The sequence below is a fragment of the Rhodococcus jostii NBRC 16295 genome (assembly GCF_001894825.1).
Lineage (GTDB): Bacteria > Actinomycetota > Actinomycetes > Mycobacteriales > Mycobacteriaceae > Rhodococcus_F > Rhodococcus_F jostii.
Map to the genome: position 1 here is coordinate 1 of NZ_BCWY01000060.1, position 57,671 is coordinate 57,671.

Sequence of the window (57,671 nt, forward strand, 5' to 3'; positions counted from 1 at the left end):
GGCGACCTCGACGTCGATGCCGGTGCGCTTGACGACGAGCACGTGCTTCACGGACTCCGCCCCGTCCACCGCCTGGTCGACGGCGGGCTTGAGGGGTGCGGCCTGGCCGCGGCGCCACTGTCCGTCGACGGTGACGACGAGTTTGGCTTCGGCGTCGTCGATGCGCGAGCGCAGGGCGCTGGCGGAGAAGCCGGCGAACACCACCGAGTGGGTGAGGCCGAGGCGGGCGCAGGCGAGCATCGTGACGATGGCCTCGGGGATCATCGGCATGTAGATCGCGACGCGGTCGCCGGCGACGAGTCCGAGGTCGCTGAAGGTGTTGGCGGCCTTGCTGACTTCGGCGAGCAGGTCGTTGTAGGTGAGGTCGCGGGTGTCGCCCGGTTCGCCCTCGAAGTGGATGGCGACGCGGTCGCCGTTGCCGGCGAGGACGTGGCGGTCGACGCAGTTGTAGGCGACGTTGAGCCGTCCGTTGACGAACCATTTCGCGACGGGGGCGTCGGACCAGTCGAGGACCTCGGAGAAGGGTGCGTGCCAGTGCAGGCGCTCGGCCTGCTTCGCCCAGAACGCGAGACGGTCCTCGTCGGCGGCAGCCTGGAGCTCGGGTCCGGCGTTGGCCGTGGCGGTGAACTCGGGACTCGGCGGAAATATCTCGCGAAAATCTGCTGAACTGATCACTGTAATCCTTGCCAATCCTTGTCGTTCAGAACATGCGGTCGCAGCGGACGCCACCCCCTCCCGCCAACGCGCACGCAGTCTCACTACACGCTGAGCACAGATAGCGTAACGGGTTCGGGTACGTACCAGACCAGGTGAATGGACGAACGAAAACCCTTTCCGACACCTCAACGCCATCGACATCGGATGTCAGAGTCCGCGAGATCCATGAATTCGCTCCGATCACATCCCGTTTGACACTGCCTTTGCACCACGACATGACACCAGCACAAGCGTGCGCCCTCGCGCTCATTTCCGAGAACTCGATTCCCGAGCACGAAAGGGTCTCGTCATCGACAGTAATGTATGCAAAGATGGACGCAGGTTGCCGCGAGGTCCGCGGGGACGATCGAGACGCTTCCGATGCGTACCGTCCATTCGGACGGAGCTTCCGGCAGACGCTTCCAATAACGAAGGGAACGAGTTGATGCGAGCGAGTCAGGCAGTCGCCGAGGTGCTCCGACGGGAGGGAATCGAATATGCATTCTGCATCCCCTCCAATAAGCTGATCGACGCGGTCGCCGAGGTCGGCATCCGTCCAATCGTCGGCCGCCAGGAGCGCAGCACCATCAATATGGCGGACGCATACAGCCGCACGACCAACGGTGAAAAGATCGGCGTGGCGCTGGTTCAGCAGGGGCCCGGCGCGGAGCACGCGTTCGGAAGCATCGCGCAAGCCTACTCCGACTCGGTACCGCTTCTGTTCCTCCCGCAAGGAGATCCGCGGAAGGCACACGGGCTTCGGACAAGCTTCGATGCGGTCGAGGCGTTCAAGCCGATCACGAAATGGTCTGCACGGCTCGATAATCCGGCTACCATTCACGATCAGCTGCGACGAGCCTTCCAGCTGATGCGTTCCGGGCGTCCCGGTCCGGTCCTGCTGGAACTGCCGATCGATGTAGCCGACGAAGAGGTCGACGAGGCGCTGTTCACCTACGAGCCTCCAATCCGCTACCTCAGCGCTGCGAACTCCGCAGACGTTGTCCGCGCAATCGACCTCCTCATGGAGGCCGAGCGACCTCTTATCCGCGCCGGCCACGGCGTGCTCTGGGCCGACGCCACGGACGAACTGGTCGAGTTCGCCGAGCTTCTCGGCGCTCCGGTTGCCACGACGTATGTCGCGAAAAGCGCTTTTCCCGAGAACCATCCACTGTCCATCGGCACCGGTGGCACCGGCGTCAGCGCAGGTATCCGTGCCTTTGTTCCCGACGCCGACGTGTTCTTCAGCATCGGCGCGAGCCTGCTAAACACGCTGGGTTCCTTCCACCTTCCGGCAGGTCGCACGGTCATCCAGTCCACGAATGACCCCAATGATCTCTCGCTGCAATACCCGATCGCGTCCGCGCTGGTGGGCGACGCGAAGCTGGTCCTCAACCAGCTCACCGAGGAGCTCAAGAAGCGCTTGGCAGCGAAGAAGCCGGTGAGCGCGTCCCGCGATGCCCGAGCCGAGGTCGCTGCTACCAACGCGCAGACGAAGGAAGACTGGGCTGAGCGTTTCGCTTCCGACGAGGTTCCGATCAGCCCCTTGCGCCTGGTCTCAGAGATGATCGACGCACTCGATCCCGACACGACCATCGTCACCCACGACTCGGGTTACCCGCGTGATCATTTGGCTCCGCACTACGCGAGTACCAAACCTCGCGGCTACCTCGGTTGGGGCAACTCCACTCCGCTGGGCTCGTCGCTAGGACTGGCGCTCGGGGCCGCGGTCGCCGCTCCCGACAAGGTCTCGGTCTGCTTCCTCGGAGACGCTGCCTTCGGTCAGTGCGGGCTGGAACTCGAAACTGCGGTTCGCAACAAGATTCCGGTACTGGTAGTTCTGACGAACAACTCGCAAATGACCGGGTACGGGCATCACCACCCGATCGCACAGGAGAAATTCGGCCACAAGGAACTGTCGGGCAACTATGCTGAGATCGGTACCGCACTCGGAGCCGTCTCATACAAGGTGACCGAACCGAGCGAGGTCGGAGCAACTCTGCGTAAGGCCATTGCCGAGGTTCAGGGCGGCGCCACAGTGCTCCTCGAGATCATCACCGGCGCACTGCGACACCGCTACGCGGCCGTCGATGTCATTCCGAGCTGAGGGTATCGATGATTGTGAGCACCGCTACCATTCGGACGGAGAATCTCGCATGAGCCTCGACCTGAACACTGCTCGCACGATTGTGTCTGCTGCGCGGCGGCACGGACGGAACGACGAACTCGAGGCACTGACGGTTGTCGTTCTCGATGCCGGTGGACACGTGATTGCGGCCGAGCGCGAAGACGGTGCGTCGATCAAGCGTTTCGAGATCGCCTTCGCCAAGGCGCACGGCGCCTTGGCGCTCGGTATGGGGTCTCGTGCCATCATGGCTCGCGCCGAGCAGCAAGCATACTTCGTCGCAGCCGCGACGTCCGCAGTCGGCGGGGCACTCGTACCGGTTCCCGGTGGTGTTCTCGTCCTCGACAAGGACGACGCCACCGTGGGTGCTGTCGGGATCTCGGGCGACACGTCCGATTCCGACGAAGCGGCTTGCATTGCCGGTATTACGGCCGCAGGATTCAAGCCCAGAGTGGACTAGTACGGCTGCCGAAGGCGGTGTCGGATCACCGGGGAAATCTCACCCCTGATCCGGCACCGCCTTCGCGCTTCCACAACAGATCGCGGATACGGCAAAATGGCCGCGGAACCTCGGTTCCGCGGCCATTTTGCCGTATCCGCAACTGCGAGCGCGCTTCTACGCCTTCAATACGACTGCATCGAGAGCCACACAGTCGGTACCACTTTCGTCGACGATGAGACGAAGCGGATTGATCTCGATCTCGCTCACCGAATCCGCGACGGAGAGGTATCGCTCCGCCACCCTCTGCGCCGTCGCACGCAGCGCTCTGAGGTCGTACGGAACGCTGCCGCGGAATCCTGTCAGCCTGTGCCACAACCGGAGTGGCTTCAGAGCGCGGTTGAACTCATCATCCGAGAACGGAATGGATAGGTGAAGGACATCTCGTTCGATCTCGGTCGCGATGCCACCAGCACCCAGGGTGAGGACGGGGCCGAACACCTCGTCTCGGTGAGCGCTCAACAATACGTCGAGCCCTTCGCCGATCATTTCCTGCACGAAGACTCCGTCCGGGACCACACCGTACGGCGCCAGACGCGAGGTGGACATCATTTCGGCTGCAGCCTTAGTCGTATCTATTCCGCCCGTCAAACCCAACCGAACCCCTCCTACCTCGGTCTTGTGAATGAGGCCGGGTGCAGATAACTTCAAAGCGACGGCGCCGCCGATCTCCTCTGCTGCTTGCCCTGCTGCTTCCGGGTCTACCGAGAATATCTCGGTAGGAAAGCGCAGACAATCCGAACTCAGAAGTGCGACAGCCTGGTCGTACGGTAGCGCCTGATCGGAAGTAGACCTGGCGTGATTTGGCGCTTCCTTATCGGACACGCTTGACTGATCCGCGGCCACCGGCTTGGCGCCGACGCGATCGCGCCACTCGGCAAAGCGGCTCAACGCTGCCACCAGGCTTCGCACACTGCCGAACGGAGCGAGACCTGCCTCCTCGAGAAGGTTGTAGCCTCCGCCACGCCGCGGTGACATCCAGACTGGGAGGAGAAGCTTTCCTGATTCACGCGTGATGTCGATGGCATCGCGGGTCACCTGCACCGTGTTCTCCGCGTAGTCCGCCGGCATCGCGAAGAGAATCGATCCGACTTGATCGTCAGCGCAGATCAACGACAGGACCTCGCGGTTGAGGTTGGAATCCGTGAACACTTTGGTGGTGAGATCCACAGGGTTCGATGAGAAGCCGAACTCCGGCGCTCGGTCGGTGAGCTTCGCTGTGGTCGTTTCACCGAACTTCGCCAGCTCGAGACCGGCGGCACCGACGAGGTCTGCAGCCAGCGAGGCAGTTCCGCCGGAGAACGAGTACACGCACGTCCTGGTGGCATCGACGTCTGGCGCGTCGAGTGCACGCGAGAAGAGCATCAGTGTTTCGCCGAGTTCATCGATGTCGTCGACGCGGACGACACCGTGCTGCGCGAACACCGCGGTCGCGACCTGGTCGTTGCCGGCAATGGAGGCGGTGTGAGATGCAGCCGATTGCTGTCCGTATTCCGAGCGGCCGATCTTCAAGATGACAATCGGCTTACCTGCTCGCTCGGCACGCACAGCTGCCTCGACGAATTTTGCACCGTTGCTGAATCCTTCGACCACTGCGCCGATCACCTTGATACGGGGGTCATCGACCATGTGGTTGACGAAGTCAGAGATGTCGAGATCCGCTTCGTTGCCCGGTGAAGACCACAGGCCGATTCCCAGCCCGCGGTCCATCCACTGCATGACAGCTCGACCCAGACCGCCGCCCTGGGTCACCAGTCCCACCGGTCCACTCGTGGTGTCCTCACCCGCGACCGGCGACATGCTCAGCAGCGCTCGGTCGGCAATGTTCGCCAGACCGGGCGAGTTCGGTCCGTAAACACGGACTCCGGCAGCGCGCGCGGTCTCGACGATCTCAGCTTGCAGACGCCGGCCTTCGTCGTTCGTCTCGGCAAATCCCGAGCTGAGGATCATGACGTGCCTGACGCCGCCTTTTGCGCAGTCACGGACGGCGTCGAGTACCAAATCGGCCGCGACCAGGACGATAGCGACGTCGATCGGGTTTCCGCCCACTTCGCTGATGCGCGAGTAGCAACGATCGCCTTGAACGGACTCGTAACGAGGGTTCACAGGTACGGCGCCATTCGGGATCGCCGAATTGTTGCGGACGTTGTTGTAGGTCGAGTGGCCTAATGATCCCACCCGATCTGACGCTCCGATCACTGCCACGCGGGTGGGTCGGACAAGACGTGAAATGTCAGCGAAGTCGACTGCCATTGTTTGACTCTCGGTTTCTACTCGGTGGGGATTCTCTCGTCAACGCGAAGGCGCGGCGTCGTTCTGCGAAGGATCAGAGGTGGACGTTCCTACGATCGCGATGAAGCACACGCAATCACCTGGTGCACCGCCCAGGTTCTGGGTCAGCGCCATGGTCCGTCCTGCGGTGTCCAGCTGCCGGTCACCGGCTTCACCGCGCAGTTGCAGCCAGCATTCGTAGAGCATGCGTAAACCACTGGCACCGACGGGGTGGCCGAAGCTCTTCAAGCCACCGTCGGGGTTGACCGGGAGGGCACCGTCGCGGTCGTACTTGCCCGCCAGTACGTCTGACCATGCCTCGCCGCGTCGTGAGAAGCCCAGGTCTTCCATCAGTACGATCTCGGTGGGTGTGAAGCAGTCGTGCACTTCGGCGAGGGCAAGCTGATCGCAAGGATCGGTGATACCGGCCTGCTCGTAGGCAGTGTGGGCGCAGCTGACAACCTCTTCGAACGTCGTGAAGTCGTAATCTTCGTCTGCGACACCGGATCCGCTACCCGTCACCAGCGACAAGGCCTTGATGAACAGCGGTTTGTCGGTGTACTTGTAAGCGTCCTCGGCTCGGACTACGATTGCCGTGGCGGCGCCGTCGGCCACCCCTGAGCAGTCGAAGATGCCGAGGTCGCCTGCGACGACGGGAGCGCGCGCGATGGTTTCCTTGTCGACAGCTTTTCGGAACTGTGCTCGCGGGTTGAGGGCGCCGTTGGCGTGATTCTTCCAGGCAACGTGCGTCATCGCGTCACGGAAGGTCTCGGACGAGACGTCGTACCGTTCTTTGTACGCGGGCGCCAGGAAACTGAAATTGGCCGGCGCGCTCGTGTTTACTCGGGTGCCGTCGTCTTGGATTTTCGGTGAGAGGAGCCCCGCGTATCCTGTGTCCTTGAGCTTCTCGACGCCGACGGCCATGGCCACGTCGACGGCTCCCGACGCCACTGCGTAGACTGCGGACCGGAGCGCTTCTGATCCTGTCGCACACATGTTTTCGACACGAGTGATGGGTTTCCCCTGAACTTTCAGTGGCCGGGCGAGTGCCATCCCACTGATCCCGGACACGTACGTACCCAGCCAGAAAGCATCGATGTCTTCTGTCGTCATTCTCGCGCTGTCGAGAGTGTCGCTCACGACGTCCACGGCGAGTTGCTCAGCGCTGACGTCGAAATGCTCGCCGAATCGAGTGCAGCCCATCGCGACTATGGCAACGCGATCACGCAAGCTGTGCTGTGCCATTACTGCGCTCCTCTTCCTGATCGGTTACCGCGGGGCGGGCCTTCCAGATGTAGTTGTGGATTCCGTCGACGGTCGCTCCGCGCCGGAATGTCGGGACGACTTCGTCGTCGACCCGTGGGGCTGAGGCGACGTCGGTGAGCTCGCATTGGATGCGTCCCCCCGTACCGAACTGGATGACAGCACTCACCAGTGGCGGGCTCGGAGAGAAGGCAAGGTGGTCGACCGTTGTCGTCACGACCCGCGCGCGCTGGCCGATTGCCGAGACGTCATCGAATTCCGCTGCCCGGCACTTGTGGCAGACAGCAGGAATCGGGTAGGCGACTGCTCCGCATGAACGGCACCGGCCGCCAGTCAGCGCAAGCTTGAACCCACGATTTCGCCACGCGTAGGGCGCGGACGGACGGTCCGGGTCCGGTCGACGCGGACGTTCACTCTGTACCCGGTTTTTCCAGATCAGGTACTGGGTGTAGGAAATCGACGTACCACCGGCCAATCGATCTCGTAGTGATCTCGGCTTTGCCGACTTCAGGTTCGCGCCGGCGCGCAGCACCATCGCGTCCGCTCCGTCTGCCAGCGAGACCAGAAGTAGCGTGTCTCCTTCGTCGGCACTGTCGAGGAGATCTGCCAACAGTAGTCCGGATTGGGCTGCTCCTACGTTGCCCAACGCATCCAGGCCACGGGGGTCGTTCGCGGTGGCCTTGGTCCAGCCGGACAGTGCCTTGGTCGCGGATTTGACCGCGCGACCGTTCGCGGAGGACACCGCGAACCGGGTCACGCCGGTGGGGTCCACTCCCTGCTCACCGAGTTGAGCCAGGAGCTGCTCGAGCAGTTCCAGATAGCGTTCTTCGCCGAAGCGTTCTTCCCATACTGAGGAGCCCGTGTCGGACTGATCTCGCCAGCGGTCGAGGAACTCGGCCGTAACCGACGCCGTCGCGACGACTTCCGCTGCCACGGCGTCGTCTCCGAACAGAAATGCCGCAGCTGCGTCTCCACCACCACGTTCATCGGCACCTCCGACGTGTCCACCGCGGGTATCCGCCAGGACGGCAAGCCCACCGTCGCGTGCCGCTGCGGCCAGTGCGGTGAATCCGCCGCGAATCGTTGTGCCGAGATCAACTGCTGCGATATCCGGACGCAGTTGCAGGGCAGTGTGTATCGCCGTTGCATTGACCTTGTCGACATAGGCCGGGGCGGTGGTCGCGAACCATAGACTGTTCGCGCGCCGACACGACTCGACAAACGGCAGCGCCGCTTCGACTCCGAGCGTGGTCGTGTCCTGATCGTACGCGGCCACAGTACGCACGCCCTTGGCCTTCTGGCCCAATGCCGCTGCTATGTCACTTCTTTCTAGCCTAAACTTGGGCACGTATGAGGAGTACCTGACTATTCCAGCCATACTGGTCACCTACTCTTCGCCGATGGCGATTCTGTCGAAACATCAACGCAAAGCCGAAACACCGAGGAGTGCCCTTCCGATCTGGAGGATCTGCATTTGGCTGGTTCCTTCGGGGATGGTCGCCTCGCGGGCGTCACGGAAGAAGCGCTCGACCGGGTGTCCCTCGGTCAATCCGATCGCACCGTGGACCTGCACGGCTTCGGTAGCCACTGCGACCGCGGTCTCGGCGCAGAAATATTTGGCCATCGAGCATGCGACGCGCGCGTCGATGCCGGAGTCGAGAAGTCTTGCACTCGAGCGGTACAGCTCTCGTGCTGCCGCGGTGCGGGTGGCGATGTCGACCACCATCTTCTGTACCAACTGGAATTCCGCGAGTTGCTTGCCGAACTGCTTGCGAGTCGTGACGTGTGTACGCGAGGCGTCTAGGCATGCTTGGGCGATCCCGACACATCCCGCGCTGACGTTCAGTCGTCCACCGTTGACTCCGTGCATCGCCAAAGACAGACCCCTACCGACCTCACCGAGAACTCGATCCGGGCCCACCACCACTCGGTCGAGTTCGACATCGCAACTGGACACTGCCCGCACTGGCATGTGCGGGTGTTCGATGGTTCGATACCCGTCGCTGCGTTCGACGAGGAAAGCGGTGATTCCCCGTGATCCCAGGTTCGGATCGACTGTTGCCAAGACGATTCCGAAGTCACCGTGGTTGGCGTTGGTGATGTAGCTCTTGACTCCGGAGAGTCGGTATCCGCCCCCAGGAAGTGGTTCGGCGCGGGTGGCCACAGCGCCTGCGTCCGAGCCGGCTTCGCGTTCAGTGATCGCGAACCAGCCCAGTCTATCCCCCGACAGGAGGGGGGTCAGAAATTCCTTCTTCTGATCGGGTGTTCCCGCGTGGGATAGTAGTTCCGCCACCAAGGTCATGATGTTGGTCGTCGTGCGGATACTCGCCCACGCCCGTCCAGCTTCTTCCATCAGGCTCGCCGACTGGAGGTGGGTCAGGCCGAGCCCACCGTCCGAAATCGGGATTGGACCGCGAATGAATCCCACGTCGACCAGGGGTCGGACTATCTCCGCCGGGAAGCGTCGATCTCGTTCACACTCTTCGATCAGATCCGTTAACCCGGACAGGTACTCTCGTGCCCGGCCGAGGATCACGATCGTGTCGTCCTCGAGCAGATCCCAGGTGGGATCCGCGGTGAGAGCTCCGGTCGCGCCGCTCATCCGAATCGTCCACCGGACACGTGCAGGACCTCGCCGGTGACGAAGCCGGCATCGGGCGATGCCAGGTATCGGACGGCAGCTGCGACATCGTTCGGTTCACCCAGTCGTTTGATGCTGTTGTCCTTGCGAGCGCGTTCGGCGATCTGTTCGAAGCGCTCGAGATTGCGTAGCGACGGGGTTTCGATGAGGCCTGGTGCAATGGAATTGGCCGTGATCGAATAGCGGCCGAGTTCTTTCGCGACCGATCTGGTCAATCCGATGACTCCCGCCTTGGCGGCTGAGTAGTTCGCTTGGCCGGGATTTCCGTGCCACGCACGTGATGCGACCGTGATGATGCGCCCGTACGACTGTTCAACCATCGGACGCGCCGCTTCTCGAACGCACACGAAGGTTCCGGTCAAGCAGACATTGACCACATCGCTCCAGGCGTCATCCGACATTTCCAGCAACCTACCGTCCTTCGGGAAGCCGTGACTGGTCACCAGGATGTCCAAGCTGCCATGGTCGGCGACGGTGGCCTCTACCGCGGTTCGCACTGCAGAAGAATCAGTTACGTCGATCTGGACACCCACGAAAGTTCCCGTCGGCACCTCTTTCCGGAGTACCTCACTCGCGCGCTCCAGTGCATGCGAGTTGAGATCCGCGAGAACAACTTTCACCCCTCGTTCGGCGAGTGTCGCGGCTACGCGGCTACCCAGACCACCCGCGCCACCCGTGATCAGCGCGGTCTGCCGATCCAACGGCCGCTCTGTATCTGACATGATTCTCCCTTTCGGCGCGATCACAGGGATCGAGCGATGATCTCTTTCATGACTTCGTTCGCGCCGCCGTAAACCTTCTGAACGCGAGCGTCGGCGTACATGCGCGCGATGGCATATTCCTCCATGTACCCGTAGCCGCCCCAAAGCTGGACACATTCGTCGAGGACCTTGCACTGGACGTCACTGAGCCACCACTTGGCCATTGCCGCAGTAGAATTGTCGAGTTCGCCGTTGGCGTGATCGACTATGCAGTTGTCGATGAACAGTCGTGCGGCCTTGGCGAGCGTCTGGCATTCCGCGAGAATGAAACGGGTGTTCTGCATCTCGAACAGTGCTTTACCGAAGACCTTGCGTTCCTTTACGTAATCCACCGTCAAGGCCACGGCCTTCTCCGTCTGGTTCACAGCGTTTACGCCTAGAATCAACCGTTCCTGCGGCATTTGTGTCATGAGCGCCGGGAAACCTGCTCCTTCCTCGCCGATCCGGTTCCCGACGGGGACTCGGCACGACACGAAGAAAAGTTCGGCTGTGTCGGCCGCGTGCTGCCCGATCTTGCGAAGCGGCTGGCCGCGGTTGAATCCGGGTGTCCCTGCTTCAACCGCGATCAGAGTGATCGCTTTTGGATCCTCGGCCCCTTCCACCTTGACCGCTACGATGACCAAGTCAGCGGTCAATCCATTGGTGATGAACGTTTTCGCGCCGTCGATGACGTACTCGTCACCCTCGCGGCGCGCCCGACACGTCATCGCCCGGACATCACTGCCCGCGCCCGCCTCCGTCATCGCGATTGCACCGATGATGCGACCCTCTACCATCGCCGGCAGCCACCGTTCGCATTGGTCCTGTGTTCCGTAATTCAGGATGTAGTCGGTGACGACTCCACTGTGAACATTATTCCCCCAGCCTTTTTCCAGGATGCTCGACTGTGCCTCAGTGATGGCGATCTGGTGCAGAATGTTTCCCCCCGCCCCGCCAAAGCGCTCGGGAACCGTGGGGCACAACAATCCCACCTTCCCGGCGGCGAGCCAGAACTCTCGGTCCACGTGCCGTTGGTCCGCCCATTTCGGCATCTCTGGGACGGCTTCCTTGACGAAGAACCGGCGGGCGGTGTCCTGTAGCGCGGCAAGTTCGTCGTTCATCCACGGCGATACATATTTTGCCGTCATATCTCGTCTCCATGTCGGTTGAAGGAAAACCGGGCGCCGCCTCGGCCTGTGATGGTTCCGTCCTGCAGCTCGGTCCGGATTTCGACGTCGAAACCGTCCTCTCCTTCAGGTGACACTCGAGCATGCGCGGTAGGTTTCGCCCCCAGTGGCGTCTTGGCAACAAAACGTAGTTTCCACTCTGCGAGTATCGCGTGTGGAAAGGCCTCTGTCAGAAGTCTTCCGAGGTACGCCATGGAGAGCATGCCGTGGGCGATGACATCGTCCTCTCCGGCGGCTCTCGCTGCAGCAGTATCCAGGTGCAGCGGATTTCGGTCCCCGGACGCCGATGCGTACCGGGCCAGGACGTCCCGATCGACGGGAGGTAGTTGTAATGCCCAGGAGCCGGCGACCAGTTCCGGGTTTTCGCGTGTCACGTGTTCACGTCCCAACGGATTGCGAGCAGATTTTCGAGTACCGCCACTCGGTCGCCGTTCCGGCTGACTGTCGTTCGTCGGCGTAGGAAGCCCAGACGACCCTGGCTCTTCTCGAAGTAGTCGTCGATTCGCGGGTCGAACTCTAGTTTTTCGCCGGCGTGGCATGAGGTGTGATATTGAAAGGACTGCTCTGCGTGCAGCACGGATGAGAGCGACGCGCCCAGCAATTCGACTGCCAGGTATGGCTGTGGGCGTCTGAATTCGAGCGCGAACAGATATGTCGGCGGCAGCAGAATGTCGGGATGGCCGGATGCCCAGGCCACCTCCGGGTCGAAGAACTGTCGTCGCTCCTCCCCTATCGACGTGGCGAATTCGACCACCTCCGATCGCTTGACCGTGACGTCGAATCTCGGTAACTGTAAACCGACCACTTGGTCGCCGCGCATGTGCCACCTCCTCGTTCCACTGCTCGGAAACAGCCTGGTCCGCTCAGTTGAGTATTGATTATGTATGCGAAAGTACATACAGTTTGTACCACAGCGCAGTCCGCACAGGCTAGAGCCGAAAGCGGCTGACAGACGTTACGATCGTCGATTGGAGCCATGTTCAATGCCCGGTAGTCAACCTCCGCTATTCGGGGTCAAAGTCATCGATCTGTCCGAGCAGGTGCCTGGCCCGAACACGACGCGACTCCTGACCGGCCTTGGCGCCGACGTCCTCAAGATCGAGCGCCCGGACGAAGGCGACAGACTGCGCCACCGGCCGGCGATGTTCGAAGCCGAGAACCGCGGAAAACGCAGTCTGGCTATCGATCTCAAGAACGCTGAAGGTCGAGCAACACTGCTTCGCATGGTTGCTGACGCAGATGTTTTCGTCGAGGGGTACCGCCCTGGGGTAACCGATCGACTCGGAATCGGATTCAAGGATCTCATCGCAGTCAATCCTCGACTGGTGTACGTCTCCATCTCGGGATATGGAGCGAGCGGTCCGTATCGAGACCTCCCCGGCCATGACTTTCAGTATCTTTCCTTTGTGGGTGCCATTCCCGCTCCGCTTCCCGAACATGCCGCCAATTACGTGCCCACCACGCTTCCCGTCGCTGACCTCGGCACCTCGTTGTACGCGTCGCTGGCCATCGTGCTCGCATTGCACGAGCGCCGAGGAAACCCCGAGTCCTTCGTCGGGAAGCAGATCGACGTAGCCATGGCTGATTGTGCGCTGTCGATGATGGAGCCGCGGATTGCAGAGGCGATGCACGAGGAGAGCAGCGCAGCGGCGCTCGTTCGCCCCGGGTACGGCGTCTACGGGACGAAGGACGGTCGGTACGTCACCATCGGAGCTTTGGAAGATCATTTCTGGGCACGGCTGGCAAAAGCGGTGGACCTTCCCGAACTGCTCGGCCCCGAGTACGCGACGTTCCCACTCCGGAAGCAGCATATTGCCGAGATCGAGGCAACTCTCCGTCCACGGATCCAGGAATTCGAACGAGACGGCCTGATCGAACTCCTCATCCGGCACGACGTGCCGGTAGCGCCGTTAAACGATCTCCACGAGCCACTGGCGGACAAGCACTTCATCGACCGCGGCATGATCATTCGCAACGAGGGCGCCCCACACACGCGCGTATCCGAGTGGCCGGCCGCCCTTGCCGACTTCGCTGACCGTTCGCTGCTGACCGCGGCGCCCGCCGTCGGGGAACATAGCATCGAGATCCTTCGGGAAGCAGGCTTCTCTGCTGACGAAATCGACGAACTGATTCGAGCGGGAACAGTCGTCGCACAGACATCGTGATGCGCCGGCCGTTCATGTGAAACCGACATCGAGCACCACCGATTCCCTGTCATCGACAACCAACTGAAAGCGAGAACGTGATGGATTGGTCCAAGTACGACCGCCTGTCCTTCGAATACCCCTCCGACGGAGTTCTGGTCATCCGGATCAACCGTCCGGAGCGCAAGAACGCCATGGACCAGCAACTCCACACCCAGTTCGCACAGGTCTGGCACGACGTCGCGGCCGACCCGAAGACTCGCGCCGTCGTGGTTACCGGGCAAGGTGAAGCCTTCTCGGCCGGCGGCGACTTCGAGATGGTGGAGGACACCATCGGCAACTACGCGACGGTAAAGCGGTTGTTCCAGGAGGCAGCGGACATCGTCTACAACATCACCAACTGCCCCAAGCCCGTAATCTCAGCGATCAATGGCGTTGCGGTTGGTGCAGGCCTGGCGGTGGCGTTGATGGCTGACATCAGCATCATGTCCGAGGACGCACGGCTCACCGACGGCCACGTCAAGATCGGTGTGGCGGCAGGCGACCACGCCGCCATCATTTGGCCGCTACTGTGCGGGCTGGCCAAAGCACGCTACTACCTGCTCACATGCGAGTTCATCGACGGACGGGAAGCCGAGCGCATCGGGCTGGTCAGCAAGTCCGTACCGGCAGAAGAACTTCTGCCCAACGCCCTCAAGATCGCCGAACGCCTGGCACGAGGATCCGCGGACGCCATCTCCGCCACCAAGCGCACCCTCAACCATTGGGTACGTGATGCCGGACCGATCTTTGAGTCCTCGCTCGCCATGGAGATGCTCGGATTCTTCTCACCCGACGCCAGGGAAGGCCTCGACGCGATGCGGGAGAAGCGGTACCCGGTCTTCCCGAGCTCCCGTCAGACGGTTGGCGTCGATGTCTGATTCGCTTCCCACTCCGGGCATCGGTGTCTTCACGCGCACTCTGTACTTCGAGGACGTTCCCCTCCAGCAGGTATTCACCACGTCGGGGAGAACTATCACCGAAGCCGACGTGACGTCGTTTGCCGGTCTGTCCGGTGACTACAACATGCTGCACGTTGACGAGGACTTTGCGTCGAAGACAGCCTTCGGCGGACGTATCGCACACGGGTTGCTGATCCTGTCCATCGCGTCCGGCCTCACGACCAGGCTCCCGGTACTGACGGCCCTGCAGCCGTCCCTTCTCGGAATGACCTCCGTGACCTGCCAATGGCCATCGCCCACCAAGATCGGTGACACGCTCCGGGTTGATCTGACGTTCGAGTCGGCCAAACTGACTCGAAGCGGTTCGCGCGGGATCGTCACCGAGCGGCGGGTCGCGCGCGCCCAGGACGGGAGAATTGTTCTCGACAGCCATTGGGATCTACTTGTCGCACGGCGCCCGGAGAATCTGACATGACCACTGTCGACCTACGTTACGACGACCGCATCGCTGTGGTGACATTGGACCGTGCACCCGTCAATGCACTCTCTTCGGAGATGTACGAAGACCTCGCGGAGGCTCTCGACGAGGTTGCAGGAGCACACCGCGTCTCAGCCGTCGTCCTTCGATCGGCAAGCAGCAAGGTGTTCTGCGCTGGCGCCGACGTACGGGAGCTCGGAGCGTTGACCGGCGCTCAGGCTCACACCGCGGACGTTCGGCGCCAAGAGCTCGCCCGATCGGTGTTCGATAACCTGCTCAATCTCCCACAACCCACCATCGCAGTCCTGGACGGGCCCGCCATCGGCGCCGGCGCGGTCATTGCATCGTGCTGTGACTTGCGGATCTCTTCGACTCGAGCATCCTTTCGACTTCCGGAGGTCGATGTCGGACGATGCGGTGGTGCTCGGCATCTCATGCGTCATCTTCCCCAGGGCATAGTGAGAAGGATGTACTTCACCGCCGAAATGCTCGATGCCCGACAGGCCGAGAAGTACGGTTTCGTCGAGCTCGTCCCCGAGGGGGAGGATCCGCTGGAGGTTTCCTTCGATCGCGCTCGACAGATCGCCGCAAAGAGCCCAACTGCACTGCGATTGGGAAAACGCGCACTGAACGAAAGCGAAGCCCTATCTGTGACCGAAGGGTATGCGACGGAACAGCAGTACACACTGAAACTCGCCCGAACAGCCGACGCGGCGGAAGCAATCCTCGCTCGACGCGAAGGACGCCCGCCGAACTTCACCGGAGCCTCGGCGGAATGATCGCAACGACCAGAAATTGGGATTGACCCGACAGAATCGTCGTACTGCTCAACTGCAGGCTTTCGCTCGATATCTGGATGTCGAGCGAAAGCCTGCAGCAGAATCACACGACCACTCGACAGGCACGTTACTCACGGCGGTCAGCCACTACCCGGATACCCCGCACGGAGGTACCGCCACTCGACGCGATGAAATCCCTCGGTGCACACACCACCGGAGTTCAAATATTCCCAATCAATCGGATGCTCGTGGGTCGAGATACGTGTCGTTCGGTCGAGCACGTAGGTCGCTGCTATGGATGCGGCGCAAGTACTCCGCCCGCAAACTTATTCCGTCACGGCAGCACACCAAGCAACATGCTGCGACAATCGTCAAACGACCCGATTGCGACGACGCACGACGTCGACGACACCTAGACGGGATAACATACCAGTCATGGCCGTACCGACGAACCGATGTGGATTCACCAGATGAAAGATCCCTTGTTGCTAGACCCTTGACAGCGCGAGCACGAGAAGTCCGCACGAGAGACCGTCGAACTGGCAGTGCCACTACACTTTCCAGATCAGCTCGCGATCGCACTACTCAAGTGTCTCCGCACTCGCATGTGGTCGCGAGGCGCGTTCACCGACTCTGCACCGAGAAGCGTGTCACCTGAATAGCACATGAACGAGAAGCTATCTGGGCCTCGCATCTCTTGCTCTACGCGGTCACACCCACCAACCAGACCGGCGATCTGCAGTTTCCGACCGAACTGTTCAGTCCAGAACCACGGAACAGAACTATACGAGTTCGTCACTTCGCCAACAATTTGACGTGCGACGTATCGAGCTTGATCGGCAGCATTCTGGACAGATTCGAGTCTGACCATATCCACATCTCGATCCCGAGCAATGGGGAATCGCGCACAGTCACCAATCGCAAAGACGGTCGGATCGGAACACCTCAGAAAGGAATCAGCCAGGACTCCTCGGTCCGTCGCCAACCCTGAATCCGCAGCCAAACGGTCATTTGGCCTCGACCCAATACCCACAATGACGAGATCAGCCTCGAGAGTCGTCCCGGCCGAGGTGATGACTGCGCGCACCATGCCTCCCGAACCCTCGATTGCGTCGATTCCTGTTGATAATCGCAAGTCAACCCCCGCGGAACGATGTACGCGCTCAAAGTATTCGGACATCGAATGGGTAACTGCTCGGCCCATGATGTGGTCGTTCGCCTCGAGAACCACGACCCGCTTGCCCGCGGAGACAACCATGGCTGCAGTCTCGAGCCCTATGAACCCTCCCCCGACTATGACTACATTGCGTGCTCGCGCAACACGAGCACGCAATAGACGGGCGTCGTCGTCGGTAGCCAACCTTACGACCCCGTCGAGATCAGCACCGGGGATGGACAGGACACGCGGAGTCGAGCCGGTAGCGAGGACAAGGTGATCGTAAACGAGAGAACGATACCCCTCCAGCACAACCGATTTCGCAGAACGTTCGATCGATCGAACCTGGTGCCCAGTAATCAGTTCAATCTGATGCTCGTCGAAGTACGAAAAAGGACGAAAGACGCCATCCTCAAGTTCTTGCTTGCCCCACAGAAACTCTTTACTCAGCGGAGGACGTTGATATGGCAACCTGGGAGAACTATCGATTACGGCTATGTCTCCCGTCCATCCGCTCAAACGTAAGAAGTGGGCCGCATGAAAGCCAGCATGGCCGGCGCCGACGACCACTACCCGACGGCTGCTCACCAAAGTTGTTCGCTAGGAACACGCAGAACCAGACCGTCCAGCTCATCGCTGGCGTGGATCTGACATGACAGCCTACTGTTGAATTTGCGAACAGATGCGGTCTCCTCGAGCATTACCGTTTCTTCTTCCGAGCACGCAGGTAAACTGTCGATGAAGTTCTCACCTACATAAACGTGACACGTTGCACACATCGCCTGCCCGCCGCACTCACCAAGAATGCCCGGGATCCCATTCGACTGGGCCGCCATCATTAACGACTTTCCACTTGCCACATCGCATGTTGTACTGGACTCATCCGCCTGGATATAAGTAATTCTGGGCATCTCAGACCGATCCCTTCTAATCAAGTCCCAAAACGTAAAACTCTCAATACACTACGTTCACTCACAATCGGCCGATCCATCAAACTTCAAATCTAACCATGACTGGTCTCACTTCCCCAGAGCGCAACGAACTGTTCGCGGAAGTCGGTGGGTTCTCCACTCCATTCCAGGTCCGGATTGAAATCGATGTTGTCTGCGGTGTGCAGCTGCACTGGCATGTCGAATCCGTGATAAACATCTACGGGAACCTCTTGTCCTGCGAAAAGCCGACCAAGAGCGTCCGCGAGCATATAGCCCCTGTAGTGCAATCCTTGATCGAGCGAAGCCGCCAAGACCTTGCCGTCAGCTATCTGTTGCATGTTCGCAGGAATCCCTCCGACTGTCACGCCCCGGATACGGTCCGCAACACCCGCTTGCTGTAGCGCTTCCGGAACACCCACGAATGAGGCGCCAAAGACACCATACAAATAATTGATATTAGGGTTCGCCTGGACTGCGGAAACAATTCGCGACGGGAGTGTGCTCCCCAACTCCGACATACTGAACTCGAGATCGTTCACTGCACAGTTCGGGCACTGATCGCTCAACCGATCGACGAACCCATCGCGTTGCGCAACAGCAGCATCGATATCTGGTGGGTATGCAACGAGAACGTCCGCGTCATTTGAACTGTCGACCATGGTCCAGTCAGCAGCGATGCTGCCAAACCTTCGTGCCTCAGGAAGCGAATAGAACGAGAAATCGATACTAGGACCTGAATTTCCTTCCAGGGAAGTTGAGTAGCCAAGTACCTTGACCCCGGAGTCGTGTAGAGACTGAAGTTGGGGACCAATCGACGATGTCAAGAGACCGCTCAGAATGACGGCATCAAATCCCTGACTACGCGCTTGCTCGATTGCCCTTGCCTCCTTCTGAGCATCAGCTCCAGCTTGAAGGTTCTGGACTTCCATCCCCAGGATACTGGCAGCTTCGGTGAATGCGCCATACGCAGCATTGTCATTCGCCGTCCCCACTCCGATCCACGCAACAGATTTCCCAGTAGGCTTCTGCTTGAGTGGTTCGACGATGCCGATAGATTTGGGTTTCTGAGTGAATATCTCAACACTTGATCGGACGTCTGCCGACACCTCTCCAGCAGGTGATCCAGACCGAGGTGAGCTATCGACGTCGTTACTCGCGCACGACGCTCCAAGTAGCACTACCGTCAAACATGCAACGGCACTGGGTATACCGTGTTTTCTCCAGCCGAATCGAGCGTTCCTACCCATCACGACTTCCTTTCGTCTCCATCACGGACCTCCCGCATATGACAGGAAGTACAACCACTCCAGATTTAGGAACACCCGCCTGAACGACCGACAATCCTTCCAAGGTCTCGGCCGGCTCGCCCAGCACGCTCCCATACCGGCAAATCCGCCACAGTGCGCGCGTCACAACCACTTCAACCACCGACATTCCGACTGAGATTGCCAGGCCCCAACATGTTGCTTGTCCCGGATCCCACTCACTTACGTCAAACGCGGAGGGGTCAGGACGGGCGAGTCACGCAAGCGGTCGTCATGATCTTCCAGATCGGGGGCAACCTCTTCTTTACGTGCAGATTTAGGGCACACGGACTCGCGCCAACGGCGACGATAGGCAATTCCCTTCTTCGAGTTGCACTTCCGCCAGCTCCAACACTCATGTGTCATTCGGCTACGCGATCGCGCCTGCAGCAAACCGCTTCTACTCGGGCGCCGCCCGGACCGCGTCGATTCGCGTCGCCGATCTATGTCTACAGTTATGCATGCAGAGAAGTATCGAGTGACTCACGTCATATGTCAATAGAACGCCCTCGCGGCCGCACCGTTGCTGCCGAGAGGTCGCCAGGCCCCTTCACTTCTCAATCACACTGGACTCAAATGTGCTTGGATGCTGATGCAGCGTTCCATGCAAATGGTTTCGTCGTGATCCCGACCATCCCGACTCAAGAGGCTGAACCGATAACCACACCGCTCCTTAGCATTACGTCACACGTGAGCACCTTGCGACGACGGCAGAACCGGATCCAACAACGCCGTCCGTCGTCTTGCCAGCGAAGCAAGGTCCTAGGAGCCTGATCTAGGCATGGCGTCTCCTGAAGAGCTCGCACCTAGTGATCGCGGCGTCATCAAACACTGGCTGTTGGATGTACTCAGCCACAACATGTTCTGCAACTGTCTATGACAGCGGTCGGCGCTGATCTCCCCCTCAACTCGTTAATCATCGCGCCTTCGAACGTACGGACCCATTCCGATGCTCTACTCGGATCCACTCGGATTGATCAGGGAGTAGGAGACACTAGCGACCTAGATCACAATGACGTATGCTTCCGCCAGCTAAGGACATAGACATCGGGAAGACCCAGGTTGCGATGGATCGAATCGACCAGATCGTACGCACCGTGCGGATCGCGCGAAGCAATGCCCGACCGTAGTTGCCAGTATCGCAGTTAGGGATGCAACGGTTCGGAGCGTGTAAACAACACGGGAGGACCGCCAGATGACTTGTACTCCTAACTGGTTATCCAACGGCTCGAGACACATCCAAATGAAACCATTCACACTCGAATGCAAAGGTGACTGATAAATGGGATCACTTGACGGCAAGGTAGCGTGTGTTACCGGGGCTGCCCGCGGGCAGGGGCGAAGCCACGCTATCGCCCTTGCGCGGGAGGGTGCGAACATTATCGCTCTAGATGCGTGTGCGCAGATCGATACTGTCCCTTATCCCCTGCCAACAGAAGAAGACCTCCAGGAGACGGCTTCTCAAGTTGAGAAACTCGGAAGAAGTATCATATTCGGAATCGCTGACATCCGTGATCTGTCCTCAACTCAGCGATTCGTCGATAGCGCTGTACAAGATCTCGGCCGTCTCGATATCGTGTGCGCCAATGCAGCGATCAGCACCTTCTCTCCGGCCCTGGATATGGATGAGGAAACGTGGCAGACAACAATCGATGTCAATCTTACGGGGGCCTGGAAGACCTGCAAGGCGACAGTTCCACACATCATTTCCGGCGGGCGTGGAGGATCCGTAATACTTACAAGCTCTGCCGCAACGACTATGATCTCAAACAACATCGCACACTATATTTCTGCTAAACAAGGCTTGGTCGGTCTGATGCGTGCCCTGGCTAAAGAACTTGCTCCGAACCGCATCCGCGTGAATACCGTTCACCCTACTGGTGTTGCCACGCCGATGATTCTAAATGATGCCATCTATCGACTTTTCAGGCCAGACCTTGAGAATCCTGGGCGCGAGGATTTTGAATCTGTAGCACGAGAGCACAATGCTCTAGGTGTTCCGTTCATAGAAAGCGAGGACGTATCTAATGCTGTTGTTTACCTTGCCTCTGAGTCTGGACGATACATCACGGGAAGCACTCTGACGCTTGACGCAGGCGGCTCGCTCGCGTAACAACCTCGATTCAAGAATCAGGAAATATGTCATGACCGAAAAAACTGCCGCAAAGTCTCTGGTCGACGAAGTTCAGATTGAGAACCCGGATTTCTACGACGAAAATCAGTTCGCTATATACGACAGAATGCGCACTGAAGCCCCGGCCTTCTTCTATGCTCCATTGGATATATTCGTTCTGACAAGAATGGATGATATTCGGTACGTCTCGTCCAGGCCTGACCTATTCTCAAACACAGGCGGACTGACTCTTAACCAGCTCAGAATGAAGAAGGAAGGATCAGACGATTCCTTCGAGAGATTCAATGAACCGGAGGGCGAGCTTGTCATAACTAAGGATCCGCCACGGCAGCGCGAACTCCGCGGCTTGATGTCTCCAACACTGACACCACGATATTTGCAGAAATTTCAAACTGCGCTGGACCGCTATTGCCGCGAGCTCGTCGACTCGGTCGCCGAAGGAGAAATATTTGATTTCGTCGATACAATAGCGGAGCCGCTGCCTCTATACATAGCAGCAGAGATTCTCGGGGTGTCCGAAGTCGACATTCCCAGAATGAAGACCTGGATGACAGCTCTGGAGGAGTTGACGAGGGTTGAAACGATAGCAGACCTGGAAAAGCCAGCTGAGCATTTCGACGAGATGAAGCTGTTCCTCGCAGAACAACTCAATGCTAAACGCGTTTCGCCGGGTGATGACATGATGTCAATGTTCTTAACCTCTCGTCTGAATGACGAGCCTGTTCCGGATCCGATTGTGATTTCGCATGTTTCGACCCTCATGTCCAACGGTGGGACCACTCGCCTGATGCTAACTAGCCTCGCTAACTACCTTGCCGAGAATAGTGAGCTATTTTACCAGATTAAGAATGATCCCCAACTACTAGACGGAGCTATAGAAGAATGCTTACGCCTAGAACCACCAGCTCGAGGATTCGTTCGCACCGCAACAACTGACACGGAATTGGCAGGTGCCCGAGTTAACTCAGGTCAGCGTGTCTACATGGTGTATCCAGCTGCGAATCGCGATCCAAAGTACTTCGACAATCCGAATGCCTTTAATGCTCACCGCAAACAGGCGATCGGCCATGTTGCGTTTGGCTTTGGTGCACACTTCTGCCTCGGAAATCGGCTAGCCCGAATGGAGGCTCAAGCGCTATTCAGGGAGATTACCTCCCGATTCGCAGAGATTCGCGTACGCGGTCAAATGAGTCGCTACCGTCACGTTCAGCTCAACGGATTGGCTACGCTGCCGGTGTCTTTCCACCGTTAGCGCCCGAGTCACCCTTAACTACCGATGCGCGTCGTGCTCTATTTAAGGTAGGGTACGACGTGCATCGGCAGGAAGTTCGACTAAACTATGTCCACGCTTCCCTACGCGAACCGACATGTTGTCTATCCACCCCCGAATTCCACGGTGTACACTTCGGCGCGCACACTCGATCGGGCACCTACAGTTGCCGGCCAGCAGGGATTGGGTTGAGTCGCATTTCGTGGAGTCCAACCCCTGCTGGATCACTCTTCTCGTATGGTGTTATACATTAACGACGGGAGCTGATGAGGTCTGCGGTATGTTTATGCTTCCGCGTACGATTCTAATATCCGAAGTGAGAGCGCGCACCGCCATTGATCTGATATCGCGGTAGGCTATGTGTGCAGGTGGTAGCCCCCAGAGACACAGAGCACTTCACCCGTGATGAAGCTCGCCTTCTCGCTCGCCAGAAACGCAACCGCGTTGGCAATATCTTGAGGAGTTCCCGCCCGTCCGAGCGGTGTTTGCTGCGCCATCTGCTCGACGTACTCCTCCGAGTAGATCTTCGCGAGGAAGGCATTCCACGCAAGTCCCGGTGCCACAGCGTTCACGCGGACTCCGAACGGCGCGGCCTCCATCGCAGCTGCCCGGGTGAAGCCCATAATGCCGGCCTTGGCCGCAGCGTAGTGGGCCTCACCTTCTGCAGGACGCATCCATCCTGCAATGGATGACATGTTCACGACGGCACCTGAACCCTGGGCCCTCATCAAAGCCAATGCCCGCCGAGTCACCATGAACGGGCCTGTCAGAGATACGTCGATCACCTTTTGCCAAGTTTCGGTAGGCATTTCCGGCAACGGCGAAAGATCGTTGATACCACTGTTGTTCACAACGACGTCGAGTCGACCGTAGCGCTCGAACACACCAGTGACGACCTCGTCGATGCGGGCCTCGTCGCGGACGTCACAGGCCAGTCCGACCACTTCGTTACCCGTCTCCGCGGCGATCTCTGCAGCGACTTTCGCGGTTCGCTCTGCGTGTTGGTCGCTGATGACCACGGTCGCCCCGTCCTCAGAGAACGTTCGTGCAACTGCCCGCCCGATACCCGCGCCGGCCGCTGCCGTGACAAACACTACCTTGTCCTTGAACTGCATCCGATGCTCCTGTTTCACCTGGAAGTAATGACAACCCTGATGGGACACATGCAATCTGGGCTCGGCCGCTGGCGCGACAGCCGCACGCCGTTTGCCCTCATTTATGCATACACTTCACCATATAATTCTGCAACGGCCTTGGTCAAGGGCCGGACGGCGTTAGCACAGAACGAACTCCACTCCGCCGCGGCGGTGAAACTGGAATCTATTCCATAGAAGGAAGGCTTACAGCTAGGCCGTACGGAGATCGTCGTGCGGGATTAGTCGGTCTCGCCCTCGGCGTCAGAATGGGAATTGCAACATGGCCGTTCTCGGACCACGAGACCAGCCATGACTCACCGAAGAGCCCCCGGCCGTCGAGGGAAGACGATGCCTTACCGTGGCTTGATCGAGCGATGCCAGAGTTGTCCTACGACCAGGCGATTCGTGACAAGTCGAACGAACCCCCATCGCGTAGAATCCAAGCAAGGAGCCTCGGATCAGCTACACCTACAGGCATTTCGCGATCGACATCAACGCTCGGCGGGCGTACATTTCAGTCCCGCCGACGACGATACCTGCGCAGCACACACCGATTTCATCGCCGACACACCGATATCCTTCACCGCGCACAGCATCTCCCATTCCGATTAGGCTTCCATGGGCGCCAAAAATATTACTGTCCAGCGTATTTCACGCCTTTGCTGCGGGAATCGGCGGTATTGTTTCAGGCCGAATACGCCTAAAGGTAGTAGGAAAGTCCAGCGCCGCAATCGCATCCGGGCCGAAGTATCGTTGTACAGCACAAATGCACCAGCGAGAAGCCAGGACGCGCCTCCCCGAGATGTGGAACGTTCACTACAATCATGCGACTGCATTCCGCGCACGTAGGTCGACCACCCACTGTTTGCCGACGACATCGATTGACAAAGTCCGTGCTTCATCCACTTGGTTTCAATCGTCTCCCTGCACCGAGGTGTGGAGGGAGACGCGTTTTCAGCGCAGAGCAGCTACAGCCATCGTGCGTTCATGCCCGCCGGTTCGGTGCGCGTTTGACAATTCAGTCAAGCGTGAAATGTCATACTTCTTCAGTGCGGTGATGATCGCGTTGTGCTCGGCGTTGATGCGCTTGGCGGCGTCAGGCGTCCGCCACCACCATGCCGCACTGTAGCCCTCGGACAGCTGCCAGAGTCGCTGCACTTCACGCCGAAATTGGCCGAGCGGGGACAGATCAAAGATTGTGAAGTGGAACTCACGGTTCCAATGGAGCACCTGTGCGACATTGCGGGCGTCGATCGCCTCGATCATGTTCTCGTTTGCTTCTTTGAGATAGGCGAGCTTCTCAGGATCCGGCCGGGTGATGGTCTTGAACAGCTCCGCTTCGAGCATTGCGCGCATAGCTAAGATCTGCTCATGATCATCGTCGTCAAGGCGGGCAACGACGTAACCACGATTCACCTCGTAGGTGACCACGCCCTCCGCCTCGAGGGTGCGCAACGCCTCGCGCAAAGGGCTACGAGAAACGCCAATTTTTTCCGCCAAATCGACCTGACGGACCTTCTCGCCGGGCAGAAGCACGCGGTCGATGATCAAGCCTCGGATCTGAGCTGCCGCCTGAAGCGTAAGTTGATGCCCCGAAACTGCTGACGACTCGCTGTTTGCCATACCCAGATCCCCTATTCAGACAGATTGCACTCAATTATACACACACTTGGGTGTCAATCGAGGTACTCATAGGCAACAGCAGGGTGTCGGGCTCATCGACGGGAGTTAACCTGCCAGTCGTCAAGGATCGATGCGTGATCAGCGTCGAGTTCCGGCCCCGCCTTCTGCGGAACCGTGTAACCATCGAGCGAGAACGGCATGGTTACCGTCCGCGAACCATCGCTCAAGGTCGACAGATACCCCTCGGTGAGGACGTGCTCGTCCGACAGCACATCGTGAATCGTGTTGACCGGTCCGCACCACACACCACCGACTCTGAGCCGATCCAACCAGTAGTCCGCCGACTCGGTGGCGAAATGACCGTCGAGTACGGTACGCAGTTCAGCCGCGTTCGCAATGGCCTGGTCGTACGTTGCGAATCGTGTGTCATCTCGAATGTGTTCGAGGCCGGCCGCCTCGATAAAGGTCGGCCATGCCTGTGAATTGATCGCCGCGATCGCGATCCACTTGCCGTCGTTCGCTCGATACTGGTTCAGCGCCGCATTACGCGGATGTCGGCGAGGCCGGCCGTTCGTCGATGCGCCGTCTGTGTTCGCCGCGGATCCGACGAGCAACATCTGTGTCCAGAGCGCGGTCTGCAGAAGCGAACCGGTCACAGTAGATCCCTCACCGGTCTTGGACCTCTGAGCCAACGCCGAGACAATTCCGAAGGAAAGCATCGTTCCGGTCAGCACGTCGTTCATAGCCCCGGGAGGTGCGAACGGCTCGCCGGGCTCCGGTGACATGGTGAACAGCATCCCGGCATAAGCCATTCCCGTCATGTCCTGCGCAAGGTCGTCCGCTCGTGGGCCTTTCACACCAAGCCCCGCGGCCCTGGCGTAAATCAACCGCGGGAACCGGCTGCGCAGATCATCTTCGCCAACCCCCAGCTTTCGCAAGGTCGGACCACTGAGGTTGGTCACGAACACATCTGCCGCGTCCAGCAGCCCGTCCAGGATCGCCCGATCGTCGCCCTGACCGAGGTCGAGAACGATTGATCGCTTGTTGCGGTTGCAGGCTGAGAAGGACAAGCTTGTCCCGGCTCGTTCGCCCTTGGTCGCCTGCCCTGCGGTCGGAGCTACGTGCCTACGGGCCGGATCACCGGAAGCGCTTTCGACTTTGACAACGTCGGCGCCCAGGTCGGCCAGAAGCATGCTCGCAACCGACCCTGCCATCCAGATAGTCATGTCGACCACCCGGACGCCCGCAAGTGGGCCACTTTCGGAGCTTCGAGAGCTGTTCATAGACATCACAACATCCTCATCGGAAATCACTGGTCAGACGACAGAACTGTACGGCCGGGCGACAGTCAGTGGAAGACCACCGGCATGTCGTACCAGCCGGCGCGCAGCACCTGACGGATCGGATTCGGTGATCCTGCCAGTTCGATACTTGAAAAACGCTGCGACAGTGCACGGAAGAGAATTCGAGCCTCGAGACGCGCCAGGTGCGCTGCGATGCACTGGTGGATGCCGTACCCAAACGCGACGTGGGCGTTGGCTCCCGGCCGCTCGATGTCGAGCGTCCACGGGTTCTCGAAGGTCTCAGCGTCACGATTGCCGGCGTCGAACAGCAGGTAGACACGTTGGCCGGCAGAAATGTCGACTCCCTGGATCTCCACGTCCTTGGTCACGGTCCGGAGAAAACCACGGGCCGGCGTCGTCCACCGCAGCGATTCCTCGACCGCTGCGTCGACGAGCCCTACGTTCGCTCGGAGCTTGTCCCACTGCTCGGAATGCTGCGCAAACGCGTGCGCCATGCCTGCGAGCAACGAGCGCGTGGTGTCGCTGCCACCGGAAAGAAATGTGCTGCAGTAGATCAGCAGGTTTGCTTCGGAGACCGGCTCGCCGTCCAGCTCTGCCGATAACATAGCCGAGATCAGATCATCGCCCGGGTTCTCGCGCTTGAAAGCGATCCGCTCCCGAAAGAAGTCGTTCATGGTGGAGAACTGAGAGATAGCCTCACTCAGCTTGTCGATACCACGCACGAGCTTGAGCGATTCGAGGGCATCGCTCCAACCCCGAATCTCCTCGGAGTGCCCCGGCGGAAGTCCGATGAACTGCTCGATGACGTAGATCGGCAACGGCGCCGCAACGGCTTCCACGAAGTCGAAAGGCTTGCCCGGCTCGATGCCCTCAAGAAACGCCTTGACTTCCTTCTCGATCCGCTCGACCAAATGAGCGATTGCACGGGGCGCGAAACTACGCGACGCGATGCTGCGCAACTCCCGATGCCTCGGCGGATCGGCGTACGCGAACTGCTCGCCCGCCGAGTCGAAAAGGGTCCCGTACACGGCCTGTTCGCCGGGTTCGAGACGGAGCTGGTGAAGGTGCAATCCGCTCGCAGACGAAAACACCTCAGGCGTCCGCGCCGCTTCTCTGATGTCGTCGAGTTTGGACAGGACGAAGACATCGAGTGGCTCGTAACGGAATACCGGGGCTTCTTGATGCAGGCGGGGGTACACATCGTGTCGCTCGTTGATGTAGAAGTCTGGATCTTCGATCCGAACGTCATCGCTGGTAAGTTCAGACATAATCACGCTCGTCATTCGTGTTGGTTCTGTTCGATGGGTGACTGGAATCCTGCGCCCAGGACGCAAGCGGACCATGAACTTGGCCGCCGTCCACTGTCAAGGACGTTCCGGTGACGAATGACGCATCGTCGGAGAGCAGATAGAGGATCGAGCCGGCAATTTCGTCCGGTTGACCGATACGAGGTACCGGCATTCGCCCGAACCATGCCGAGCGATCCAACGCCGCAAATGCTGGACCCGAGTTGAGCGGGGTCTCGACACCACCTGGGACGACCACGTTGACGCGAATTCCGTCATGACCGAGTTCACGGGCAGCACACCTGGCATAAGTGGTGTGTACCGACTTGCTCATGGCGTAGGGAACGAATCCCCCGGCACCGGTGAGCGAAGCAATCGAAGAGAGAAGAACGACGGACCCTGTTGCAGCGGCACGCATCCCAGGGATACAGGCTGCCGTGCCGAGCACGGGTCCGAGGGCATTAACATCGTACGCGAGGCGGAACGCGTCCTCGTCGGGGTCGGCGATGCTGCCTCCGGTCATTACTCCCGCACTGTGCACCAACAGAGTTGGGGACGAACCGAATACCGTCTGCGACGATTCGACTGCGAACTCCCAATCCGAACGGTTCCGCACGTCGACACGCACGAAATGAGCCCGACCGCCAAGGCTCCTCGCCAAATTCATTCCGTCACTGTCTGCGACGTCCGCGATGAGAACGCGTGCACCCTCGGCCACAAGTCGAGTCACCACGGAGGAACCGATACCGCTGGCGCCACCGCTTACCAGGGCGACACGTCCCGAGAATCGGCCTCGATCACTCCCCTCCCCGAGCATTTTCCATCTCCTTCGTTAGCCGTAAACCCCACATACTTTGATACATTTTTGTATACATTCAGAGCTTAACTTAACCTACTCGACGTGTCAACGACCACTCCACCCCTTTGACGACCCACTGAACCACTAGATAGATTGTAGGCATCAACTTGACTACACAATTGAGGCCGAAATGCGCACGAACACAACGAAACAACATTTGATCACGCGTACGCCCTCGCTGGGCATCTCACTCACCATCTCGGACCCGTTCGTCGCAGAGGTCATCGGCAATGCGAACTTCGACTTCGTCATGATCGACACCGAGCATGCACCGCTGACCATCTCCGAGCTTCAGACGACACTCATGGCGCTTCGTACGTCGAACTCCACGACGATCGTGCGCACCGCCGCAAATAATCCGACCGACCTCAAACAGGTGCTCGACCTCGGGGCCGAGGGAGTCATCGTTCCTGATGTCGTGGACCGGCAGAGTTGCCTTCGGGCAGTCAGGGCTTCCCGATACGCACCCCTTGGTGACCGGGCTTTCGGGCCGCGCCGCGCCGCCCGACTGGACGGTGGACGACCCAGGTATCTTGCGGACGCCAACGATCAGATTCTGGTAATCGCGATGATCGAACACGTAGATGCGCTCGGGAATCTCGACGAGATTCTCACCACCCCTGGACTTGACGGCATCATGGTCGGACCAGCCGATCTGGCTGCCTCCATTGGCCAACTGAACAATCTGAGTCACCCAGAGGTGGTTGCCGCGATTGATAGCATCCACGCGGCATGCGATCGAAACGTATTCCCGTTCGGGATCTTTGCGGCCGGGGAAGACGCAGCGCGCGTTTGGGTGGACCGCGGAGCCGTGTTCGTGACCATCGGCGCAGACGTTCAATTTCTCGATCAGGGCATCGCGCGCTGCCAAGCATTGCGGAAAGACCTGGTCGCCGGCCACACGGCCAAGACCGCCGGATAGAGCAGTGGCGGCAGTGCGATTGCACTGCCGCCATTGTCGGCAACCGCATTGCCGCCACTGCTACCGTGAGATCGCAGCGTTGAGCATTTCACTACGATCGTGGATCTTGACCCGTGCTCGCTCGAGATCACGGCCGAGCTCGACTTCTGCCTGATCTATCGACAGCCAACCGTTCCAGTCAACGACTGCCACTTCGCGGGCTCGGAGGAGTTCCAGCGGGTCCACTCCGGACTTCTCGGATCTGGCATGCGGCAACGTCAATGCGTCTTCGACTATCGCGGTGACAGTTTCATTGGCATCCAATCGGTTGGTCCCGATAACCCCAGACGGCCCTCGTTTGATCCAACCCGTCACGTACGTACCTGCCAAATGCTCCTCATCGACGATTACGCGGCCCTCACGATGGGGTATGACGCCACGATGTTCGTCGAAAGGCAATCCGACGAGCTCGCAACCACGGTATCCGATCGAGCGAACCACGAACTGTGTGGCGACGTCCGTCGTCGAAATATCGTCGCCCTGCCCGCGAGCGAGTCGCACCGAGCGCACGTGTCCGTTGTCACCCTGGAGTTCCGTAGGCCTCGTGTTGAATTCCAATCGCAAAGTTCGCTCGCCGCCCCGCGACCCTCTGTCAGCGTATTCTTTCAATATTGCCATCCGCCGGGAGACCAGTGGATTCGCCGCGCCTTCCTGGTCCTCCGCATTCAGTTCGAGGTCGACAGGATCCACCACTATCGCGCAATCCGTCAGTGATCCAAGCTCGATGAGTTCCTTGTTGGTGAACTTGGCGTGGACCGGCCCCCTCCTGGCCAGAACCCGGACATCCCGAATACCACTCGAAGCGATCGCCTCGATCACATGCTCAGGCATGTCGGTACGCCTGAGCTCGTCGGGGGTCCGATTCAACAGGCGCGCAACGTCCAACGCGACATTTCCGCCACCCACTACCACTGCAGTGTGCCCAGAGATCGAAAAGCGTTCCACGCCAGCGTCAGGGTGACCGCTATACCAAGCAACGAATTCCGTGGCCGAGGAAACTCCGGACAGATGTTCACCAGGAATGCCCAGTCGGCGATCCTGGCTGGCTCCCGACGCGAACACCACTACATCGTAGTAGTTTCGAAGCTCGGCAAGCGAAATATCGTTTCCCACTGTCACATTGCCGAAGAACCGCACCCGCGGGTCAGCGAGAACCTCCGCGAACGCCCCGACTATCGACTTGATCTTGGGGTGATCAGGCGCAACGCCGTAGCGGACAAGTCCGTACGGGACGGGGAGCCGATCGAAGACGTCGACCTGCGCGTCGACCCGATCGGATTCACCGAGCAACTGGGCCGTGAAGATCCCGGACGGACCCGATCCGACGACCGCGACTCTCAGGTTGACCGACACTTAGGCACCACCTGGAGGTAGCGCTGAAACGAACGCCGGGTCATTACTGGACTTTCCGACCTTCTTTGCGCCTCGTGGTGAGCCGATTTCCGTGAAGAATGCGGCATTGAGATCCAGGAAGTTCTCCCTTTCCGGCGGGAGTTCGGCGTCGTAGTAGATCGCGGAGACCGGGCATGCAGCCTCACACGCACCACACTCGATGCACTCGTCTGGATGGATATACATCATTCGGTCACCCTCGTAGATGCAGTCTACCGGGCACTGCGCAACACACGATCGGTCTTTAATATCGACGCACGATTGCGTCACCACATAGGTCATGGCGTTCTCCTGCAATGTCGCCTGCCGTAGGCAGGGAGTTGGTGCCGAGAGGGGCAAATCGTCCACTAGGAACATCGAGCACAATCAAGTATTGCATACATTTTTGCCGCCATCAACGGTTCCCGTGCACCGGCTCAGGCGTCGGCCGCGTCGTCACACGACCGCTCCCCCACCGCGGAGGCGGGCAATCTGCTGCTCGTCGTAGCCGAACTCCGTCAGCACTTCATCGGTGTGTTCTCCGGCATCAGGCGGGTATCCCCAGGGCTGTGCCGGCGTCGACCCGAGATGGATCGGATTGTTCACGGTGACCACCTCACCGTGCCGTGGGTGCATCAATACCAAAGACATACCGTTGTGCACTACCTGCGGATCGACGAAAACGTCTTCCAAGCGGTTTACCGGACTGCATGGAACATCACCGGCCTCCAGTATCTCTATCCAATAGTCTGTCGGATGCTCCGCGAATATCGATTCGAGAGCCGGTACTAGTTCGCCACGATTTCGCACTCTGTCGGTGTTGGTCGTAAAGCGGGGATCTTCGTTGAGATCCCTCCTTCCCAACGCATCACAAAGCGTCACCCAGAACTTCTGAATGAGGCATGCAACCACTACCCATCCATCCGAGGTAGCAAAGACCTGGTACGGAACGATATTGCTCTGCGCACCCCCCTGCGGCCGGAAGGGAATCCCTGTCTTGTGATATGCGACAGAGAGATTCGGAAGGAGCGAGACCTGGCCGTCCAACAAGTTCACGCCGACCTTCTGGCCGACACCGTCGCGGTCACGAGCGCGAAGTGCCAGAAGAATTCCGTTGCAGGCCATGTACGAGCCGAGGAAATCCGCGATTGCCGGCGCCACTTTTACCGGAGTGCGCCCGGGTTCTCCGGTAGTACCCATCGTGCCGCCACGTGCTTGAGCAAGGAGATCCATACCCGGCCGGTCCACAAGCGGGCCGTCTTCGCCGTATCCGGTGATGGAGCAATAGACCAGGCGCGGGAAGCGCTCTTTCAGGCTGGGGAAGTCCAAACCCAGACGACGCGACGACGCGGGCCTCATCGAGACGACCAGCACATCTGCGTCGGTCAGCAGGCGGTCAAGCACTTCCCTTCCCGCAGGGGTCTTGACGTCGATGCGCACCGATCGCTTACTCCGATTGACACTGAATGCGTAGGCGCTCTCGCCCTCGCCAAATGCATTGTCGATCTGACGTAGTGGGTCGCCTGTCGGAGGCTCGACCTTGACGACATCCGCACCGAAGTCCCCGAGCATCGACGTCGCATACGGTCCGGCCGCGATCTGCGAGAGATCGACCACCCGAATCCCCGACAGCGCACCGACATTGGACCGGCGTGGGAGATCAGGATCAGGCATTCTCGTCTCCGTCGTCGGTCGAGGTGATCAGGCGCCAGGCGCCGAGGTCCATCGCGCAGGCCTTTCGACCGAGCATCCGTGCGCTCTCCTCGGTGGTGCCGTCAGCGAGGGACCAGGACCACAAGCGCTTGCTGTACCTCTGCAACGGATACTCCATCGTCACGCCGATTGCTCCGTGAACCTGGTGCGCGGTACGGGCAGCGACGATCGCTGCTTCACCAGTCAGTACCTTCGCGGCAGCGATAATCCCGGCAGGGAATCGACCGTCCTTCTCGACCCGCTCGCGTGCGGCATCGACGAGTACCGCCACGCGCTGCGCCTCGGACGCAAGTCTGGTCAGATGTGTCTGCACCGCTTGGAAATGGGAAATCGGCTTGCCGAACTGCTCTCGTTGTCCGGCGTACTCGATGGTTATCTCCGCGGAGCGCTGCAAGGCGGCGGCCAGAGCTGCGGCCCGAGCGAGCCTCGCGCGCTTACCCAGCTCGCCGGTGAGCTCCGCATGGCTTAAGCCGCTGTCGTCGAATGTGCGCGCGACGACGTCGGACAGACGCGCCGTGCTGGCGGGTTCACCGGCAATGTCCACGCCCGAGTTCTCGATGTCCAGGTCAGCGACGTCCACCGTTGCGATGTAGCTTCTGCCCGCCGACTCGACGGTCACCACGATAGAGGTTGCGTACTCGGCCCACCGGAGGGAGTCGAGTCGACCGCTAAGCAGGGTCTGCCCGTCACGTATCTCGGCGACCAGGTCACCGCTCGCGTGCACTGCCAAGTCGGAGTCCCAGGGGAAGGGGCGTGCGACGTGTGTAAGGAGGAACCCTGCCAGGACCGGACCTTCGATGACGGGTGTACTGACCCCGGCGTACGCGGCGCTGGCGATCACATCGAGCGCGTCCTGATACGAACCTCCACCGCCGCCCAGCTCTTCGGGGACGGACACTCCGAGGAATTCGCCCTCGCGCAGGATCCCGAGAAGTCGTGCGGACCCCGGATCCTGCGCACCTCGCGGCGCGGACCGTGCCTCGGGATCGTCGTCGAAGATCCCTTTGGCGAGGCCGTAGACCGTCTCCGCCAGGGGCGACCGCAGGACCCAATCCCTCCTCGTCTTCGCCCATTTGTCGAGCTGGCGCCCCACCAGGAGTCGCAGTACCTCGTTCGTGCCACCCGCGGTGGTGAAGACGGCCGAACGCAACCGATTGATGTCGAGGAAGGTATGAAGGCGTTCCGCAGCGGGCCCCGGTGACAATTCCTCGTCGCGAAAGGCCCACAACTCGTCGACCAGCAACTGTTCGAGCTCGGTCCCTAGATCCTTGGCCATTGCGGCTTCCGCAACGGGCGACCCTCCGAGTTCCACCTGGCGCGCGATCGACAGGGACATCTCCCGAAGCCCCATTTGTTGGGCTATGATTCGTCCGATGAGCTCGTGAGCGGTGTTGGAGTCGCCGGCAAGGGTGCGGGATTCTACGAAGGCTTCGAAGAGCGGGAAGGTCGTGAGGTAGCGTTCGGGTCCCGATCTCTCGAGTGCGAGCTCGGCCGTCAGTTGTTTCCAGCCCGAGCCCTCCTCTCCGATCAGCCAGTCGTCATGCGCGAAGACGTCGTCCAGGAACACTTCGTTGAAGTGCTTCTCGCCGTCCATACCTTCGATGGGCCGGACGTCGAGACCTTCGGCGTCCATCGGCACGACCAGGAGGCTGAGGCCTTCGTGCTTCTTCGGAGAATCCGATGTGCGGCAGAGCACTTCGATGTAGTCGGCGCGGTGGGCGTCCGTAGTCCAGATCTTGCGTCCGTTGATTCGCCACCCGCCATCCACCTTGCGGGCCCGCGTGCGTACCGAAGCAAGGTCCGACCCGGCGTCGGGTTCGCTGAACCCGCCTGCCATCAGGCAACGGCCTGCGGCAATCTCCGGGAGCAGCGCCTGGCGCAAGGATTCCGGGCCGTTCAGTAGCAGACTCGGAGCGGTCTGACGATCTGCAGTCCAGTGCGCCCCCAATGGCGCTCCGGCCGCGAGAAGTTCCGAGATAACCAGGCAGCGTTCGACTCCCGAGCGATCCGTTCCGCCGTACTCGACGGGGATCGTCATACCGACCCAACCCCGATCGGCGAGTTTGACACTGAATTCTCTGTCGAATCCACCCCGGGTCGGGCTGTCTCCAGAGGGAACGAAGCCGTTACGTCGAGCAAATTGCCTTACTGTTGTGACTAATTCACGCTCCTCGTCCGACAGCTGGATCGGGGCGAAACCGATCTGGCTTTTCACGGTACTCACAAGCTAGGTCCTTTCGTTGCCGGTGGCAGGACGGGGCAAGCGTGGAATTATCGAGGATCGACGGAGAATTCCGCTGGGATCGACGTGCGTACGCAGCAGCGCAACTTCGTCGTCGGTCGCGGCGAAGTCGGCGGGTTGTGACCGCGACACCTCCCACCCAATCGAATCCGCGACGGTGCTCCACGAGAGCTCGCCGAGCTTGGTGTCCGGCTGTAGGACCCCGGTGGAATCCGGACGGAGCACGGCCTCCGGTGTGAACAGCGCTGCCGGTCCTTGATTGGGTAGGCCGAGTTCTTGTCGCGTTTTTCCGCGGTACCCGTGACCGATCACCGACGCGTACTCGACATGATCGGTCAGGGTTCTGCGGTCATGGCGCTCGGTGAAGAGCAGTGTTCTTCTCGCGGTGTGGCCCAGCGCCGTGTTGGCCATCCCAGGGCCGCGCAGCCGACCGGAGGAGGTGCTGACGTAGTGGACGTTGACACTTCCATGCTGATCGATCTGCATTCCGCCGTAGAACATCACATCGATGCCCAACTCGGTGATCGCGAAGACATCGGACATGTCGGCGATTGCCACAGGATGACAGTTCCATCCAGCCGTGAACTCCGGTACAAGCCGACGTGGATTGACGTAGACGCCGGCTCCCAGAATCGTCAGTCCTGGTGCGTGTTGTGCTTGCGCCAGCAGACTTGCGGCGAGTGGAATTGCAGAAGCGGCACCGGTGAGGACAACTTCCCCGTCTGCGAGCTCGCGTGAGATCGCGATGCACATACGTTCGCGTGCGGAGAGATCCATGTCAGATCGCCTCTCGTTCGAGCTGTGCGAGACGCGCGGAACCGATCTTGGAGAGATATGTTTCGTGTCGGACAGCGCAGAACTCGACGGCATACTCCTTGATCCCTGCGTTTCTCACAAGGGACTGGTATTCGGAAAGGTGGTCCAGGTCGGCCACGTAACTCCCTACGCTGCCGAGCGGATGCGCGCCATACGGGACCTCGACGATCTGGTCCACCAGATATCCGGGCACGGAGACACCGAGCCGTGCGGTCTCACTGACCGGAACGATTCGATCAACCTGCGCGATAACACGTCGGGCAGACCGCGCGATCATCAGATCGGCCCATCGGCTACCGAAATGGACCAGGTTGCCCGTTTCGTCTCCGAACGGGGCGTGAAGGAAAGCAGTATCGACAGAGAGCGGAGCAACCCCGGTCACCCGCCCGTCTTTCACCACCAGCGGGTTGTCGTCCACCAGATCATTCGTTCCCAGATTGTCGAGAGCCTGAACAGGTGCTTGATGATTTTCGGCGAGATACCCACCCAGCAACAACGCTTCGTCGCAGTCCTCGAATGTCACCGAACCGATGGCGAAGGCCTCCTTCGCTGCGGGAGCGAGGCCCACTCCGGCCAGAGAGATGTGCGGGATGCGCACTGTCGAGACTCTCCCGAGGCCGATGAGCACATCAGCGTCCCAAGATGCTGCCGGGGCCGAGCTGAGGAACAGATCCTTTGCTCCGGAACGGATCAGACTCCGCACGAGGGAACTGGGACGGTTCTCGAGAAGCATGCCGCCGAGAGCAACTCTTCGACAGTCAGCTAGCTGCGGCTCGATCTCGGACAAGGTGGTTTGTTTCATTGAGCTACCGGCTCCCGGTGGTAGTGATGAACTGCTGGCGCTAATGATGTGGCGATCCACCCCCGATGCCCCATGTCGCCATTTGTGTATACATTAACTTAGGCCGAGGAGCGCTCCCCGTCAATCATCTAATACTCCCTACCCGAGGCCGGCCAGCCTGTGACTGTCGTTGACTGCCATTAGGCGATCCACATCGAATGCGGTGAGAGCGTCGATTATCGACCGGTGATCAACGCGTATCTCCTCTTTCGCCTCGGACAGGTTCGACAGCAGTGAGGAGCTGTGCACCTCCGAGACACGCCACAGGCGCTGCACTCCGAGTTTGAATTGACGAAGGGTGGAGAGGTCAAAGATCGCAAAATGAAACTCACGATTCCAGCGAAGGTAGTCGTCGATGTCGAGTCGGCCTATGGCCTCGTTCATCCGCGCGTCGGCATGCTCGACTATCGCCAGCACACGTGAGTCGGGCCTGACAATCGTTCGTAGCAACTCGGCCTCGAACAGCCCGCGCATCTGATATACCTGCGCCAGATCGTCCTCGCCCAGACGCACAACCACATATCCGCGGTTGGCGCGATGAGAGACAAGCCCCTCCGCCTCGAGGACCCGAAGCGCTTCACGCAGCGGACTTCGAGACACCCCGAGTTCCTCGGAGAGATCCACCTGATGGATCTTCCGCCCCGGCAGTAGTGCTTGATCGACGATAAGGCCGCGAATCTTTGCCGCGACCTGCATCGTCAATTGCACTGGTTCGGTATCTGCGCGATAGCTCGTCATCGGCCTACTCCTGGTCGTCTGGCACCCGTCACACGTAGAACCGCCCGAGGCTATGCCTGCGAGGGAACTACTCGGAAATACTGACCGCACCGGCAGGACAGGCGCGTACAGCCTGCTCGACGGTGGTTCGGAGAAGCTCGTCGACGGACTCGGTCATCACCTCCGCATAACCCTCGTCGTCCATGCCGAAAACTCCGGGCTCCTCGATGAGGCATTGACCATGCCCCTCGCAGCGCTGAAGGTCGACGACAACACTGAATGCCATTGCGCTTTCCTTCCGCGAAACTAGATGTGGACCGATGCCCGTGTAGGCACCGGCATTCCGAAACTGACCACCTTCGTGCCCTCCGAAGCCTCTACGAGAACGGACTCTCCGAAGTCAGAAAAGATGACGGTGCGCGGCCCGTACGTATCCGACCCGATCGACACCTCGCCTTCACTCACCCAGATGAACTGCATACGTTCAGGGGGCAGATCCAGAACACTGCGTGCATCCCACCTGTAGGTCGACACGTAGACGTCGTCTTCCGTGAAGCGGCCTAGCGACTTGATCGCAACGCCCTCGTTGAGCGGTCGCCAGTCGAACCCCTCCGGGTTCATCAGGATCGGCTGCGGATACCTCGGCGTCGGATAGGTCAACTCACGACCCATGAAGTTTTCCCACACGGCGTTTCGGCCATCTGCGCGATGCTCGTTGCCCTCGGCGTCGACCATGACGTAGTAGCCGTCCTTGAACTCGCCAACTTTCTGCATCTCGGTGTAGGTCGCGTCGTGCTGCGCCCGCGTGACCCAATCGGGACTCCACTGGATCAGCAGCACCTCGGCCTGCTCGATCACTTCAGGTCCGTAATGGGCACCAGCCGGGAAGAAGGCGGACTGGCCACCTGTAGCTTCGAGACCGTGACCGAAATCCGGATCTCCACTGACGATGAAGCGGATCTGATCGAAGTTGTGGCGATGGCGAGGAGCATTGAAGATCCCGTGACCGCCTTCGTAGTACACGAGATCGGCGGTGAAGCCGACCCCTGGTGAGACCTCGCCTTCCCGTACGAACTTGCGGTGCACCCGCCCCGGCCGGTTCTTCTTGGCCACTAACTCGTATGGAATCAGATCGGTTTCGACCACATGCATTGTTGCCTCCTGGGCTACTCGTCGACACACGCTCGCTCGCGTACACACGCCAGGATCACCGACCCTGCCGCAATCAATAAATTCAGTATCGCATACATTTCTGTCGTCAATCTAGATTCCTCGCCTGTAGTCTTGACGTGTCGTGAATCACAGGTCACGCTTTACATGCATACTGCGCCCAGTTTGGTGCGAACATTCCGAGAGGGCTTCCCCTTGCCACAAATCCTCAACATTGCAGAACCGCCGACCTCCAGCTTTCTCGAAAATACCGAGGTCCAGAACATGCTGATCGACGGTCGATGGACCGCGGCCAGTGCGGGCGAAACTTTCGACACTTTCAACCCTGCCACCGGCGCCCTCCTTGCCCGTGTCGCGTCCGGACAGAAGGCCGACGTCGATCGCGCGGTGACAGCCGCCCGGCGCGCATTCGAGCGCGACAGCTGGGCACACATGAATCCCCACGCCCGCACCCGGATGTTGCTCAGACTGGCCGATGGAATCGACGCCAGTGCCGAGGAACTCGCGACGCTGGAGGCGTTGGACAGCGGAATTCCCCTGTCCGTCACCCGAGGAATGGTCGCTGCCTCCAGTGAAGCGCTCAGGTACTACAGCGGTTGGCCGACTAAGCTCCAAGGGACCGTCAACCCCGTCGACCCTCTGGTCCATTGTTACACCGTCCGTGCACCGGTCGGTGTCTGCGCAGGAATCATCCCATGGAACGGGCCGATCACGATGGCGGTTTGGAAGGTCGCGCCCGCACTGGCCTGCGGAAACACGATAATCCTCAAGCCCGCCGAACAAACGTCGCTCACGGCGCTTCTCCTCGCTCGAATTTTCATCGAAGCCGGACTTCCAGACGGTGTGCTCAACGTCGTCACGGGACTCGGCCGCAATGCGGGAGCGGCAATCGCACAACATCCCGGCATCGACAAGGTCTCTTTCACCGGATCGACACAGACGGGGAAGAGCGTCCTATCGGACTCGATCGGGAACCTCAAGCGAGTGACGCTGGAACTCGGGGGCAAGTCACCACACATCGTGATGGCGGACGCCGACCTCGAACTTGCGGCCTCGAACGCAGCTCAGGGATTCTGCGGGCTGACCGGCCAGATGTGCATTGCAGGCAGCCGAATTCTCGTACACCAGTCGGTCCGCGACGAGTTCAGCGAGCTGCTCGCGAAGAAGGTCAGCGTTTACCGGATCGGCGATCCCTTCGCTTCGGACACCGACCTCGGCCCGCTCATCTCGGCGCAGCAGCGTGATCGTGTGAATTCTTACATTGAGCTCGGCGCCAATGAAGGTGCTCGTGCTCTCGTTGGCGGCGGCGAACCATTCGATGGTCCTGGCTATTTCGTCAAGCCGAGCATCTTCACAGACGTCGACAACTCGAGCCGATTGGCGCAAGAAGAGATCTTCGGTCCGGTAGCTGCAATCATCGAGTTCACCGATGTCGACGAGGCGATCCGGATCGCGAACGACACGGATTACGGTCTCGCCGCCGCTGTTGCGACTCGTAATGTCTCGAACGCGCACCTGATCGCGCAGAAGCTCCGCGCGGGAGTGGTGTGGGTCAACACCTACGGGGAATTGGACCCCGCGTTTCCCTTTGGGGGATTCAAACAGTCCGGAATCGGCCGCGAACTCGGCGAGGCGTCGCTCGACAACTTCACCGAACTAAAGTCGGTCATGATTCGGCTCTGAGATCGTCTGTCAACCCTGCAACGGGTCGGGCGCCGAAGGGCACCCGACCCGTTTCCCTGTACACGAATGTGATCGGTCAACGAATGTGATTGCTAGCCACAGCTATTTGTCCCACAGGTAGGTGAATTGCTCGCGGAAGTCCTGTGGTTCACCACTCCAGTCCGTGGTCGGATCGAAGTCGATGTTGTCCGCGGTGTGCAGCTGCACCGGCATGTCCAACCCGCGATAGACGTCAACCGGCACTTCTTGACCGGCGAAAACACGAGCGACGGCATCCGCGACCATGTATCCGGTGTAGTCCAATCCTTGGTCGAGCGAAGCGGCCAGCATGTTTCCATCGGTAATCTGAATCATGTTCGCAGGGGTTCCGCCTACGGTCACGCCTTTGACGCGGTCCGCCAGGCCGGCTTGTCGGAGTGCTTCCGGCACACCGACGAAGACTCCACCGAACGTACCAAACACGTAATCGATATCGGGGTCGGCCTGGACAGCCGACACAATGCGTGACGGTAGAGCGCCGCCAAGTTCGGAGAAGCTGAATTCGAGGTCCTTGACCTCGCACGAGGGGCACTTATCCTTGAGTCGGTCAGCAAAACCGTCACGCTGCGCAACCGCCGCAGCGATATCCGGCGGATACGCGATCAGGACCTTGGCAGCGGCGCCGCTGTCAGCAATCGTCCAGTCCCCTGCGATTCCGCCGAACCTACGCGCTTCGGGAAGGGAATAGAAGGAGAAGTCGATACTCGGCCCAGTATGACCTTCCAGCGATGTCGAGTATCCGACTACCTTCACACCCGAATCATGCAGCGCTGCAAGCTGCGGACCAACAGACGACGTTACCAACCCACTGAGGACAACTGCATCGAATCCCTGGCTTCGTGCCTGTTCGATTGCCCTGGCCGCTTTCTGTGGATCAGCGCCAGCTTCGAGTTTGGTCGCCTTCATGTTCAACACAGCGGCGGCCTCGGCGAAGGAACCGTACGCAGTGTTGTCGTTCTGCGTGCCGGATCCGATCCACGCGACGGACTTACCTGCCGGCTTGGACTTCAACGGTTCGGTGATCCCGATGGACGTCGGCTTCTGCATAAAGGCATCGACATTGGCCTGAACGTCGGCGGGCACTTCACCACCGGTTCGTGCCCCGGCCGTGCTCACGCCGGTATTGCTCGAACACGAAGTCGCCATGCAAATCAGCGCGACACCAGCGACCGCGCTCGCAACTCCTCGACGCCGCCAAGTGCGACCGGTCTTACCGCGAATCATTGATACAGCCTGCTTCCATTTGTCGGAGTGGTCACGTTGACCGACCGAAGTCGAACGCGGTATAGGTATGTGGCATTGGCACTGGTCAGGGGGCTCCGTTGGGCTCCAGTGTCGATCGTTTGGACCACACTGACATTGCCATGGCACCGATCAAGGCAATTCCGTAGAAGAAGTCGTGGATCCAGAGTCGCACTCCGATGAGGTCGAACCCCTTGGCTCCGATTGCCAGTGCGATGATCGCGATGACAGTTCCCCAGGCATTCACTCTGCCTTCCTTCAGCTGAGTCGCTCCGAGGAACACCGCCGCGAATCCGGGAAGCAGGAAGGACGCCGCTACGCCAGGCGAGTTGGCGCCGACACGAGCAGCCAACAAGATCCCGGCAATGGCGCCGAGCACACTCGACAGCACGAGCGTCGTCATGATGTATTTTCGTACCGGGACGCCGGCCAGACGGGCGGCTTGGATTCCGCCACCGATGGCATAAGTCCGGCGACCCACCGCGGCGTGTTCGAGAAAGAACCACGCGACAATCGCCAGCGCCAGCGCAATATAGACCGGCCACGCGATTCCGAACAACGAACCGACCCCGATTCCGAGAAAGTTCGCGTCACGGATCGGGAAGCTGGAACCGCCGGACAACGCGAAGTCGATCGATCCGATCACCGTTCCTGTGCCAAGAGTGGCGATAAGTGAGCTCACCTTGAAGTACGTGATGATGAGTCCGTTGAGGATACCGAGAGCGACACCGATGAGGATGACCACAAGTGCCGCGGTCACCCAAGACATGTCGTGCTTCACCATCAGGATGGCCATGACTGTCGACGTCAGTCCCATCGTGTACGCCACAGACATGTCGAAAACACCAGCAGTGACGGGGATCAGCACCCCGAGCGCGACGATGATCGTGATCGACTGCTGGCCGAGCATGGTCGTCCACGTGTCGTAACGCAAGAACAGGTCGGGAAGTCGGTACGTGAAGTATGCGAACAGAAGAATCGCCAGGTAAACCGCAGAAATGCGCTTCACTGACAACACCTGCCACCACTGGAACTTACTCTTTTTACCCGACTTCGGGTCAGACTCCACCGAATCCCGTCTCACTGTCTCCGTCTTGCCTGCGAGCGGACTACTCATTGCTGTCTTCTCTCTTTCCAAGGCTTTGGCCCATCGAATTGCGCGCAATAGAATCGGTGGTGAGTTCCTGTCCGTGCAGCTCTGCTTGCACAACTCCGTCGGCGAGGACGAGTACTCGATCACAGTTGGCGGCGAGTTCCTCCCAGTCAGACGACGTGGCGATGATGGCTGCTCCGTCGCGAGTGGCATCGTCGAGCATTTCCCAGATCGAGCGTTTGGCGCCAACGTCAACTCCCGCCGTCGGCTCCTCGAGCAGGACCACCCGAGGTCGCGTACGCATCCACTTGGCCATCACCACCTTCTGAGCATTTCCACCAGAGAGCTCTACGACGTTTTTGTCCGGCTGCCGTGGACGAATATCCATCGATTCGATCCAACGATCGGCCTCGTCGACTTCCAATCGTCGCGACAGCCTCCCACCCTTAACCACATCTCCCATCGACGGAATGGTCAGGTTCTCGGAGATCGTCATGGAGGACACGAGCCCCTCCGGGAAGCGTTCCCTGGGTACCATGGCGATACCGGCATCCAGTGAGTGCTTGATCGAGCCCACTCGGAGCGATTCGCCACCAACGCTTACGGTGCCCCCCGACGGCTGGGTTATCCCGGAGAGGACGCGCGTGACGTCCTCTCGACCGGAACCGTCCAATCCGGCAATGCCGACAATCTCGCCTGCACCTACCGTGAGCGACAGCGGTGAAAGGTGCTCTGTAGAAATATTTCTCACCTTGAGCACCGGCTTACCCCGACTACGGTCGAAGGTTGGCCTGGAGTGATTGGACGCCGAAGCGGAGCGGTCACCGACGATGAGTTCCGTGAGTTGGTCACGAGTGAGCCCCGAGACGCTGCGCTCGGCGACCTTGTTGCCGTCTCGCAGTACTGTGACTCGGTCGCAGATCGTCAAAACATCGGCGAGGCGATGGGACACGAACAGCACTGCGCAACCGCGACGAGCAGCAGTTCTGACCGCGTCGAATAGCACCTGGACTTCCCGCTCAGGGAGGGTCGCGGTGGGCTCGTCGAGGATGAGCAGGCCACTTGAATCGTCCGACATTCCCGAGACCGCTCGCACGATTGCAACAATCGCTTGATCACGGCGGGACAAGTCGTCCACAAGCTCTCGTGGGTCGACGTGTGAATCGAATTCCCGGAGAAGCTTCTCAACTCGTTTTCGCTCCGCTTTCCATGAGATCCTTCCCGCACGGGTGAGGTAGCCGTGTTCTAGAGCGATGTTGTCAATCACCGACATCGACGGAATCAATCCCAGATCCTGATGGATGGCATGAACGTGATCGCGCCAAGGCGCGCCCGCGTCATACAAATCCACGGAGTCACCCAAGAACTCGGCAGCTGCACCAGGATCAGGTGCGTGAAAGCCGGTGATCAGTTTGATCAATGTGCTTTTACCGCAGCCGTTGTGGCCTACCAGGGCGTGGATTTCGCCTGCATGGATCTCCATCGAGAAGTCTGTAAGTGCCCGCTGGCCAGGGAAGGTCTTCGTTAGATCCCGCACGGACAGAACGCTGTCTGAACCTCGCGCAGTTCCCTTCTCGGGCACTCCGACCTCGACGTCTGTGCTGCTCATTTCCGACCCGCTCTCGATGGCGACAATTTTGTATGCAACAAAAGTATCGTGTTGCCCCGATCACATGTCAAGAGCCCGTGGGGGCAGGGTCACAATTTGTTACGAAGAGGGCGGTTGGTCCAAAGATTCATAAAATAGTCTGTAGGAGTTGATATTTAGTGAACTCCGGTAATGACCCGGCTGTCGGACTCGGCGACATGGACGTGCCAGCGGACCTCGGCCACCGCAGCGAAAGCCGATCCCTTCGCAGCCCTGCGGGCTGACGTACTACGACGCAGGGAGGGGAGGCTGCGGCTGGTGTGTTGTCCACTGCAGCAAGAAGTTCCACTAAGACCGGGCATGGAACGCGAACAAACCCCTGTGGAAGCGTAATTCATCACGCTTCCGCAGAGGTCCATTCACAACTGTTGCTCACATTCAGATCGGAGCTACCGAAGGTTCTTCGTCGAGAATGATCGCCTTGGTCTCCAGGTACGGCAGCAGACCTTCGACGCCACCCTCGCGTCCGATTCCGGACTGCTTGAATCCTCCGAAGGCGAAGGCGTGTGAGTTCCGGTGCGCGTTGTGGCCGACCGTTCCGGATCGGATCTGACGCGCGAAGTTCCACGCTCGGTCGACATCGTTGGTGAATACTGCCGAATTCAGGCCGTACAGGCTGTCGTTCGCAATCGCGACCTGTTCCTGCTCACTGTCGGCCGGAATCACACTCAAGACCGGTCCGAACAGTTCGTTTCGCGCCGTGACCGTGTCGTTGCCGACATTGCCGAGCAATGTGGGTTCGACAAACCAACCCTTATCGAGGCCTTCGGGTCGGCGGCCACCGGCCGCAAGCGTCGCGCCCTCGTCTACACCCTGGGCGATCAACCGGTTGATGTGGTCGAGTTGCCGTCGCATGGCCACAGGGCCCATGTCGGAAGAGTCGGAGAACTGGTCGCCCACCCGAATCTTGGCGTACTCGGCACTGATCGCCTCGAGCAGTGCGTCGTGACGATGCTTGCTCACGATCACTCGGGTCAAGGCTGAGCACACCTGACCGGTCAGCTCGATCGACGACGCAGCCAGTGATGCTGCCGCGGCCTCAATGTCGTAGTCGTCGAGGATCAACGCAGAGTTCTTTCCCCCGAGCTCGAGGTTGACGCGCGCGATTCGTTCCGCACCAATTGCCGCGATCTGCTTGCCGACCTGCGACGAGCCGGTGAAGCTGAGCTTGTCGATGCGCGGGTCGCGGACGAGCAGCTCGGAGGCCTCACGCTCTGCGGTGACGAAGTTGAGGACTCCTGGTGGCAGACCCACCTCCTCGGCAACTTCCGCGAGAAGGTACGCGCTGACCGGTGCTTCTGGCGCCGACTTGAGTACGACCGTGCAGCCGGCCAGTAGAGCGGGAGCGATCTTCCAGCTCATGGCGACAAGTGCGGCGTTCCACGGAACGATCGCTCCGACAACGCCTACCGGTTCGCGCGCGATCCAGCCATACCCGCCACCCATAGGGACATGTCGCTCGACGAATTGGAAGGAGTCTGCGAGGCCGGCGTAGTAGTCGTAGATTCCCGGGATACGTTCGCCACGCGCAAGCGCCTGGTTGTGCAGGATCCCCATCTCGGACGACCAGATCTGCGCCAGGTCGGCAACCCGGGCCCGCAGACCGACAGCGATCGCACGTAGATACCCAGCACGCTCTGCATGCGTCAGCTTCGGCCACGGGCCGGAGTCGAACGCCGTTCTGGCCGCAGCGATGGCGCGGGACATGTCAGCCTGACGCGCCGCCGGAACAGTCGCATACACCTGTTCAGTTCCGGGCTGGATGACGTCGATGACATCGGAACTCGACGGGTTCACCCACTGGCCGTCGATGTAGAACCGATCAAGGTACTTGATGGGTGCGGACAACGTGACTCTCCTATTTCTCTCAGTTGACTGAGCTACCGTTCGCACATACGGCCCGGCACTGCGGGACAACACAGGCCTACGTCACTACGTTTCGAATCGGCGATGCGTCGCTGGTCACTCGAGGCAGGATCAGCTAAGACAATTTTCAAACTGAGCATTTTTGCACACGTTTATGTATACATCTATGCGGTTGCGACTGCAAGCTAAACCCGCCCGGTCACGCCCAACTGGCACGGTGCCATCACCTAACCGATCGGCACATTCTGTGCCCCTCAGGGGTTGACGAAACAGCCATCCGATGCCACCGTTATGTAGACATTTTTGTCGCCATTGAGGTGCGGACATCGAGGCCGCCGCGTCGGCCTCAGCACGTCTGATCAGGGACGCGCCATGCCGCACCTCCAAGCTTTCTCTCCCGGACACCTTCGAATCACCACGGCAGAGTGCCGAGACCGGAGCACCTAATGTTGGATAACACTGCAGCTATTCTCGCCTTCGCCACGAAATGGCGACACTGGGGCGGTGGGCACACCGAGGACATCTTCGTCGAGTTTGGTCTCACGGCTCCGCAGTACTTCGAGCGCCTTCACCAGCTTCTCCGCAACAGGCACAAAGTCGCGGCTCACGGGGTATCCCCGATCGTGCACGACCAGCTGCGGGCAATTTGTGAGTCGCGGCTCGCACGACGCCCCTGGGAACAAGGCCCGCCGCCGAGACAGGCGGCTCGGCCAGCGAACTCGGAGGTTGTGAAGGTGGCGAGTTCTGAGGCCACTTCGGCTTCTCTACCGCGGCGATCGAATTCCGACCCGCTGCCGGAGTTCGATCGCATCGAACACGGGACCGACGGCGACCACAACCACCCGCGATGACCAAGAGGCACAGGCCTGGCCCATAGTACGAGGGCCTCCAGGCGGTTGCCGGTCAGACCGATACCGCCTGGAGGCTCTCGTACTTGGGTCCGAAACATCAAGGAGCAGTGGATTCACCTGCGTGACAGCCGGCGAATTCACCGTTCCGCTCCGCGGTCATCCGAGAAGTCCGACGACCTCCGCAGCAGTGATGACGTCCGCCTGGCGCGGAAACACCTTTCCGACGAGCACGTCGTGAACTTCGGAATCGGGATCCGCGCAGGCGTCGGAGAGAACGACAATCCGGTAGTCGAGATCGGCACCCTGCCGGACCGTTGAGAGAACGACGCCGCTTGTCGAGATTCCCGCCAGAATCAGAGTGTTGACATTCCGAGAGCGCAACTGCTCGTCGAGATCGGTCGTAGTGAAGGGACCGACACGAGTCTTGCGAACCACGACGTCGCCATCCTCGGGAGCTACGCGATCGTCGATGGCAGTCGTGGCCGAGTCAGCGTGCATCGCGGCGCGGAGCTTCGGATCCGCCGCGATGGGAGCAAATTTGCTGTACTCCGGAAGCGCTGCGTAGTCCGAGTCCTCGAAGCCGACTCGGACGTATCCCACGTGCCCGCCGGCAGCTCTGATCGACTTGATCACGTCTGCCGTGCGACCGACCAATGCGTCTGCATCCTGGACGCTGCCAAGAATGCCTCCCTGAAAATCCATGACGAGCAGGGCCGAGCGCGACAACTCGAGCGGTGCGATGGACATACTTCTCCTCTACGTAGGTTCCTGTGACAGATAGCCAACAGGCTGCAGTGCTGCAGTACGGGCCCCCGGGCTCGGGTGGGCGCACTCGCTGCCGGGAGTTCGATCTGCGGAAGCAATTATGCATTCACTTCTACATTCATTATAGCCGCACGTCGGTCGACATGACAGGGGGCGAACCCACCACATCCCCTGGGGCTCTGTCACAGTCAGCCAGCTCGATTCGCCGGGCGCGAACCGTGACGAAATCGTCCGCCGACTTCGTAGCGGGACTCGGCTCGAATCGATGCCCACACAGCCGCCTTGGGCTGCGCCGAGGGTGATCACCGTCTCGCGCCCGGCACGCACGTCCCGACCCCGGCATCACACGGGCATAATGTATGCATAAAAGTAGACGTCGATACTGGATGGTTGTGATTCATGCTCGAGAACCCCCCGACATCGGTTGGTACGGGCGTTCGTCGTCCAGCCTTCATCACCGCAGCACTCGCCGGTTGTGGACTCATCTGCTCCTTCATGCAGACGCTCGTGATTCCGTTGGTACCGGAGCTACCGCACCTTCTATCAACCAGTTCCGCCAACGCATCCTGGATCGTGACAGTCACCCTACTCACGGGTGCCGTATGCACCCCGATCTCCGGAAGACTCGGTGACATCGTCGGGAAGAAGCGGGTGGCGTTGCTTCTTCTTAGCGCGATAGTCCTAGGCTCGCTGCTCGCGGCAGCGGCCACAACACTCGTTCCGATGATCATCGGTCGCGCGTTCCAAGGCGCGGGACTCGGCGTGATTCCGCTTGGCATCAGCATCCTTCGCGACACCATCCCCGCCAAAAGGCTCGGGCGAGCCGTCGCACTGATGAGCTCCACGCTCGGCGTCGGCGCTGCCGCGGGCATGCCGTTGTCGGCTGTCGTCTCCCAGCACTTCGACTGGCACACCTTGTTCTGGCTTTCAGCCGGCCTGAGCGTCATCGGCATCGCTGCCATATGGATAGTGGTGCCTGCCGGCCCGCAGCACAGGAACGCGCGCTTCGACCTCCTCGGGGCTGTCGGACTCGCGGTCGGACTCAGTGGGCTCATGCTCGCTGTGTCGAAAGGAGCGGATTGGGGATGGGCCGCCCCGCCAACAATCAGTTGTGCTGTCGGTGGGCTTCTTGTCCTCCTGGGATGGAGTGTCTATCAGTGGCGAGCGAGCAGCCCGCTCGTCGACCTCCGCGTCTCCGTACGACGGCAGGTACTTCTTACGAATCTCGCTTCGGTAGCAGTCGGTTTCGGGTTGTTCACCTCGCCCGTAGTCATGCCCAAACTGCTAGAGATGCCGTCCACTACCGGAGTTGGACTCGGACAGTCCATGCTGGTCACTGGTCTTTGCATGATGCCCACCGGTCTCATCATGATGGCGATGTCCCCAGTCGCAGCTCGGGTGTCAGATGCGTATGGGCCACGCGCGTGCCTGCTCCTCGGAATCATCACCATCACGGCCGGATACAGCCTTGCCCTGCTGCTCATGACCCAGACGTGGCACACCGTGCTGGTCGGTTGTTTCATCGGGGTAGGGATCGGATTCGCCTACGCTGCCATGCCAACCCTGATCATGCAATCCGTTCCCGAAAGCGAGACTGCCGCCGCAAATGGACTCAACACCTTGATGCGATCAATTGGCACCTCGGCTGCCAGCGCAGTAATCACAGTCATACTCGCCCAGGACGTCGTCACGGTGAATGGACACGACTACACCACGACCACGGGCTTCCGTCTCGCATTCGCAACTGCCGGAATCGCCAGTGCCGTCGCGCTGATCATTGCCTGGGCCATCCCACGACCTCACCGAACCGATGTCGACGCCCGCACGCCTGCGGAAGACCGGACGAGTATATCGACCACCTGATCTGATCCAGCCTGCGCGGTCGCGAACCAGCTGAGTCGGCGGCCCTTCCGTGTTGATCTGTCCCCGCTGCAACGCCGACCGCGCACGGCGGTATCTGATAACTGAGATCGTGACGACGGCCTCAACACACTGATGCTGCATTTCTCCACATCAGCTGCGGGCGTTGAATTTTGCCTATCCTCGGGCACTACATGGTCGTGTAGGCGGCCGCGAGTACACCACCACATCTGCATTCCAATCCTTGCTGCAGGACTGGCAGCAATCCATGCGCTCGCCCTGGCCTGGGTCATCCTGCGGAGAGCCACTGCAACTCCAGCAGAAATCACAGCAGCCGCCAACGGCAATGCCGTGCGGCCGCGGGCTGATGGCAAGCGGACCAGGCGCAGCACGCGGGAACGTCGGACGCCTCAATGCGATCCAAACGGCAAGCCCCACCTACCGGTGTGCGCCGCATCCCCAACCTCGGATGCGGCGCACACCAGCAGCTTCGGCCCCGTGTCATAGGTAGTCGGCTGGTGAATCTCTCAGCAGAACTATGCCTTCGGAGTCCGCCCCCGAATGCACCTGCTTCAACGGATCGACCGCGTCTCGGATGGTCGCGCGCCGCGCCGCCGCGGTGCACAGTCCCGCCGCGAGCACAGTCACGATGGCAAACACACTCATGAATCGGATCCCGTCCAGTCCGAAAGATCCTTCGACTCCGGGAAACAGACCATTCGCCAGACTGATCGGCACCGTCGCAAACACCGACTGCATCATCGTCGCCACCGTCATGTAGAGCGCGGCGGTCGACGCCTGACGATCGGGGGCCGCCCCAGAGAGCAGGAAGTTGATCATCGTGGCGAAGAATCCGCCCACAGCCAGTCCTGCACTGAGATGGATGGCACCGAACAGCGGGAGAGAACCGACGGCGAGCAATAGGGCCGCCGAACTGATCAACAAAACGACGGTAAGGATCGACTGGACGATCCCGAAGGAGTACCGACGTACGGCCCGGACCGGCACCACACCACCAACGAAGAAACCGAAGAAGAACAAGCACTGCACGAATGCGTATTGCGTTGCGTTCAAACCGAAACCGAACCCGCGTTCAGAGCCACTCTCGGCGACGAGCGCCGAGATGATGAGAAACAGCGTTCCGGTGCCGGCGATGAGCCCCCCGGCGGCCATCCTGTTTGCAACCCGTCGATCTGCGAGGATTCGGATATCGATCAACGGATCTGCCTTCTTCGTAGCCGACAGAATCCACCCGACTCCGAGACAGACACCTACCACAATCAACGCGACCACCAACGGCGACGTCCAACCCACCGTCGCCCCCAAGCTGACGCCGGCCAGAAGTGACGCGACCGCGGATCCGAGCAGGAATGCTCCAACGAAGTCGACAGAACCTTCCTTTGCCACTGGCGACTCGGGCACCACAAGGAGGAGGACCACCCCCGCGGCTGCGACCACCACAGCGAGCGCGAGGAACACGCCTTGGTACCCGTGGCTGTCCATCAGCGGCCCGGTGACGAACGGAACGAGCGAGCCGGGCAATCCAGCCCCGGTCACGGCCAACCCGACCGCCACCGGGGCGATCTTCGCAGGGAACGACTCACGGACGATCGCGGCCCCCAGTACGCAGCAAACGATGAGGGTGCCCTGCATTGCTCGACCGACCAGCAGCAACGAGAAGGTCGGCGCGACGGCAACGAGAAGGGATCCGAGACCTCCGCTCAACAGCGCAATCGCAGCTAGTCGGCGCTTTCCGTACAGGTCGGACAGTCGCGCAAAGAGCGGACACAGGACGGCAGACGCGAGTAGCTCGCTGGTGACGAACCATGAACCTTGATTCGTGTCGAACTCACGGTCGATGACGGGCAGGGACTGCGGACCGAGGATGATGGTGGCGATAGAGGCGACTTGACTTGCGATGAGGGTCAGCACGATGACGACGCGGCGGAGCGTCCACTCATCGGAGTGTGTCGTCTGGAGCATGGGTTTGTATTCCCTACATGTGTGTCCGAGGCTTGCTCGGAGGGATCTGATCGCGGGCTATCGCACTCAGCAAACGCACCGGGCCCGCTCACGGCCGCTGATGGACTCTCGCGCCCCGTCCGCTCGAGTGCGGAATCCGGGTCGCCGAACAGGACGTTCCTGTTCAGCTAGGTATACGACGAAAGTCAGCGGAGATTGGCTCCGGCGTCGATGCGCATCTCGCTGCCGGTGTAGAAACTCGATTCATCCGAACACAGCCATGCCACAGCGTTGGCGATGTCCTCCGGATCGACGGCGTTGACCGGGATAGCATTGACCAGGGTCGCGATGTCCTCCGGATCCGCCGTCGCGAATCGGTCCCGAACCATCTCGTTTTCGATCATTGGGGTGTTGACACCGGTTGGATGTACTACATTTACCCGAATTCGTTGATAGGCAAGAAGACTGGCGTAATTCTGAGCTAGGTTGACCAGCGCTGCCTTCGCCGCACTATAGCCCAGCAGACCCAATGAATGCGCTCCGAACGTGCGCATTTGCGGTTTGACCGCAGCCATCGACCCGGTGATGACGATGGAGCCGCCGTCGCCCTGCTCAACCAGCGTCGGGTACACGGTCTCGACAGTGTTGAGCACCCCGGTCAGCAGGACATCCAGACAGTCCTGCCACGCCTGCATGGTGTTCGACTCGGAACCCCACACCGGCATGACGCCCGCATTGGCAACGACGAAGTCGAGGCGACCGAACGTCGCGAGCCCCTCATCCAGGACCGCCCTCAGCGACGCGCGGTTCCGAACGTCACCACGGACCGCGATAATGCGGCGGTCACATCCTTCGACCAACTTGATCGTCTCGTCCAAGTCGCTCGGAGTGCTCATCGGGTAGTCGACGGTCTCGATCTGATCACACAGATCGAGACCGATAATGTCCGCACCCTCGCTCGCGAGTCGGACCGCGTGTGCGCGGCCCTGTCCGCGGGCCAGTCCCGTGATGAATGCGACCTTACCGTCGAACCTACCCACCATGATTGAGCCTCTCTGATAACGCGATTGGCGCTCGGATCCCATGCGGGGCCAAGCGCAACCAACCAAGGTCAGGATGCGCCCGACCTCTCGACACGAGACAACTCCCGACCCGTGATTGTGTACATTTTTGAATGTAGCACTCTCTTTAGTGATGTCAAGCACAGCAAATCGTAGGATTGGCTCGGGCCGACGACCCCCGCAGATGGCCTTCGGCCGTACACCGCCGTAGTACGTGCTCCGGCGAGGCCGTGACGTCCGCGGTGAGCGACGGTTACAGCACCAACGGGGCACTACTCGGCCCGAGCACCACGAGACGATAGCCTCAACGAGGCGGCTCGACTGCGGTTCGCATGCCCGAAAAGCCCTTGCCGGCTGCGGGCGAAAAGTGAGCCGCTGGTTCCGGCCGAAAAGCGCGCACCCTCCGACGACTGGAGCGTGACCACTGTGGCGGACTGGGCGTTGATCCGAATCTCGCCGGCACTTTGGTACTGCAACGACAGTATGTGATGTCGGTGTTTGTAGTGGCCGGCTCGGGCCCCGGCCTGGCTGGCGCGGCGTCAGTTCGACAGTGCCAGACGTGGACGAGGGCGTGTCGCACCGGGCAGGCGACGAAAGGTTCCCTGAAACCAACGGGAAGAATGACCATCGATCGGCGAGGCGGTGTAGGGATGCGGACCTAGCGGCGCGTGACGACTCGACCACTGCACAACCGACCGCTGGGTCTCTTGCACCGTGGGGTCAGTTCATCGAACTGACGTGTTCTACGGATCGATATCACCTCACATCTGCCGGACTCGCGTGAACGGCGATACTCTGTTCAGGTAGGCCAAATCGCCGAGATGATTCCAGGTGATGCACTTACGCGTGCACTAACACGATGAATGCAGCAGTCGATGACCGAGGATGATCCGCTCACCACGCAGCAGTGTCACGTTCCGACAACCGCCGAAGAGCTCGAGGCGGTCGGGTTTACCGATGCCCAGGAAATCGGGCGTGGCGGCTTCGGGGTTGTCTATCGGTGCCCGCAGCCAGATCTCGACCGCACCGTGGCGGTGAAGGTGCTCACTACCGATCTTAGCGATGAACACCGCGCGCGCTTCTTCCGCGAGCAACGCGCGTTGGGTCGGCTGACCGGCCACCCCAACGTGGTGACGATCCTGCAAGTTGGCACTACCGGTAGTGGGCGCCCCTACATCGTGATGCAGTACCTCCCGCGAGATTCTCTCGACATCAATCTAAGGAAACACGGCCCTCTTACTTCCGAGCAGGCGTTGCGGATGGGAATAAGGCTGGCCGGCGCTTTGGAGAGCTCCCATCGTCTCGGCGTCCTACACCGCGATGTCAAGCCCGCGAATGTCCTCGCCAACGAGTACGACGAACCAGTCTTGACCGACTTCGGCATTGCCCACATAACTGGTGGATTCGAAACCGCGACTGGCACCATCACCGGGTCGCCGGCGTTCGCTGCTCCGGAAGTGCTCAAAGGGGATCCCCCAAGCCCCGCTTCCGACATCTACGGCCTCGGTGCCACACTATTCAGCGCACTGACTGGCCACGCCGCCTTCGAACGTCACAGCGGTGAGCAGGTAGTGGCACAGTTCCTCCGAATTGCGACACAGCCACCACCCAATTTGCGCGAACACGGACTCCCCGAAGACATCACCGAGGTAATCGAGCGTGCAATGTCGACCGATCCCCAGCAGCGTCCCACTACCGCTGCAGAGTTCGGTGATGAACTGCGGACGATCCAGCTTCGAAACAATATTGCTGTCGACGACATGGTGCTTCCCTCATCGGAGCGGAGTCGGCTGCGGGAACGGAACGCGGACTCCCACTCACAGGATCATGCACCGCTCCAAGAACAATCATCGCCGCAACATGCCGTGCGGGTCTCCAAAGGAAATTTGCCCGCGGAACTCACAAGTTTCGTTGGCCGCAGACACGAGCTTTCCGAGACTAAGAGACTCCTTGCAACGAGTCGCATCGTTACACTGACGGGAATCGGCGGTGTAGGCAAGACCCGCCTGGCATTGCGCGTGGCTGAAACTATTCAACGAGCCTTTCCGGACGGTGTCTGGCTCGTCGAGTTGGGTGAGTTGCAGAACGCATCACTACTGACGGAAGTGGTCGCTTCGGCACTAAACCTGCGGAGCGACTCGGCGCGACCTGTTTATGACGTCCTGACAGGGTTTGTAGCATCTCGCGAGCTACTACTTGTGCTCGACAACTGCGAGCAGATCGTGGACGCTGTATCGAAGCTTGCTGAGAACCTACTGCGGGAATGCCCACGGCTGAAAATTCTAGGCACCAGTCGCGAGAGGCTCGGAATCGGCGGCGAAACGGTGATGCAAGTACCGCCTCTCACCGCACCCGAAACAGATCGAGCGCCTTCACTGCAGGGACTACCGCGTTACGACTCGATAAGGTTGTTTGCCGACCGCGCGGCCACTGCCATCCCGACGTTCGAACTAAACGAAGCCAACAAGGACGTAGTCGGACAGATTTGCCAGCGGCTGGAAGGGCTACCACTCCCAATTGAGTTGGCAGCAGCCCGCCTTCGGTCAATGTCTCCAGAACAGATCCTGCAGCGGCTGACTGACCGATATTCACTGCTAACTCGAGGAAGCCGCACGGCGCCATCACGTCAGCAGACGCTAAGGCTCAGCGTTGACTGGAGCTTCGAACTGTGCACCGAGCTCGAGCAACGCGCGTGGGCGCGCGCGTCAGTATTTGCGAGAGGCTTTGAACTCGATGCGGCAGAATACGTCTGCGGCTCGGGCTTGACCTCCGAGGAGTCGATAGATTTGGTCTCCTCTTTAGTAGACAAGTCAATCTTCATCAGGGAAGAGTCTGCTGGCGGAGTTCGGTTCCGCATACTTGAGACGCTCAGTGAATACGGGCGTGAAAAACTCACACAGATAGGCGAATACACGGTCCAACGAGAATTACATCGAGACTGGTATGAGCAGCTGTCCGTGAAAGCTGAATCTGAATGGATCAGCGCCCAACAGCTCAGATGGATCTCACGGCTTGAGCGAGAACAGCCCAATCTTCGAGAAGCGCTTGAATTCAGCGAATCACAGGGTTCGGACAAGGGCCTTCGCATTGCCGTCGCACTCTTTCACTTCTGGCATGTTCGCGGTCTCTACAGTGAGGGTCGACAATGGCTCAACCGTCTACTGGCAGTAAGCATCGATGCGCCCCTTGTCGACCGTGTCACGGCGCTTTGCGCCGACAGCATGCTTGCCGGCGACCAAGGTGACCGGACAACTGCGGCAGCCCTAATACATGAGGGGCGCAAACTTACCGCTCATACTCCTGACCCAGTGACGCACGCCTTGGTCGACCTCGCCGATGGATCTCTCGCGCTCTTCAGCGGAGATCCTTCTAAAGCACGCCCACTGCTTGAAGAGGCCGCTGATGCATTCGACGATCCGAAAGATCTCTCTTTTCGGATCCGCGCGCTCCATATGCTCGGAATCGCCTACCAACAGCTCGGTGAAGTGGACCGCGCACTCGAGTGGCAAGAGCGTGTACGCGTGACTACGCAAGCACACGGCGAGGTCGTGTACCAGTCTTACGCACTGTGGTGGATGGCATTTGCCACGTGGCGCCGCGGCGACAGATCGACTGCGATACGGTTGCTCGAACAGGGCTTGCAACTGATACGGCAGGCAAGAAGCCCGAGTAGTGTCGCCACTTCCCTCGAATTGCTGGCCTGGATTGTGTCTGAGGATAAGTCCGACCACCGACGCGCCGTTGTCTTGATGGGGGCTGCTGAGGAACTGGCGTACTCCGTAGGTTCCGCGCCAGTTGTGTTTCAGGATTTGCGGCGCATCCATCACGCCAATTGGGAGCTGGCGACGCGTAATACACTTGGAAAGCAAAACTTCGACACCTCCTTTAGAGAAGGACACGCACTCGATCTCGACGCGGCCGTTGCCTTGGCTCTCGGCGAGGAAGTCCCCAACGCACCTCGAACGGTTACCGACTCGTTGCGGATTCTGACTAAACGAGAGCGCCAAGTCGCGGAGCTGGTCGCCGAAGGACTAACCAACAGAGCAATCGCTGCCCGACTGGTTATTTCGCCCCGCACCGCACAAGGCCACGTCGAACACGTACTTACAAAGCTCGGATTCACGTCGCGGACACAGATCGCTGCGTGGGTAATTGAACAGGCACATCAGTGATTGGAGCAGCCACGTTTGCTGAATCGCCGACCTTCCGGCAGTTCCCGGAATCCGAGGTGCCGCCAGCGATACAACACGTGCCGCGGAATGCATTTCACCCGAGACCAGTTCCTTCCTAAACCGCACGATGCTGTCTGAGTCCGCCTTCGACTCGGACAATGGGGTTCTCCTTGGAAGGTAGGCATCGTGAACCCTGGAATGATCAATTCAAGCACTCGACCACCCATCACGGATCAACTGCGCAAGTGCCGTTCCCCTTGCCCTGGCCCTCATGAAGCGCGACTGTGAACCCGACTGCGGCGACGACCGAGGTGAAAGCACCGACGGTGTCGGACGTGCGCGTCTTGCGCACTTATGCTCCGGCCCAACGTAATTCGCATGCTGAGCAAACGATGCGGTGTCGCCCTCAACCTGTAGACGAGACATTCAGGTCGTCGACGCAGACCGTCCTTCTTGGGTCCCACCCGCAGTATTCGACACCACCCTCGGACGGGCGATGCGGTGTCAGTGGGCGTGGCGGAAGGCTTGTACGATCTCGGCACGGATCCGGCGTCGAGAGGGCCTCTCGTAGCATCGATTGCCTTTATCAATCGCAACAAGAGATGCCAGAAGTAGCCGTTTGCAGGCGGCGCGGCATCGTTGATGACCGAGTTACCAATCGCGACCCTTTTGTAGGAGGTGGGGTTGCGGTGTGTGAGTATGCGGATAGTGCGCCAGTTCCTGCGCAACAACTACAGCGTCGACGGTGCGCATTACAACCACCCTATGGGTTCCACAACACCACCGCGATCGTGGCCGACCTCGGATACACCATACCCACCCTCTGGCTCATT

47 protein-coding genes (1 of these 47 running past the window's edge) are annotated in these 57,671 nt (G+C 60.0%); 14 read left to right on the forward strand and 33 right to left on the reverse strand.

Features of this window, described 5'->3' with window-relative positions; translation table 11 throughout:
- Positions 1–675: AMP-binding protein (locus RJ1_RS30375; protein WP_255284909.1), on the reverse strand; the 675-nt coding region annotated here is incomplete at its 3' end.
- A 274-nt stretch (positions 676–949) separates the two neighbouring features.
- Here RJ1_RS30375 and RJ1_RS30380 point away from each other — a divergent pair.
- The gene (locus RJ1_RS30380) at positions 950–2,800 is read left to right on the forward strand and encodes a thiamine pyrophosphate-requiring protein (protein WP_255284910.1); all 1,851 of its coding nucleotides are present in this window, start codon (positions 950–952) and stop codon (positions 2,798–2,800) included.
- A gap of 49 nt (positions 2,801–2,849) precedes the next feature.
- A complete protein-coding gene (locus tag RJ1_RS30385) occupies positions 2,850–3,278 on the forward strand; it encodes a GlcG/HbpS family heme-binding protein (protein ID WP_073366227.1) in 429 nt (142 codons plus the stop codon).
- Between the two features lie 156 nt (positions 3,279–3,434).
- Here the strand turns inward: RJ1_RS30385 and RJ1_RS30390 are convergent, their stop codons facing one another.
- The 8 genes from RJ1_RS30390 to RJ1_RS30425 all read right to left on the reverse strand — a co-directional run bounded on the left by RJ1_RS30390 (position 3,435) and on the right by RJ1_RS30425 (position 12,239).
- Positions 3,435–5,570, reverse strand: a complete 2,136-nt coding sequence (locus RJ1_RS30390) for an acetate--CoA ligase family protein (protein WP_073366228.1) — start codon at positions 5,568–5,570, stop codon at positions 3,435–3,437.
- Between the two features lie 39 nt (positions 5,571–5,609).
- Positions 5,610–6,833 (reverse strand): acetyl-CoA acetyltransferase, encoded by a 1,224-nt coding sequence (locus RJ1_RS30395; RefSeq protein ID WP_073366229.1) that lies wholly within the window; start codon positions 6,831–6,833, stop codon positions 5,610–5,612.
- Entirely contained in the window at positions 6,811–8,157 is a 1,347-nt protein-coding gene (locus RJ1_RS30400; protein WP_162850237.1) for an OB-fold domain-containing protein, read from the reverse strand. The genes RJ1_RS30395 and RJ1_RS30400 overlap by 23 nt, the downstream gene beginning before the upstream one ends.
- Positions 8,158–8,271: 114 nt before the next feature.
- Positions 8,272–9,453 carry an acyl-CoA dehydrogenase family protein gene (locus tag RJ1_RS30405; protein ID WP_083400260.1) on the reverse strand — a complete coding sequence of 394 codons (1,182 nt, stop codon included), beginning with the start codon at positions 9,451–9,453 and terminating at the stop codon, positions 8,272–8,274.
- Positions 9,450–10,238, reverse strand: coding sequence for an SDR family oxidoreductase (locus RJ1_RS30410; RefSeq protein WP_240319555.1), 789 nt, complete (start codon positions 10,236–10,238; stop codon positions 9,450–9,452). The genes RJ1_RS30405 and RJ1_RS30410 overlap by 4 nt, the downstream gene beginning before the upstream one ends.
- Positions 10,235–11,380, reverse strand: coding sequence for an acyl-CoA dehydrogenase family protein (locus RJ1_RS30415; protein WP_073366231.1), 1,146 nt, complete (start codon positions 11,378–11,380; stop codon positions 10,235–10,237). Before RJ1_RS30415 ends, RJ1_RS30410 begins: the two co-directional genes overlap by 4 nt.
- Positions 11,377–11,793 (reverse strand): MaoC/PaaZ C-terminal domain-containing protein, encoded by a 417-nt coding sequence (locus RJ1_RS30420; RefSeq protein WP_255284911.1) that lies wholly within the window; start codon positions 11,791–11,793, stop codon positions 11,377–11,379. The genes RJ1_RS30415 and RJ1_RS30420 overlap by 4 nt, the downstream gene beginning before the upstream one ends.
- Complete coding sequence (locus tag RJ1_RS30425; protein ID WP_073366232.1) at positions 11,790–12,239, reverse strand: FAS1-like dehydratase domain-containing protein; 450 nt, start codon at positions 12,237–12,239, stop codon at positions 11,790–11,792. Before RJ1_RS30425 ends, RJ1_RS30420 begins: the two co-directional genes overlap by 4 nt.
- A 163-nt stretch (positions 12,240–12,402) precedes the next feature.
- Here RJ1_RS30425 and RJ1_RS30430 point away from each other — a divergent pair, with 163 nt between their 5' ends.
- From RJ1_RS30430 to RJ1_RS30445, 4 genes are all read left to right on the forward strand, one after another.
- A complete protein-coding gene (locus tag RJ1_RS30430; RefSeq protein ID WP_073366233.1) occupies positions 12,403–13,584 on the forward strand; it encodes a CaiB/BaiF CoA transferase family protein in 1,182 nt (393 codons plus the stop codon).
- An 80-nt stretch (positions 13,585–13,664) separates the two neighbouring features.
- Complete coding sequence (locus tag RJ1_RS30435; protein ID WP_073366234.1) at positions 13,665–14,483, forward strand: enoyl-CoA hydratase/isomerase family protein; 819 nt, start codon at positions 13,665–13,667, stop codon at positions 14,481–14,483.
- Positions 14,476–14,979: a MaoC/PaaZ C-terminal domain-containing protein gene (locus RJ1_RS30440; protein WP_073366235.1), complete on the forward strand. Its 504-nt coding sequence runs from the start codon at positions 14,476–14,478 to the stop codon at positions 14,977–14,979. The genes RJ1_RS30435 and RJ1_RS30440 overlap by 8 nt, the downstream gene beginning before the upstream one ends.
- The gene (locus RJ1_RS30445) at positions 14,976–15,761 is read left to right on the forward strand and encodes an enoyl-CoA hydratase-related protein (protein WP_073366236.1); all 786 of its coding nucleotides are present in this window, start codon (positions 14,976–14,978) and stop codon (positions 15,759–15,761) included. The genes RJ1_RS30440 and RJ1_RS30445 overlap by 4 nt, the downstream gene beginning before the upstream one ends.
- Positions 15,762–16,326: 565 nt before the next feature.
- Here the strand turns inward: RJ1_RS30445 and RJ1_RS48965 are convergent.
- From RJ1_RS48965 to RJ1_RS30460, 3 genes are all read right to left on the reverse strand, one after another.
- The gene (locus RJ1_RS48965) at positions 16,327–17,505 is read right to left on the reverse strand and encodes an NAD(P)/FAD-dependent oxidoreductase (protein ID WP_073366237.1); all 1,179 of its coding nucleotides are present in this window, start codon (positions 17,503–17,505) and stop codon (positions 16,327–16,329) included.
- Positions 17,502–17,828: a 2Fe-2S iron-sulfur cluster-binding protein gene (locus tag RJ1_RS30455; protein WP_073366238.1), complete on the reverse strand. Its 327-nt coding sequence runs from the start codon at positions 17,826–17,828 to the stop codon at positions 17,502–17,504. The genes RJ1_RS48965 and RJ1_RS30455 overlap by 4 nt, the downstream gene beginning before the upstream one ends.
- A 92-nt stretch (positions 17,829–17,920) precedes the next feature.
- Positions 17,921–18,955 (reverse strand): sugar ABC transporter substrate-binding protein, encoded by a 1,035-nt coding sequence (locus RJ1_RS30460; protein WP_162850236.1) that lies wholly within the window; start codon positions 18,953–18,955, stop codon positions 17,921–17,923.
- Between the two features lie 1,480 nt (positions 18,956–20,435).
- On the opposite strand from RJ1_RS30460, the gene RJ1_RS30465 reads away from it, so the two are divergent.
- Entirely contained in the window at positions 20,436–21,266 is an 831-nt protein-coding gene (locus RJ1_RS30465; protein ID WP_073366240.1) for a mycofactocin-coupled SDR family oxidoreductase, read from the forward strand.
- 31 nt (positions 21,267–21,297) lie between these two features.
- Entirely contained in the window at positions 21,298–22,539 is a 1,242-nt protein-coding gene (locus RJ1_RS30470) for a cytochrome P450 (protein WP_073366241.1), read from the forward strand.
- A gap of 374 nt (positions 22,540–22,913) precedes the next feature.
- Here the strand turns inward: RJ1_RS30470 and RJ1_RS30475 are convergent, their stop codons facing one another.
- The 5 genes from RJ1_RS30475 to RJ1_RS30495 all read right to left on the reverse strand — a co-directional run bounded on the left by RJ1_RS30475 (position 22,914) and on the right by RJ1_RS30495 (position 28,723).
- Positions 22,914–23,672, reverse strand: coding sequence for an SDR family NAD(P)-dependent oxidoreductase (locus tag RJ1_RS30475; protein WP_073366242.1), 759 nt, complete (start codon positions 23,670–23,672; stop codon positions 22,914–22,916).
- A 975-nt stretch (positions 23,673–24,647) separates the two neighbouring features.
- Positions 24,648–25,316 (reverse strand): GntR family transcriptional regulator, encoded by a 669-nt coding sequence (locus RJ1_RS30480; RefSeq protein WP_073366243.1) that lies wholly within the window; start codon positions 25,314–25,316, stop codon positions 24,648–24,650.
- A gap of 92 nt (positions 25,317–25,408) precedes the next feature.
- Positions 25,409–26,605, reverse strand: coding sequence for a CaiB/BaiF CoA transferase family protein (locus RJ1_RS30485; RefSeq protein WP_083400255.1), 1,197 nt, complete (start codon positions 26,603–26,605; stop codon positions 25,409–25,411).
- A 59-nt stretch (positions 26,606–26,664) separates the two neighbouring features.
- Positions 26,665–27,903 (reverse strand): cytochrome P450, encoded by a 1,239-nt coding sequence (locus RJ1_RS30490; RefSeq protein ID WP_162850234.1) that lies wholly within the window; start codon positions 27,901–27,903, stop codon positions 26,665–26,667.
- On the reverse strand, positions 27,881–28,723 hold the full coding sequence (locus RJ1_RS30495) for an SDR family NAD(P)-dependent oxidoreductase (protein ID WP_073366246.1): 843 nt from the start codon (positions 28,721–28,723) through the stop codon (positions 27,881–27,883). The genes RJ1_RS30490 and RJ1_RS30495 overlap by 23 nt, the downstream gene beginning before the upstream one ends.
- A gap of 172 nt (positions 28,724–28,895) precedes the next feature.
- On the opposite strand from RJ1_RS30495, the gene RJ1_RS30500 reads away from it, so the two are divergent.
- Complete coding sequence (locus RJ1_RS30500) at positions 28,896–29,687, forward strand: HpcH/HpaI aldolase family protein (RefSeq protein ID WP_073366247.1); 792 nt, start codon at positions 28,896–28,898, stop codon at positions 29,685–29,687.
- A 60-nt stretch (positions 29,688–29,747) separates the two neighbouring features.
- On the opposite strand, the gene RJ1_RS30505 is transcribed toward RJ1_RS30500, so the two are convergent.
- The 9 genes from RJ1_RS30505 to RJ1_RS30545 all read right to left on the reverse strand — a co-directional run bounded on the left by RJ1_RS30505 (position 29,748) and on the right by RJ1_RS30545 (position 38,578).
- Positions 29,748–31,079 (reverse strand): FAD-dependent oxidoreductase, encoded by a 1,332-nt coding sequence (locus tag RJ1_RS30505; RefSeq protein WP_218026513.1) that lies wholly within the window; start codon positions 31,077–31,079, stop codon positions 29,748–29,750.
- Positions 31,080–31,400 carry a ferredoxin gene (fdxA, locus tag RJ1_RS30510; protein WP_073366270.1) on the reverse strand — a complete coding sequence of 107 codons (321 nt, stop codon included), beginning with the start codon at positions 31,398–31,400 and terminating at the stop codon, positions 31,080–31,082.
- 153 nt (positions 31,401–31,553) lie between these two features.
- Positions 31,554–32,771, reverse strand: a complete 1,218-nt coding sequence (locus RJ1_RS30515) for a CaiB/BaiF CoA transferase family protein (protein WP_073366248.1) — start codon at positions 32,769–32,771, stop codon at positions 31,554–31,556.
- Positions 32,764–35,034, reverse strand: a complete 2,271-nt coding sequence (locus tag RJ1_RS30520) for an acyl-CoA dehydrogenase family protein (RefSeq protein ID WP_073366249.1) — start codon at positions 35,032–35,034, stop codon at positions 32,764–32,766. The genes RJ1_RS30515 and RJ1_RS30520 overlap by 8 nt, the downstream gene beginning before the upstream one ends.
- Before the next feature lie 3 nt (positions 35,035–35,037).
- Positions 35,038–35,922, reverse strand: a complete 885-nt coding sequence (locus RJ1_RS48970; RefSeq protein WP_369691063.1) for a CoA-transferase — start codon at positions 35,920–35,922, stop codon at positions 35,038–35,040.
- A complete protein-coding gene (locus RJ1_RS30530) occupies positions 35,831–36,670 on the reverse strand; it encodes a CoA-transferase (RefSeq protein WP_074872654.1) in 840 nt (279 codons plus the stop codon). The genes RJ1_RS48970 and RJ1_RS30530 overlap by 92 nt, the downstream gene beginning before the upstream one ends.
- A gap of 138 nt (positions 36,671–36,808) precedes the next feature.
- Positions 36,809–37,447, reverse strand: a complete 639-nt coding sequence (locus tag RJ1_RS30535) for a GntR family transcriptional regulator (protein WP_083400253.1) — start codon at positions 37,445–37,447, stop codon at positions 36,809–36,811.
- 67 nt (positions 37,448–37,514) lie between these two features.
- Entirely contained in the window at positions 37,515–37,712 is a 198-nt protein-coding gene (locus RJ1_RS30540) for a ferredoxin (RefSeq protein ID WP_073366253.1), read from the reverse strand.
- Between the two features lie 20 nt (positions 37,713–37,732).
- On the reverse strand, positions 37,733–38,578 hold the full coding sequence (locus RJ1_RS30545; protein WP_073366254.1) for a hypothetical protein: 846 nt from the start codon (positions 38,576–38,578) through the stop codon (positions 37,733–37,735).
- Between RJ1_RS30545 and RJ1_RS30550 the strand changes: the two genes are divergently transcribed.
- On the forward strand, positions 38,573–40,279 hold the full coding sequence (locus RJ1_RS30550; RefSeq protein WP_240319553.1) for an aldehyde dehydrogenase family protein: 1,707 nt from the start codon (positions 38,573–38,575) through the stop codon (positions 40,277–40,279). The genes RJ1_RS30545 and RJ1_RS30550 overlap by 6 nt on opposite strands.
- 102 nt (positions 40,280–40,381) lie before the next feature.
- On the opposite strand, the gene RJ1_RS30555 is transcribed toward RJ1_RS30550, so the two are convergent.
- The 4 genes from RJ1_RS30555 to RJ1_RS30570 form a co-directional block, all read right to left on the reverse strand.
- Positions 40,382–41,434 carry a sugar ABC transporter substrate-binding protein gene (locus RJ1_RS30555; protein WP_074872651.1) on the reverse strand — a complete coding sequence of 351 codons (1,053 nt, stop codon included), beginning with the start codon at positions 41,432–41,434 and terminating at the stop codon, positions 40,382–40,384.
- Between the two features lie 193 nt (positions 41,435–41,627).
- On the reverse strand, positions 41,628–42,725 hold the full coding sequence (locus tag RJ1_RS30560; RefSeq protein WP_162850232.1) for an ABC transporter permease: 1,098 nt from the start codon (positions 42,723–42,725) through the stop codon (positions 41,628–41,630).
- Positions 42,670–44,262, reverse strand: coding sequence for a sugar ABC transporter ATP-binding protein (locus tag RJ1_RS30565; protein ID WP_073366258.1), 1,593 nt, complete (start codon positions 44,260–44,262; stop codon positions 42,670–42,672). The genes RJ1_RS30560 and RJ1_RS30565 overlap by 56 nt, the downstream gene beginning before the upstream one ends.
- Positions 44,263–44,679: 417 nt before the next feature.
- Complete coding sequence (locus RJ1_RS30570) at positions 44,680–46,149, reverse strand: aldehyde dehydrogenase (protein ID WP_073366259.1); 1,470 nt, start codon at positions 46,147–46,149, stop codon at positions 44,680–44,682.
- Between the two features lie 464 nt (positions 46,150–46,613).
- Between RJ1_RS30570 and RJ1_RS30575 the strand changes: the two genes are divergently transcribed.
- Positions 46,614–47,018: a DUF3263 domain-containing protein gene (locus tag RJ1_RS30575; RefSeq protein WP_073366260.1), complete on the forward strand. Its 405-nt coding sequence runs from the start codon at positions 46,614–46,616 to the stop codon at positions 47,016–47,018.
- A gap of 156 nt (positions 47,019–47,174) precedes the next feature.
- On the opposite strand, the gene RJ1_RS30580 is transcribed toward RJ1_RS30575, so the two are convergent.
- Positions 47,175–47,765 carry a cysteine hydrolase family protein gene (locus RJ1_RS30580; protein ID WP_073366261.1) on the reverse strand — a complete coding sequence of 197 codons (591 nt, stop codon included), beginning with the start codon at positions 47,763–47,765 and terminating at the stop codon, positions 47,175–47,177.
- A 417-nt stretch (positions 47,766–48,182) separates the two neighbouring features.
- Between RJ1_RS30580 and RJ1_RS30585 the strand changes: the two genes are divergently transcribed.
- Positions 48,183–49,646 (forward strand): MFS transporter, encoded by a 1,464-nt coding sequence (locus tag RJ1_RS30585; protein WP_083400247.1) that lies wholly within the window; start codon positions 48,183–48,185, stop codon positions 49,644–49,646.
- 498 nt (positions 49,647–50,144) lie between these two features.
- Here the strand turns inward: RJ1_RS30585 and RJ1_RS30590 are convergent, their stop codons facing one another.
- A complete protein-coding gene (locus RJ1_RS30590; RefSeq protein WP_073366262.1) occupies positions 50,145–51,626 on the reverse strand; it encodes an MFS transporter in 1,482 nt (493 codons plus the stop codon).
- Positions 51,627–51,811: 185 nt separating this feature from the next.
- Positions 51,812–52,690 (reverse strand): mycofactocin-coupled SDR family oxidoreductase, encoded by an 879-nt coding sequence (locus tag RJ1_RS30595; RefSeq protein WP_275887624.1) that lies wholly within the window; start codon positions 52,688–52,690, stop codon positions 51,812–51,814.
- Between the two features lie 851 nt (positions 52,691–53,541).
- On the opposite strand from RJ1_RS30595, the gene RJ1_RS30600 reads away from it, so the two are divergent.
- Together RJ1_RS30600 and RJ1_RS48975 are read left to right on the forward strand one after the other, a co-directional pair.
- Complete coding sequence (locus RJ1_RS30600; RefSeq protein WP_073366272.1) at positions 53,542–56,838, forward strand: protein kinase domain-containing protein; 3,297 nt, start codon at positions 53,542–53,544, stop codon at positions 56,836–56,838.
- Positions 56,839–57,669: 831 nt separating this feature from the next.
- Positions 57,670–57,671 carry a 2-nt sliver of a hypothetical protein gene (locus tag RJ1_RS48975; RefSeq protein ID WP_143048778.1) on the forward strand. Its footprint extends 193 nt past the window's final position, so just 2 of its 195 coding nucleotides fall inside the window; the start codon is cut by the window's right edge — 2 of its three bases fall inside, at positions 57,670–57,671; its stop codon lies beyond the right edge, outside the window.

What these genes read in the sequence shown, in the direction of transcription:
- RJ1_RS30385 (WP_073366227.1), top strand. Translation starts at nt 2,850, where the DNA reads ATGAGCCTCGACCTGAACACTGCTCGCACGATTGTGTCTGCTGCGCGG.
- RJ1_RS30390 (WP_073366228.1), bottom strand. Translation starts at nt 5,570, where the DNA reads ATGGCAGTCGACTTCGCTGACATTTCACGTCTTGTCCGACCCACCCGC.
- RJ1_RS30395 (WP_073366229.1), bottom strand. Translation starts at nt 6,833, where the DNA reads ATGGCACAGCACAGCTTGCGTGATCGCGTTGCCATAGTCGCGATGGGC.
- RJ1_RS30405 (WP_083400260.1), bottom strand. Translation starts at nt 9,453, where the DNA reads ATGAGCGGCGCGACCGGAGCTCTCACCGCGGATCCCACCTGGGATCTG.
- RJ1_RS30415 (WP_073366231.1), bottom strand. Translation starts at nt 11,380, where the DNA reads ATGACGGCAAAATATGTATCGCCGTGGATGAACGACGAACTTGCCGCG.
- RJ1_RS30425 (WP_073366232.1), bottom strand. Translation starts at nt 12,239, where the DNA reads ATGCGCGGCGACCAAGTGGTCGGTTTACAGTTACCGAGATTCGACGTC.
- RJ1_RS30430 (WP_073366233.1), top strand. Translation starts at nt 12,403, where the DNA reads ATGCCCGGTAGTCAACCTCCGCTATTCGGGGTCAAAGTCATCGATCTG.
- RJ1_RS30435 (WP_073366234.1), top strand. Translation starts at nt 13,665, where the DNA reads ATGGATTGGTCCAAGTACGACCGCCTGTCCTTCGAATACCCCTCCGAC.
- RJ1_RS30440 (WP_073366235.1), top strand. Translation starts at nt 14,476, where the DNA reads ATGTCTGATTCGCTTCCCACTCCGGGCATCGGTGTCTTCACGCGCACT.
- RJ1_RS30445 (WP_073366236.1), top strand. Translation starts at nt 14,976, where the DNA reads ATGACCACTGTCGACCTACGTTACGACGACCGCATCGCTGTGGTGACA.
- RJ1_RS30455 (WP_073366238.1), bottom strand. Translation starts at nt 17,828, where the DNA reads ATGCCCAGAATTACTTATATCCAGGCGGATGAGTCCAGTACAACATGC.
- RJ1_RS30465 (WP_073366240.1), top strand. Translation starts at nt 20,436, where the DNA reads ATGGGATCACTTGACGGCAAGGTAGCGTGTGTTACCGGGGCTGCCCGC.
- RJ1_RS30470 (WP_073366241.1), top strand. Translation starts at nt 21,298, where the DNA reads ATGACCGAAAAAACTGCCGCAAAGTCTCTGGTCGACGAAGTTCAGATT.
- RJ1_RS30475 (WP_073366242.1), bottom strand. Translation starts at nt 23,672, where the DNA reads ATGCAGTTCAAGGACAAGGTAGTGTTTGTCACGGCAGCGGCCGGCGCG.
- RJ1_RS30480 (WP_073366243.1), bottom strand. Translation starts at nt 25,316, where the DNA reads ATGGCAAACAGCGAGTCGTCAGCAGTTTCGGGGCATCAACTTACGCTT.
- RJ1_RS30485 (WP_083400255.1), bottom strand. Translation starts at nt 26,605, where the DNA reads ATGTCTATGAACAGCTCTCGAAGCTCCGAAAGTGGCCCACTTGCGGGC.
- RJ1_RS30490 (WP_162850234.1), bottom strand. Translation starts at nt 27,903, where the DNA reads ATGACGAGCGTGATTATGTCTGAACTTACCAGCGATGACGTTCGGATC.
- RJ1_RS30495 (WP_073366246.1), bottom strand. Translation starts at nt 28,723, where the DNA reads ATGCTCGGGGAGGGGAGTGATCGAGGCCGATTCTCGGGACGTGTCGCC.
- RJ1_RS30500 (WP_073366247.1), top strand. Translation starts at nt 28,896, where the DNA reads ATGCGCACGAACACAACGAAACAACATTTGATCACGCGTACGCCCTCG.
- fdxA (WP_073366270.1), bottom strand. Translation starts at nt 31,400, where the DNA reads ATGACCTATGTGGTGACGCAATCGTGCGTCGATATTAAAGACCGATCG.
- RJ1_RS30515 (WP_073366248.1), bottom strand. Translation starts at nt 32,771, where the DNA reads ATGCCTGATCCTGATCTCCCACGCCGGTCCAATGTCGGTGCGCTGTCG.
- RJ1_RS48970 (WP_369691063.1), bottom strand. Translation starts at nt 35,922, where the DNA reads ATGCCGTCGAGTTCTGCGCTGTCCGACACGAAACATATCTCTCCAAGA.
- RJ1_RS30530 (WP_074872654.1), bottom strand. Translation starts at nt 36,670, where the DNA reads ATGAAACAAACCACCTTGTCCGAGATCGAGCCGCAGCTAGCTGACTGT.
- RJ1_RS30535 (WP_083400253.1), bottom strand. Translation starts at nt 37,447, where the DNA reads ATGACGAGCTATCGCGCAGATACCGAACCAGTGCAATTGACGATGCAG.
- RJ1_RS30540 (WP_073366253.1), bottom strand. Translation starts at nt 37,712, where the DNA reads ATGGCATTCAGTGTTGTCGTCGACCTTCAGCGCTGCGAGGGGCATGGT.
- RJ1_RS30550 (WP_240319553.1), top strand. Translation starts at nt 38,573, where the DNA reads ATGCATTGTTGCCTCCTGGGCTACTCGTCGACACACGCTCGCTCGCGT.
- RJ1_RS30545 (WP_073366254.1), bottom strand. Translation starts at nt 38,578, where the DNA reads ATGCATGTGGTCGAAACCGATCTGATTCCATACGAGTTAGTGGCCAAG.
- RJ1_RS30565 (WP_073366258.1), bottom strand. Translation starts at nt 44,262, where the DNA reads ATGAGCAGCACAGACGTCGAGGTCGGAGTGCCCGAGAAGGGAACTGCG.
- RJ1_RS30575 (WP_073366260.1), top strand. Translation starts at nt 46,614, where the DNA reads ATGTTGGATAACACTGCAGCTATTCTCGCCTTCGCCACGAAATGGCGA.
- RJ1_RS30580 (WP_073366261.1), bottom strand. Translation starts at nt 47,765, where the DNA reads ATGTCCATCGCACCGCTCGAGTTGTCGCGCTCGGCCCTGCTCGTCATG.
- RJ1_RS30585 (WP_083400247.1), top strand. Translation starts at nt 48,183, where the DNA reads ATGCTCGAGAACCCCCCGACATCGGTTGGTACGGGCGTTCGTCGTCCA.
- RJ1_RS30590 (WP_073366262.1), bottom strand. Translation starts at nt 51,626, where the DNA reads ATGCTCCAGACGACACACTCCGATGAGTGGACGCTCCGCCGCGTCGTC.
- RJ1_RS30595 (WP_275887624.1), bottom strand. Translation starts at nt 52,690, where the DNA reads ATGGGATCCGAGCGCCAATCGCGTTATCAGAGAGGCTCAATCATGGTG.
- RJ1_RS30600 (WP_073366272.1), top strand. Translation starts at nt 53,542, where the DNA reads ATGACCGAGGATGATCCGCTCACCACGCAGCAGTGTCACGTTCCGACA.